Source organism: Azotobacter armeniacus (genome assembly GCF_054779355.1).
The window spans coordinates 39,334-80,272 of record NZ_BAAGYK010000082.1 but is presented as its reverse complement, the minus strand read 5'-3'; the positions used below and the strand labels follow the sequence as shown (position 1 = coordinate 80,272).

The window sequence follows — 40,939 nt, the reverse complement described above, 5'->3', positions numbered from 1 at the left end:
GTCCGCTTTGGCGTCAAGACCCAAGGCAGGAGCCGTATGCGGTAATGCCGCACGTACGGATCTGTGCGGGGGGAGGCAGGCGACTGCCTTTCCTACCGCGACCGGAGCAAGAGCATTCCAAGTATCCGGCAGGCGATTGAGGAGGGCGAACTTGATGACCTTCCAGCGCAGGGGGAAGTCGCCGTCGCCTGCCGGCAGGGGCCACAGGCAGTGCATGCGCTCCGGCATTACCACCCAGGCATCAATATGGATGGGATGCCGTCGCCCTGGTTGCCCGCACCCGTGGCGCGCAGCAGATCGACCTCGCGTACCAGCCGATCGCTGCGCCGGCGGGATGTCCAGGCTCTCGCTCCTTGAGTCCCGTGCATGGACGCTGGAGCGTCCGGTGCTGCGTTTCCACGCGGGAGCGTGGGAACGATCAAGGGAGGGATCAGGCCAACAGGCAGAGCCAGAGCCTTGCCCGTCTTGGAGGTCCGGATGCCGCGGCATGGCGGCGGAGGACGAGGTGGGCGAGCGGCCGCGAGGATGATGCCCACTTGGCTATGCTGAAGGGTGGGCATGGGGCCTGTCTTTCTAGTCGGCTCGGGAGAACGCGCGATGAGCAGCTTCGAGATCGAGAGCTGGTGCAAGGCCAGCTCTACCGAGAAATCGGTTCCCCAGGGGTTGATCCACTTCTATATCAGCGGCGACGACCGCGTGAAGCTGGAGCAGGCCGAGGAGCGTCTGCAGAATAGTGGCGAAGCCGAGGTGCTCGTCGATGTCGACCGGAGGACCCTGGAGCTGGTCACTCCGCCCGGATGCGGGCCACTGTCCGACTGCCACTTGCGGGTCTACCTGCGGCCGGAGGACCAGCGCGGGCAGTTCCATCTGGTCGGCCATCGTGCCAGCGACGGCAGCCTGATCTACAGCAACGCCCTGCTGATCGACTCGCTGATGTAGCGATCCGCCGGGCGAGTCCTGGCGATGGCGGGCGCCGGATGCGGCTGCCCGCGTGGAATGATCGTTCCCGCGCTTGCACGCGGGAAAGCCCCTGCGATGCTTCGGCCTCGCATCAGGTCCACCGCGCAATCGCCAAGGGGACTCCCGCATCACTCACCCCACCGTCCCTGTTCTCCATCGATTCCGCCACCCGTCCAGTCCGGCGGATAGATCCTATCCCGCACCGCCCGGTGAAAGCTCGACCAGGGCCAGTCCGCCACCCGGGCCGCATGGCCGTGCTTCACCGGGTTGTAGTGCAGGTAGTCGAAGTGCCGCCGATAGTCGCGGTCGTCGCGGATCAGATGTTCCCAGTAGCGCCGTTGCCAGATGCCACGCTCGCCGCGGGCGGCCTGTGCGGCCGTGCGCGTCTCGTTGTCTGGCAGGCGCCGGGAGAAGGCGAACTTGATGACCTTCCAGCGCAGGGCGAAGTCGCTGTCGCCCGGCGGCAGGGTCCACAGGCAGTGCATGTGCTCCGGCAGGACCACCCAGGCATCGATGTGGAAGGGATGGCGCGCCTTGGTCGCCCGCACCGTGGCGCGCAGCAGGTCCACCTCCCGCACCAGCAGGTCGCTGCGTCGGTCGCGCAGGTTCACGGTGAAAAACCAGGTCGCCCCCGGCACCCTACGCAGCCCGACACCCCGCGTAGGCTGGAAAACCCGCGCAGCGGTTTTCCACCGGGAATGCCGTGCAGGCTAGGGCGGGCATCATGAGGCATGCGGGGAGGGAATGGGATTCGCCGGGCTGGACAAGCCGGCTTGTCCGCCCTACAAAAGGCCGCGTCGCGCAGGGCGGGCCTGCCTGCCGTCGAGGTGGCCGCCGCCGGCTCGCGAGAGCCGCTGGTCGCTGCGTATTCGCTTTGACTTCATCGAGATGCAGGTGGATTTGTGAGAAAGAAGAAACCCTTGGACCCCGTCCGCCAGGCACAGAAGAATCGTGCCTATCGGATCGGTTACCTGATTGCCCTGGCCGGCATCGTGTGCGGGTTCGTGTTGCTGGAGCTGAAGCCGGTGTGACGGGTTTTGCCGCTGTGATGGATCTTGCCTGTCTGGTTGGTGGACAAGCGAAGCGTTGTCCACCCTACGGAACCCGACACCCCGCGTAGGGTGGAAAACTCGCGCAGCGGTTTTCCACCGGGGATGTCCGAGCTACTTGCTGCACGGTTGTCTGCCTCGGTGTCACTGGGCTACGCCGCCCTGTGCGGCGTACAATCCTGCCCTGTCCACCCCTCTCCAGCACGGGAAGGGGGCATGGCGGCCGGTTCCTGCCGTTCAGGCTGGCTGCCGCAGATTGCCGATGCACGCATCAACCGCGAGAGAAATACCCATGCCGACCTACGATTACCGTTGCGAAGCCAACGGTCAGGTATATGAAGTCCAGCATCCGATGGCCCTGAGCCCGAAAACCTGGGGCGAACTGCGCGCCGCCAGCGCGCTGGCGGAAGACCCATCGATCCCGGAGGATGCGCCGGTAACCAAGCTGATGAGCGCAGCCGGCGTGGTCAACAGCCGGGCACTGAAGAACCCGGAACCCCCGGCCTGCGCCCGGGGAAACTGCGCCGGCAATTGCCGCTGAGCTGCTGCCTCGCTCGGTGATCGTTCCCACGCTCCCGCGTGGGAACGCGCATTTCCCCTCAGCTCCAGTCCGCAATCTCCAGCAGCCCCGGCGCTCCCGCATAGTTCCTCGCACTGGAATAGCGCCAGTGTTCCGGCCGTTCCACATAGCCGCGCCGTACCGGGTTGTGGTGGATGTAGTCCAGCTTCTGGCGCATCACCGCCTCGCTGCACACCAGCTCCGCATGGCTGCCCTCCTGCCAGAACTGGAAATCTCGGTCGTGCTTGTGCGTCTTCTTGCCCGCCCGCAGCCGATCCAGCGCTTGTGCTGCGCCGATGCTTTGCAGGTGCTCGACGATCCGGCGGGCGGTGAAGGACTTGAAGCTGGCCACGCAGCGGGGCAGGTCCCCGGCCTGCGCCAGGTAGTGCAGGTGGTTCTCCATCACCACGTAGCCGTAGAGCCGCAGGCCTTGGTGCTGCTGCTGGTAGCGCCAGCAGCTCAGCAGGATGTCGACCAGGGCGGGGCGGCTGAATAGCGGCAGCCACTCCACCACCGTGCAGGTGAGAAAGTGCGGAAGGTCCGGTTCGGTAATCACATAGCGGCTGCGGCCCATGGGTGCCTCCTTGTACCCCATGCAAGGACGCCGGAGCGTCCGGGCGGGCGTTCCCACGCGGGAGCGTGGGAACGATCAACGATCATTCGATCGGTTCACCGTGCAGAAGCCGATCCCCGACTCCCGATCCCCGATGGCTCCCACGCTCCTGCGTGGGAGCCGGGTGGGTGACGCTTTGCGTCATGGGGCGGGGTGGGATCGATCAAAATGCCTCCCATGCCCGGGTTGGGCTATGATGCGCGCCCCCACGCTCCGCTTGGAACATCAGGCCATCATGTCCGGCAATGCCCTTTATAACGACTTGTCCGGTTATTACGACCTGATGTGCGCCGATATCGACTACCAGGCGCAAAGCCACTGCGTTCACCGGCTGCAGCAACTGTTCGGCAATGGCGGGCGCCGGCATCTTGATCTGGCCTGTGGAACCGGGCCGCATGTCCGCCATTTCATCGATGCCGGCTATTCGGGCAGTGGCCTCGACATCAACCAGCCGATGCTGGACCGCGCCGTCATGCGTTGTCCGGAGGCGCAATTCTCCCGCCAGGATATGTGCGCCTTCACGGTGGACGAGCCGCAGGACCTGATCACCTGCTTTCTGTATTCCATCCATTACAGCGGCGGAATCGACAGGCTGAAGGCATGCATCGCCAGCGCGCACCGTGCACTGGCCGCCAACGGGCTCTTCTGCTTCAACGCGGTCGACAAGCACCGGATCGACAACGCTTCATTCGTGACGCACACCGCACGGCACGATGACGGCCTGTTCCGCTTCAGTTCCGGCTGGAACTACGCCGGCCAGGGCGAGCGGCAGTCGCTCAAACTGCGTATCGAACGAAGCGTGGCGGGCGAAACCCAGGTGTGGCACGACGAACACCCCATGGTCGCGGTGGGCTTCGACGAGTTGCAGACGCTTCTGCAACCGTACTTCGAGGTTCATGTGTTCGAGCATGATTACGAAAAGCTCATTCCCTGGAGCGGAACCTCCGGGAATGCCTTGTTTGTCTGCGTGAAGCGATAAGCCGTTCCAGGCTAGGGGGCTTCTCGCCGCCGCTCGGAGCCGTGCTCTGCGTAGGGTGGAAAACTCGCGCAGCGATTTTCCACCGGGGGAGGTACAGGCTACCTCGCTGAGAGGTTAGCCACAGGTTTACGAAGACAGGGCGTAGGGTGGAAAACCGCGCAGCGTTTTCCACCAGAGCGCTCATTCCCCGTAAGCGCCACGCTCATGCGCTGGCTCGACGCACCAGTCCGTGCGGTAGATACCTGTCGTCACGGCCCGATGAAAGCTCGAATAGGGCCAGTCCACCAGCCGCTTGACGTGGCCGTGTTTCAGCGGGTTGTAGTGGATGTAGTCGAAGTGCCGCTGGTAGTCGAGGTCGTCGCGGATCAGGTGTTCCCAGTAGCGCCGTTGCCAGATGCCGCGTTCGCCACGGGCGGCCTGTGTGGCCGTGCGCGTCTCGTCATCCGGCAGGCGTCTGGAAAAGGCGAATTTGATGACCTTCCAGCGCAGGGCGAAGTCGCTGTCGCCCGGCGGTAGCGTCCACATGCAGTGCATGTGTTCCGGCAGCACCACCCAGGCATCGATGTGGAAGGGATGATGCGCCTTGGTCGCCCGTACCGTGGCGCGCAGCAGGTCCACCTCCCGCACCAGCAGGTCGCTGCGCCGATCGCGCAGGTTCACCGTGAAAAAGTAGGTCGCCCCCGGCACGCGGGCGCGGCGGTAGTTGGACATGGGCTGCCTCCCTGAGCCTCGTGCCTGCCATGGCCATGCTCGGTGGATAAGCGGAGCGTTGTCCACCTTACGGAGCTGATCTTGTGGGCCGCTGCCTGCCTGATTGGTGGACAAGGCTGCGCCGTTGTCCACCCTACGTGGCCGCAACTCCGCGTAGGGTGGAAAACTCGCGAAGCGATTTTCCACCGGGGGCGTCCGGGCTACTCGCTTTATCACTGAAAGCGAGCGGCAATTGCTTGTGATGCCCGGAACCCCTCGACTCGAATAGTAGATGAGCCTTCACGGGAAAAAATTGTATCTGCTACGTCGGAAATTTGTTTTTGTGGTGGAATCCATATACATATAACGGCGCGGCCACGGTAGTCGATGCAGTCGATTGTTCCCAATATGGCTGAGCGCAGGGGTTCGCTCAGTTGAGATTTAGAGAAGTGTCTAACCACTTTTTTCTTATATTCTTCTATGCTGGTCTCAATGTGGTGGGTTTCCCGATCGATGCCAACGACATACCTGTTGCCAACCTTAAGGGGTGGAACTCCGTCGAGTTCTTCGATTCGCTTTGCCTGAGCTTCACTATCCGCAACGCCTATGAAAATGGCTCCAGATGAATTTGGTCCGGCATTTGCGATTCCGCATGCTGTTTCAATTAATCTGTCGAGTAGGGCGTTGTTTAGTAGTCGTTTGTCGTCAAGAGATACAAGTCCTTGTTTGCATTCATAGGTTGCGGTTTCAATTTTTGATCGCCTTAGCGCGTTTTCGAAACGTATCGCTAAGCCAGCCCCTTGATGTGCTATCCCAGGTTGCTGCTCTTCAAAATAGGCTTGTATTAGGCCTTTCGTGACTGCAATGTTTTGTATTCTTGGAGCTGAACGTATTTGTCCTGCGGCGACGTGCAAACGATTTTGGAGGTTTTGTAAAGCGTCCATTATCCCTTGGCTATTGAATGGGGATTTTCCCTCTTTGAAACACAGATCATAGAAAGCCATGAAAATCGCATAGAATCCAGTTTTTATTGGATTTGCTCCGGCATCAGGATGAATTGTTCTGCGCAGTGCGTTTGGCGAGTTGTCAACGAATTCAACGGTTTCTCGGATAACCGATATTGTAGTTGTTATCGCGTTCTTTAGAGCATCAGCACCATAGGCATGGATTTTGACATTGATTGATCGATATGCTTCGGTTTCAAGTGAGTAATATTCGTCGAGAGCTGAACCGCTAAAGCCGAAAGGCTGTTCTTCAAGGATAGATATTGCTAGGTCAGCAAGAAACTGTTCGTCCTCTGCTTCTCTTAGTTGGTTTTTTCTTAGGATCCCTTGCTTGCACCAGAAAGTGTTTTCAGCATGAACCCCCGTATTCGAGGTCGTCGCCATTTATGTCAACGCTTATCTGTGGCATTGCTGATAAGTTTAGGAAGTTTGACGAGGCATCTCCACGTAATTCTGCAGCTACTTCTCGGACGAAATTGGCGAAGGGTGATATTATTCCAGCTTGACGTTTTTCTTGGGCACTCAGTTGTCTTCCGTACGCGTTTATTCGACCAAAGACTTCGTTGACTGCGTTGGGATCTACAGCAGGGAATTCAGTTACCGCAAATGTGTACTCAAGAAGGCGAGCACATGAATGATCGTCTAGTAGCTCTTCAGTGTTTCGCTTTGCTTGGATTTCTCCTCGCTCAGCTAGTTGCTTGGCTCTGGCAAGCTGCTCTACGTTGAAGTATTTTCCATCTATATGGAAATTGTTTTCAATGTAAGAAAATACAGCGTTTAAGCGCTGCATTCCGTCGATAATTTCGAAGCTCTTTATGCCATCTTCGTTGATTGTTGTTGCTAGAAGAATTAAAGGTATTGGGTAGCCTTGTAGAATGCTGTCTATTAGCTTTCTTTTCTCTTCCGTAGTCCAGACGAGTTTGCGCTGGTATTGACGGTTTACTATGAAGTTCCCATCGGTGTATTCGCGATAGGCTTCTTGTATGCTCATTCCTCTTGGTGTGACGCTCATGCTCTAACCTCTGCAGAGTCCATAAAAAGCCCCGCACAAGGCGGGGCTTCGGTCTTTCTACTCGCTGCCCCAAACATTCCTTTCAGGTAAAGCGTTCTGTTTTTCTTTGGAAGTCCGTAGCCAGAATCAATCCCAACTCAACGCCCCCCCAGTCTGATATTCAATGACCCTCGTCTCGAAGAAATTCTTCTCCTTCTTCAGATCCATGATCTCGCTCATCCACGGGAAGGGGTTGGTGGTGCCCGGGTACTGTTCCGGCAGGCCGAGTTGGCTCAGGCGGCGGTTGGCGATGAACTTGAGGTAGTCCTCCATCATCGCGGCGTTCATGCCGAGCACGCCGCGGGGCATGGTGTCGCGGGCGTATTCGATTTCCAGCTGGGTGCCCTGGAGGATCATCTGGGTCGCTTCGTCCTTCATCTCGGCGTCCCACAGGTGCGGGTTCTCGATCTTGATCTGGTTGATCATGTCGATGCCGAAGTTCAGGTGCATGGACTCGTCGCGGAGGATGTACTGGAACTGCTCGGCGGTGCCGGTCATCTTGTTGCGACGGCCCATGGAGAGGATCTGGGTGAAGCCGCAATAGAAGAAGATGCCTTCCAGCACGCAGTAGTAGGCGATCAGGTTGCGCAGCAGCTGGCGGTCGGTTTCCGGGGTGCCGGTGTCGAAGGTCGGGTCGGAGATCGAGCGGGTGTACTTGAGGCCCCAGGACGCCTTTTTCGCGACGCTCGGGATCTCATGGTACATGTTGAAGATCTCGCCCTCGTCCATGCCCAGCGATTCGATGCAGTACTGGTAGGCGTGGGTGTGGATGGCTTCCTCGAAGGCCTGGCGCAGGATGTACTGGCGGCACTCGGGGTTGGTGATCAGGCGGTATACGGCCAGCGCCAGGTTGTTGGCGACCAGCGAGTCGGCGGTGGAGAAGAAGCCGAGGTTGCGCATGACGATGCGCCGCTCGTCCTCGGTCAGGCCGTCCTGGCTCTTCCACAGGGCGATGTCGGCGTTCATGTTGACTTCCTGCGGCATCCAGTGGTTGGCGCAGCCGTCGAGGTACTTCTGCCAGGCCCAGTCGTACTTGAAGGGGACGAGCTGGTTGAGGTCGGCACGGCAGTTGATCATGCGCTTCTCGTCGACGCGCACGCGCGCCGCTGCGCCTTCGAGGTCTTCCAGGCCTTCGCGCACGTCCAGTTCGTTGAGGGCGGCCTTGGCGCGGGCCACTGCGTCGGAGTCGTCGGCGGTGACGGCGCGGGCCTCGTGGGCGGCGGCATCGCCGACGCTGTCCAGGCGCTCCAGGCTCATGGCAGCCTGCGGTTGCGCGGCAGCGGCCGGCTTGGCGGCGGCGCCTTCTTCGGGTTGATCGAATTCGTCCCAGCTGAGCATGGCGGGTTCTCCTGGTCGGGACCGGGCGGGCCGGTCGGTGCAAGTCGGATGGCCTCCCGCGATGGACGGGAGGCGCGGAATTTGGGGGAGCGGGGCGTTGGCTTCGCCTTCTCCCTGGCCCTCTCCCTTGGGGGAGAGGGCGTCGAAGTCAGTCATCTCCGTACCAGCGCGAAGCTGAGCGAGTGAGCGCTAGGCGCCGGGTTGCCCGGCCCCGGGAGCGTACTGAAGTACGTGACCGGGGGCGGGCGGGCCGGCAACAACGCGGGCGCCGCTCAGATTCGTGCGGCACCTGTCACTGACAAGCTTCGCAGTCGGGGTTGTCGATGGAGCACGCCTGCGGCACCGGCGCCGGCTGGGGCTCGGCGGCGGACAGGCTCTCGTCTACACCTGCGGACACGGCGTTGAGCTTGCCGGTGGTGATGGTCGACTTCTCGGCGCTGGTGGCGGCCAGGGCGCGGAGGTAGTAGGTGGTCTTCAGGCCACGGAACCAGGCCATGCGGTAGGTCACGTCGAGCTTCTTGCCCGAGGCGCCGGCGATGTACAGGTTCAGCGACTGCGACTGGTCGATCCACTTCTGCCGGCGGCTGGCGGCCTCGACGATCCACTTGGTCTCCACCTCGAAGGCGCTGGCGTAGAGGTCCTTGAGGTCCTGCGGGATGCGCTCGATGTGCTGCACGGAGCCGTCGTAGTACTTGAGGTCGTTGACCATCACCGGATCCCACAGGTCGCGCGCCTTGAGGTCGTGGACCAGGTAGGGGTTGATCACGGTGAACTCGCCGGAGAGGTTCGACTTCACGTAGAGGTTCTGGTAGGTCGGCTCGATGGACTGCGACACGCCGGTGATGTTGGCGATGGTCGCGGTCGGCGCAATGGCCATGATGTTGGAGTTGCGCATGCCCTGCTTCACGCGCTCGCGCAGCGGCGCCCAGTCGAAGGTACTGCTGCGGTCAACCTCGATGTACTTGGCGCCGCGCTGCTCGGTGAGGATGTCCAGCGAGTCCAGCGGCAGGATACCCTTGGACCACAGGGAGCCGTCGAAGGTGGAGTAGGCGCCGCGCTCCTCGGCCAGGTCGCAGGAGGCCTGGATGGCATAGTAGCTGATGGCTTCCATCGACTGGTCGGCGAAGGCGATGGCCGCGTCGGAGCCGTAGGGGAGGTGCTGCAGGTACAGCGCGTCCTGGAAGCCCATGATGCCGAGGCCGACCGGGCGGTGCTTGAGGTTGGAGTTGCGCGCCTGGGGCACCGAGTAGTAGTTGATGTCGATGACGTTATCCAGCATGCGCACAGCAGTCTTCACGGTGCGCGCCAGTTTCTCGACATCCAGCTTGCCGTCGGCGATGTGGTTGACTAGGTTCACCGAGCCTAGGTTGCACACGGCGATTTCGTCGGCGCTGGTGTTCAGGGTGATCTCGGTGCACAGGTTGGAGCTGTGCACGACACCGACGTGCTGCTGCGGGCTGCGCAGGTTGCACGGGTCCTTGAAGGTCAGCCAGGGGTGGCCGGTCTCGAACAGCATCGAGAGCATCTTGCGCCACAAGTCCTTGGCGGCGATGGTCTTGAACAGCTTGAGCTTGCCGTACTGGGTCAGCGCCTCGTAGTACTCGTAGCGCTCCTCGAAGGCCTTGCCGGTGAGGTCGTGCAGGTCCGGCACGTCGGACGGGGAGAACAGGGTCCAGGGGCCGTCCTCGAACACCCGCTTCATGAACAGGTCGGGAATCCAGTTGGCGGTATTCATGTCGTGGGTGCGGCGGCGGTCGTCGCCGGTGTTCTTGCGCAGTTCGAGGAACTCCTCGATGTCCAGGTGCCAGGTCTCCAGGTAGGAGCAGACCGCGCCCTTGCGTTTCCCTCCTTGATTGACCGCTACGGCCGTGTCGTTGACCACCTTGAGGAACGGCACGACGCCCTGGCTCTTGCCGTTGGTGCCCTTGATGTAGGAACCGAGCGCGCGCACCGGGGTCCAGTCGTTGCCCAGGCCGCCGGCGAACTTGGACAGCATGGCGTTGTCGTGGATGGCGCTGTAGATGCCGGAGAGGTCGTCCGGCACCGTGGTCAGGTAGCAGGAGGACAACTGTGGGCGCAGGGTGCCGGCGTTGAACAGGGTCGGCGTGGAGGCCATGTAGTCGAAGGACGACAGCAGGTTGTAGAACTCGATGGCGCGCGCTTCCTTCTGCGGCTCCTCGATGGCCAGGCCCATGGCGACGCGCATGAAGAACACCTGCGGCAGCTCGAAGCGGATGCCGCCCTTGTGCAGGAAGTAGCGGTCGTAGAGGGTCTGCAGGCCGAGGTAGGTGAACTGCTGGTCGCGCTCGTGATCGATCGCGGCGCCCAGTCGGGCCAGGTCATAGCCCTGCAGTTTCGGGTCGAGCAATTCGAACTCGATGCCTTTCTCGACGTACACCGCCAGGGCCTTGGCGTAGAGGTCGGCCATCTCGTGGTGGGTGGCGGACTCGGCGACGCCGAGGAAGCCCAGGGCTTCGGCGCGCAGGGTGTCCATCAACAGGCGCGCGGTGACGTAGGAGTAGTTCGGCTCGCGCTCGACCAGGGTTCGCGCGGTCATCACCAGGGCGGTGTTGACGTCCTTCTCGGCCACGCCGTCGTAGAGGTTCTTCAGGGTTTCCTTCTGGATCAGCCCGCCATCGACCTCGGCCAGGCCCTCGCAGGCCTCGCCGATGATGGTGTCCAGGCGACCCATGTCCAGCGGGACGAGGACGCCGTCGGCGCGGGCGACGCGGATGCTCGGGTGCGGCTGGGCGACTTCCTGGACGGCGGCGGCGCGCTTGCGCTCCTGGGTGCGGGCTTCGCGGTAGATCACGTAGTCGCGGGCGACCTTGTGCTCGCCGGCGCGCATCAGCGCCAGTTCCACCTGGTCCTGGATCTCCTCGATGTGGATGGTGCCGCCGGAGGGCATGCGCCGCTTGAAGGTGGTGCTGACCTGCTCGGTCAGGCGGGCGACGGTTTCATGGATGCGCGACGAGGCGGCGGCGGTGCCGCCTTCCACTGCGAGAAACGCCTTGGTGATGGCCACGGTGATCTTGTCGTCGGTGTAGGCAACGACGGTGCCGTTGCGCTTGATCACACGCAGCTGGCCGGGCGCGGTGGCGGCCAGATCCGGGGTCGACTCAGCGGCCTGCGGTGCGCCGGGCGACTGGTTTTCGCGAGTGGCGTCGATATGCATGAAGGTCCTCCATTTTGAAAAGTGTCTGCTTGGGCGCCTGACGCAGCGATCCGCCCACCGCTGGCCCCGGTGTGGGTGGCGACGGATGGATGGCTGCGGCAGGCGTCCTCCTGGTCGGTCGAAAATGGTTTCGCTGTTTGCGCCTGAACCACAATATCTAGTGTATGCGCTGCTGGCGGCATACTCCCTGAGCCCGACGCGTACCCTGCGCCGAAAGCAATTCCAGCCGCATGGGCGGCTGGCTGAGCATGAATCTGTCGGTGTGGGAGATCGGGCGGAAAAGTCCCCGAACTGGAATTCCCAGAGGGCTTGCGAAGTGGCCGGCTCCCGGTCTATATCCCTATATGTAGGGGTCTGGCTTGGTTGCGATACAAGATAGTGCGCTGCCGGGACCAATGCAAGGCGGAGCGATGGGGGTAACCTGTGGATAAAGTGTGAGTCTTTTGTGGGTGGCAGGAGGGTATTTTGGCGCAGGCCGCGCCATGCTTGGCTCAGGCCGTTTGTAGCCGGTGCAGAGGAATTCGCCGGGCTGGAAAAGGATTTTTGGACTGTGAGCGGAAACACAATATCTTGTGTTTTTCGTTTTCTCTGTCATGGGCTGAAAAGTTTGGCGAGATGCCAGATCCGTTTTTCGTCGATCCGTTCACCACCCTCCCGCGGGGAACTCTGCACGGATTTCTCAGCGGAAGGATTCGACAGGAATGGCGACCAAGGTGAGCAGGCGTTCGCCTTCACGGACGAACTGGCCCTCCAGAAGGCTGCCGGTCGGCCACTCCGGGCCGAGGTCGGTGAGCAGGCGCAGGCGGGCCTCTCCGGCGGAATTCCAGTCGAGCAGTTCGGCGTGCTCGAAGTAGAAGCGCCGGCGGACCAGCGGATAGAGCGCCTTGAACAGGCTTTCCTTGAGGGAGAAGGTCAGGCTGGTCAGCCAGGCCTGCTCCTCATGTGTGCAGCCGGGCAGGCGGCGCCGTTCGGCGGGGGTGAGGATCTGTTCGGCCAGGCGCCGGGCGCGTTCGGCCGGGAGCAGGGTTTCCGTATCCAGCCCCAGTCCGCGCCAGGTGCCGGCATGGCCGACGAGGGCGGCGGCCCAGCCGGCGCCGTGGGTGATCGAGCCAACCACCCCGGCGGGCCACTGGGGCGCGTGGTCCTCGCCGACCGCCGGTACGCCAGGGATGCCGGTCAGCCGCTGCAGTGCGGCGCGCGCGCAGAGGCGTCCGGCCAGGTATTCCGCCTGGCGCTTGGCCACGCCGCGTACCGGGGCGATGCCGCAGGCGGCGAAGTCGGCGGCTCGCAGCAGGCTCGGGTCGAAGCGGGCGCTGTGCAGTACGGTGCCGGACAGTGCCAAAGGCAGCGGCCAGCGCTCGCTCGTTTCGCTCAGGCAGGGGGGTAGGGGACTGAAGATGGGCATCGGGGTATTGTGCCGTGGACGGCACTGTGCGGGTAGAGGGCCGGCCTCACCTCGCGTAGGCGCCAAGGGGACGCCCGAGCTCTTGCCGGCGATGCTTTCATGGAGCCTTGATCGCCAGCAGGCTGGCTCCTGAAAATATTCAACATATTGATTTTTAATGATTTTTTCGTTTTGTTGAAAACCGCGCAGCGTTTTCCACCACTGGCATCGTCGCGGTCAAGGCCGTTCCCACAGGCGCCGGGGGGGTCACTTGAACAGCTGCTTGAGGAGGGCTTGCATGTCGGCCCAGGAGCGTTCGTCGGCTTCCTTCTGGTAGCCGAGGTCGAGGCCGTGACCGGCGTGGGCATCGGCGTCGGGGTTGGTGAAGCTGTGTTTGGCGCCGGGGTAGCGGTTGAACTGGTAGTCGGCGCCGGCCTGCTCCATCTCCCGTTTGAATTTGGCGATATCCTGATCGCTGACGAAGCTGTCGGCCTCGCCATGGGCGACCAGCACATGGGCCTTGACGCTGCCGGGGGTAGCCGGTGTCGTGGTGGCGAGGCTGCCATGGAAGCTGACCACGCCGGCCAGCGGCACGCCCTGGCGGGCCATGTCCAGCACCACCCGGCCTCCGAAGCAGTAACCGATCGCGGCGAGCCGCTGGCTGTCGGTCTGCGGCTGGGCCTTGAACAGCTCTAGACCGGCGAGGAAGCGTGCCTTGGCGTTCTCGGCATTGGCCGTGGCAGCCTGCATGAAGGCCTTGGCGTCGGCCGGGTGCCGGGTGTTCTTGCCCTGGCCGTACATGTCGATGGCCAGGGCGCTGTAGCCGAGGCCGGCGAGGTCGCGGGCGCGGCGCTTGGCGTAGTCGTTCAGTCCCCACCATTCGTGCACGACCATGATGCCGGGACGCCGGCCTTCGATGGCGTCGTCGTAGGCGTAGTAGCCCACCAGGGGCGTGCCGTCGGCGCTCCGGTAGGTCAGCTCGCGGGTCTGGATCTCCGCCAGACTGGCAGTGCTGAAGGCCAGCAGAAGCAGGCCGGGCAGGTAGTGACGCATGCCGATTTCTTCCTTTTCGTTGCTCATGGCGATGGTTGCTCCAGGCCTGGCCGGCATCTGGCGAAATCTCGCCTCCGGGCCGGCGGTTATTCGCCTTTGCGGGCGTCTTACAGACGCCTGCCTGTTTTTTAACTTATTGATTTAAAAGTATATAACTGCATTTTGTGCGGACTGGCATATGCATTGCCTTACAAACTGGATAACCCCCCGCCCGCGGGGATTACAAGAATCTCCCCGGAGGAGGGAGGTACCCAGTCTGGTGGCGTCTACATCCAGGAAGGAGGTCAGATGTCGCTTGTGAGGACCTTGCAAATGTCCAATGAAAAACAACCCCTCTACAAGAGTCTGTACGTTCAGGTGCTGGTGGCCATCGCCGTCGGCATCGCGCTGGGGCATTTATATCCGGAAACCGGAGAGGCGATGAAGCCGCTGGGTGACGGCTTCGTCAAGCTGATCAAGATGGCCATCGCCCCCATCATCTTTTGTACCGTGGTCAGCGGCATCGCCGGCATGCAGGACATGAAGGCGGTCGGCAAGACCGGCGGCATCGCGCTGCTGTACTTCGAGATCGTCTCCACCGTGGCCTTGGTGATCGGCCTGGTGGTGATCAACCTGGCGCAGCCGGGGGCCGGCATGCATGTCGATGTCTCGACCCTGGATGCCAGCAGCATCGCGGCTTATGCCACGGCCGGCGAGGGCCAGAGCACCGTGGGCTTCCTGCTCAACGTGATCCCCGGCACCGTGGTCGGCGCCTTCGCCAACGGTGACATTCTCCAGGTACTGTTCTTCTCGGTGATCTTCGCCTTCGCCCTGCAGCGCCTGGGCGACTATGGCCGGCCGGTGCTGGAGTTCATCGACCGCATCGCCCACGTGATGTTCGGCATCATCAACATGATCATGAAGGTCGCGCCCATCGGTGCCTTCGGCGCCATGGCCTTCACCATCGGCAAGTACGGCGTCGGTTCGCTGGTGCAGCTGGGCCAGCTGATGCTGTGCTTCTACATCACCTGCGTGTTCTTCGTCCTGGTGGTGCTCGGTGGTATCGCCCGCGCCAACGGTTTCAACATCCTGCGCTTCATCCGCTACATCCGCGAGGAGCTGCTGATCGTGCTCGGCACCTCGTCCTCCGAGTCGGTGCTGCCGCGCATGCTGAAAAAGATGGAGAAGCTCGGCTGCCATAAGTCAGTGGTCGGCCTGGTGATTCCGACCGGCTACTCTTTCAACCTCGACGGCACCTCGATCTACCTGACCATGGCCGCGGTGTTCATCGCCCAGGCCACCGATACACCGATGGACCTGACCCAGCAGCTCACCCTGCTGGCGGTGCTGCTGGTCGCCTCCAAGGGCGCGGCGGGCGTCACCGGCAGCGGCTTCATCGTGCTGGCCGCGACCCTGTCGGCGGTCGGCCATGTGCCGGTGGCCGGTCTGGCGCTGATCCTCGGCATCGACCGCTTCATGTCCGAAGCCCGTGCCCTGACCAACCTGATCGGCAACGGTGTGGCCAGCGTGGTGGTGGCCAAGTGGGTCGGCCAACTGGACAGCGAGCAGATGCAGCGCGAACTGAGCAGTCAGGGCGTGGCGGCTACCGCTGAAGCGCCGGCCGAGCCGGCCGTTCTGGTCACAGAAGACGCTGCTCGCCGCTGAACTCCAGCACTGCCCGGCAACGCCGACACAGGTAGCGGCGACCGCGCAGCACCAGCGAATGGCGCTGCGCGGTGAACGGAAACTCACCGGCCGGGCACAGGCAGCGGTACAGGTAGTGGATCGCGCGGCGGCGCTGCACGGCATAGTCGTGGCAGCGCTTCGCCGGCAGTTCGTAGACCTCCTGCATGATCCGCTGCCACTCTCCCCCATGGGGCCGGATTTCCGCCCCGAACCGCTGATAGGCGATCAGGTGCGCCACTTCGTGGGCCACCGTCTGCCTCAGGAAGTCCTCACGGTTCTCCTGGTACAGCTGGGCGTTGAAGCGCAACAGGTTTTCCCGCGGATATGCTATTCCCGCCTTCTGTCCACGCAGCTGCAAACTGACCTGCGGGCGCGCGAAACTGTGCTCGAAGAAGGCTTCGGCCTGGCGGAAGCAGGCGTCGACGCGGGCAAGGATGGATTCGGGCATGGGGCGTACCTCCTGTATGCGCCATTATGCCGAAAGCCAAGCGACGGTCAGGGATGTTTTCTCCAGCTCGCCGTCTGTCAGTCCCGTCCCGCCGAGGCTTCCACCGGGCGTTCGCTGCGGGTGGGATAGCTCCGCTCAATGCCGGTGCGCTCATGGTTTGGCTGCAGCAAGTACTGCCAGAACAGCAGGATCGTCAGCAGCATCAGCAGGCCCACGCCCCATATCGAGGTGGCGTAGAGAAGGCTTCGCGTCGACCAGGCTCCTCGGCCGACGAAGGTGGTGCCGATGAACAGGGATACTGCTGGGATCAGGCTGAGCAACAGCAGGTGGGGCAGGTAGTGCAGGCCGTTGTGGTCTTCTTCCTGGCAAATCTCCCGCCAGATCTGCTCTGGGTGGCTGATCAGTTGACGGGCGTGCAGGGTCATGTGAGCCCCCATCGTCTGGGAAAACAGCACCGATCTGATTTAGACGCCTGTTCGGCGGAGGGTTCGCCTCTTTGGCCGAACGATTCCCGACGCAGAGACGCCGAGGCAGCCTTTAAGAAGGCGGCCTCGCGGTTGCGGATGAAGGACTGTGCGGTCAACTGATATACATTGGACCTGCGCCGAGTCCCCAGAAGATCACCGAGACCCCGATCATCGCCACCAGCACCACCAGGCCGACGGCGAGCACCGAGCTGGAGAACAGGAAACCCTCCTCGCGGGGGATGTTCATGAAGGTCGGCAACCCGACGTAGAGCAGGTAGGTCGTGTAGCAGACGGCCAGGGTGCCGACCATCATGGCCAGCCACAGGTTGGGGTAGACCGCCGCCAGTCCGCCGACGAACAGGGGGGTCGCGTTATAGGCGGCGAACACGATGCATTGCGTCAGGCTCGGGCTGGCATCGTAGGTGCGCGCCATCCAGTGGATGAAGCCGCCCATCACCGCCACCCCGGTGAGCATCGCCAGGTAGGTCATGATGCTCATCTGCAGCGCGCTGGCCGCAGTCAGCCTGACCGGCTCGCCGCCGGCCACGCTCCAGCCGATCTGGGTTGTGCCGATGAAGGCCGAGACGGCAGGAATTGCCGCCAGGAACAGGATATGGGTGAGATACAGGTGGCTGATGCTTTCCTCTTCGCCACGGATTTCCTGCCATTCCTTATCGGGATGGGCGAACAGCCCCCAGACGTGGTTGATCATGCCAGCTCTCCTTTTTATTTTAAGGGCCGCTCCAGACTGCCCCTCGCGCATGCGGCAGGTTCCGACCCGGCCTCGCGACCTTGCAGCCAGAGTATAGAAGTCGCCTGAAAGCCGCGCAGAGCGTGGTTTTAGAGTAATCTGCTCTTTCTGTGGAAAAGGTGATAACGCGATAGTATTACAGTCCGCCGACAGTGGGCCGGGAACGCCTTGCGCCGCAGGGGGCGAAGGTGGCGGGCTGGGGCTCAACGCCCTTTGCGCGTAAAATGCCGGCCTTTCGTACTTCGCGGATTCACAGAGCATCATGGGCACCCTTTCGGTCAATCAGAACAAGCTGCAGAAGCGCCTGCGCCGCCTGGCCGGCGAAGCGGTCACCGACTTCAACATGATCGAGGAGGGCGACAAGGTGATGGTCTGCCTGTCCGGCGGCAAGGACAGCTACACCATGCTCGACGTGCTGCTCTACCTGCAGAAGGTGGCGCCGATCCGCTTCGAGATCGTCGCGGTGAACATGGACCAGAAGCAGCCGGGCTTTCCCGAGGGCGTGTTGCCCGCATACCTGCAGTCCATCGGCGTCGACTACCACATCATCGAGAAGGACACCTACTCGGTGGTCAAGGAGAAGATCCCCGAGGGCAAGACCACCTGCTCGCTGTGCTCGCGCCTGCGCCGCGGCACCCTCTACACCTTCGCCGACCAGATCGGTGCGACCAAGATGGCCCTGGGGCATCATCGCGACGACATCCTCGAGACTTTCTTCCTCAACCTGTTCTACGGTGGCACCTTGAAGGCCATGCCGCCCAAGCTGCTCTCCGACGACGGCCGCAACGTGGTGATCCGCCCGCTGGCCTACTGCAGTGAGACGGACATCGAGGCCTACGCGCGGCTGAAGGAGTTCCCGATCATCCCCTGCAACCTCTGTGGCTCCCAGGAGAACCTGCAGCGCCAGGTGGTCAAGGAGATGCTGCGCGAGTGGGAGCGCCAGTCGCCGGGGCGCACCGAGATCATGTTCCGCGCCCTGCAGAACGTGCATCCCTCGCAGCTGGCCGACCGCAAGCTGTTCGACTTCGTCGGTCTGCGTATCGACGAAAACGCCACGCCGCGCTTCGTCGATGTAATGAGCCTCTGATCCGCTCTGCGAAAACTGCCAAGGACTGCCCATGCGCGACTACCGATGGTTGCACCAATATTGCCTGAACCGCTTCGGCTCGGCCGCCGCGCTGGAGGCGCAGCTGCCGCAGCCGAAGAGCGCCGAGGAACTGCGCGCCATCCCGGACGACCGCTATTTGTCGCTGATCAGCCTGCGGATCTTCCGTGCCGGCCTCAAGCACAGCCTGGTGGACGCCAGGTGGCCGGCGTTCGAAGAGGCGTTCTTCGGCTTCGATCCACACAAGGTGGTGTTGATGGGCGCTGAGCATCTGGAGCGGCTGATGCAGGATGCGCGGCTGATCCGTCATCTGGCCAAGCTTGAGAGCGTGCCGCGCAATGCCCGCTTCGTGCTGGAGGTGGCGGAGGAGAAGGGCAGCTTTGGCGCACTGATCGCCGATTGGCCGGTCGGCGACATCGTCGGCCTGTGGAAATACCTGGCCAGGCACGGCAACCAGCTCGGCGGGCTGTCGGCGCCGCGCCTGCTGCGCATGGTCGGCAAGGACACCTTCATCCCCACCGACGACGTGGTTGCCGCGCTCAAGGCCCAGGGCATCGTCGACAAGGCGCCTGGCAGCCAGAAGGACCTGGCCGCGGTGCAGGCCGCCTTCAACCGCTGGCAGGCCGAAAGCGGCCGGCCGCTGTCCCAGCTGTCGGTGATGCTCGCCCACACAGTGAATCATTGACGGTGCGCCGCCGCGCCGGCTGGCGGGGAATGCGACCGAAGGTCTTTTCCATCCGGCGGCCCTGGGCTTCACTGAGTCGGGCATTGTTTGGCAAGGGCGGACAGGGATTGTGTTCCGCCTGAAGGAGGCTGTATGGACGATACCATCGAGCGGATCGCCGAGGCGCTGCGGCGGGCCGAGCGCATCCTGATCATCAGCGGGGCCGGGCTTTCCGCCGACTCCGGCCTGCCCACCTATCGCGGCCTCGGCGGCCTCTACAACGGCAGCACGGCGGAAGGCCTGCCGATCGAGGCGGCGCTGTCCGCCAGTATGCTGCGGCACAACCCGGCGCTGTGCTGGAGGTACCTCGCCGAGCTGGGCCGGGCCTGCCTGGCGGCCCGGCCCAACGCCGGCCACGAGGCCATCGCCGAGCTGCAGCGGCGCAAGCCCGGCTGCTGGGTGCTGACTCAGAACATCGACGGCTATCACCGCGCGGCCGGCTCGCCGCCGGAGCGGCTGATCGAGATTCACGGCGAGCTGGCGCCGCTGTATTGCCAAGCCTGCGGGACGCGCAGCGAGGCCTTGGCCGAACACCTGGAGCGGCCGCTGCCGCCGCGCTGTGCGCAGTGCGGCGGGGTGCTCCGCCCGCCGGTGGTGCTGTTCGAGGAAATGCTCCCCGAGGGCGCCTGCCAGACCCTCGCCGAACAGCTCGCCCGAGGCTTCGATGCGGTGCTGGCGGTGGGCACCACGGCGAGCTTTCCCTATATCGTCGAGCCGGTCCTGTGCACCTGGCAGACCGGCGGCTTCACCGCGGAAATCAATCCGCAACGGACCGATCTCAGCGACATCGTGGATATCCATCTGCCTGGGCGGGCATCGCAGGTTCTGCCGGCTCTGGTGGGCCGCCTTTCCCGCGGCTGACTGCGCCGTTCCCATCGCCGCCTCCGCCTGGCCGGATACACGGAGGCAGGTCGGGGCGACGGCGAAAACGCGGTCGTGATCGCAAGAAGGTTTGCGACTCGTTGTCGCAGGAAAAGCCCACGCCGGCCGCACCACAATGCCCCTGCGAAGACTCCGTAGGGATCCGGAGCCATGCTGGATCCCCCGGAAACCCTGGGTTCCATGGGGTTTTCGAGTGCCGCCTGGCAATGTCTGGAATGCGACATTGCCTGCGCGGCGAGCGCCTGGAAACGCCTCTTTTGTCACAATTCGCACAAGGGGGATTTGTAACTCACTCTCATCACAGGCATATTCGCCCGCCATTAGACCTTTAGATAAGCTTTTGCCCATGCTGAGTCGTCTCGCCACCCTCGTGCCCCTGGCCCTCGCCATCTTCCTGACCGGCTGTGCAGGGCAGGCACCGCAGCAGGATATGTCCGTCCCGCAGCGAGTATTCCTGATCCAGGAGCCCAGCCACGAGGATCTGGCGGCGCCGAACGACGGCTACCGTCTCCCGGCCCTGGCCGACGACATCCTGGTGCGCGGTTTCGGTCTGCTCGGCACGCCCTACCGCTACGGTGGCAGCTCGGAGGCCACCGGCTTCGACTGCAGCGGCTTCATCGGCTACCTGTTCCGCGAAGAGGCGGGCATCAAGCTGCCGCGTTCGACCCGCGAGATGATCTCCCTCGATGCCCCCCGCGTGGCCCGCAGTGAGCTGGCCCCCGGCGACCTGATCTTCTTCAACAACCGCGGCCGCGGTCGGGTCAACCATGTTGGTGTCTACATCGGCAACGGCCGTTTCCTCCATTCGGCCAGCCGCCGCAGCGGTGGCGTGCGGGTGGACAGCCTGAACGATGGCTACTGGAGTGCCAGCTACCTGCAGGCCAAGCGTGCCTTGGTGCTGGCGCTCCACAACGACGTGCAGCCGGAGCAATCTACATCGGCCAAGCGTTCCCTGGTGCTGGCATCCCACAACGATTGAGTAACTGTCTTTCGGCTTCGACAAGGCCCGATTCCGGCAACGTGATCGGGCCTTTTCATTGGGGCCAGGCGCGGCTGCTTGCGCGAGGTGCCTCGTGCCGGCAGAGTAAGGTCGATCCGACAACCGGACTGTCGCCCATGCCCGCTCAGGCCCGCCTAGCCCTGGTCCTTGTCGCCGCGCTGCTCGCGGCCTGTTCCTCTCGTTCTCCCACGCCCGATACCCCGCCCGACGGCGGCCGCCCTTCGCCGGCGGCGGAGGACGTGCTGGTCCGTGCCCTTGGACTGGTCGGCACGCCCTATCGCTGGGGCGGCAACACCCCGGATTCCGGTTTCGACTGCAGCGGGTTGATCGGCTATGTCTACCGCGAGGCGGCGGGCATCCGCCTGCCGCGCTCGACCCGCAAGATGATCGCCATGGGCGCGCCCAGCGTGCGTCCCGAGGCCTTGCACAGCGGCGACCTGGTGTTCTTCGCCACCGACGGCGGCCGCCGGGCCAGCCATGCCGGCATCTATGTGGGCGAGGGGCGTTTCGTGCATGCGCCTTCCCGTGGAGGTACGGTGCGCCTGGACAGGCTGGCCGATGGCTACTGGCACAGCCGCTATCTGGGGGCCAGGCGCGTGCTTCGCGCCGTGCCCGTGGCGCGTCAGCCCTGACCGATCGGATTAACAGAGCAGGCCGTTAGGCCAGCCCGGCGAGCCAGTCGCGCAGCACCTGCTGCCCGCAGCGGCGCAGCTCTTCCCCCGCGTCCTTTGCCTGTCGGCGGATCTCCACCGGATCCACCTTGGCGGCAGAGAGTTCTGCCGCATGGCCGATCAGCCACTGTTCGATCCGGGCGGGATCGGCTTCAAGATGAAACTGCAGGCCCAGTACGGTATTGCCGAGCATGAACGCCTGGTTCGGGCAGATGTCGGTTCGGGCGAGGCGGGTGGCGCCCGGCGGCAGTTCGAACATGTCGCCATGCCAGTGCAGCACGGTGCCGTTGTCGCCCAGATGGCCGATACAGCTCGCGGTGCCCTCCGCCGTCAGCCGGAGGCTGGCGAAGCCGATTTCCTTGACGCCCATCGGCGCGACCTTGGCCCCCAGGGCGCGGGCGATCAACTGGGCGCCCAGGCAGATGCCGAGCAGGGGCTTGCCGCAGCGCAGTCGCCTGGCAAGCAGCTCCAGCTCCGCCAGCAGGAAGGGGTAGGTGGCCTCGTCGTAGGCACCGATGGGCGCGCCGAGGACCACCAGCAGCTCGGGTGACTCGACATCCAGCGCGGCCAGTTCACTGGTGGACATGATCCCGGGGTCGACATAACGGATGTGATAGCCGGCCTCCTCGAGCACGGGTGCGAAGACGCCGAGATCCTCGAAGGCGACGTGGCGGATGGCGATGACGGTTTTCATTCCTGTACCGGTTCCAGGTTGTGGGTGTAGGAAGGCACCCTATGCCAAGGGCCCGATGGCTGTCGAGATGGCCGGGCTTCACGACGATTCCCAGGCTGGCCCGCGAAGGCACAGTCACCCGCCACCCCTTCCACTCCAGGAGCTTCTACATGCACGACACCATCCCTGATCTCGCTCGCCGCCTGCGCAACTGCAGCCGGTTGGCGATCTTCACCGGCGCCGGGGTGGCCGCCGAGGGTGGCATTCCGACTTCGGCCGCGGATCTGCCGTTTCTGGCCAAGCGCCGCGGCGCCTTCGTGGTCGAGATCAACCCGCAGCCGACCCCGCTCAGCCGGCACGCCGACCTCTGCCTGCACGGCCCGGCCGGCAGCATCCTGCCGTCGCTGCTGGCCGCTCTGGGGGGCTGAGCGCCTGCACCGGCATCATGAGTGGATCTCATGACGCCGGGCAATTCGTCTCATTGTGCCCGGCCGGCGTTTCCACTACCCTGCGCGCCTCGCTTCAGGTGCCCTTCGCACGAAGGGTGAAACAGGGAAGCCGGTGCGTTCCGCGATGATCCGCGGCACAAGGCCGGCGCTGCCCCCGCAACGGTAGACGAGTCGCGAAACCGCCGTAAGGCCACTGTGTCCCGCATGGGCATGGGAAGGCGTGGTTTCGGAAGCTGCAGCATCACGCCGCACTTCGCTCGTGAGCCCGGAGACCGGCCTGTCGCGATCCATGGCGGCGTGGAGGGCGCTGCGGGCTGGCGGGCCTTCCCGGTTCGCTGTCTGTTCGAGTTCTCCGCCTGCTTTCGCAGCCTTCAGGCCGTGCGGGTGGCGCGGCGGAGAACCCATCTTGATTCGCAAGCCCAGTTTCGGGCCGGCGGCGTTCGCGCTGCTGTGCCTCTTTTCCCTTTCCCCGGCCCAGGCGGCCGACGACTCCCTCGCCCTCGACGCGACGGTGGTGACCGTCGCACGCAACGCCCAGACCCTGCGCGACAGCCTCGCCGCGGTGAGCCTGATCGAGCGCGACGACATCGAGCGCAGCCAGGCGCAGTCGGTGCCGGAGCTGCTCAAGCGGGTGCCGGGGGTGTCCATCGCCAACAACGGCGGGCCGGGCAAGAACACCTCCGTTTACCTGCGTGGCACCGAGTCCGACCATGTGCTGGTGCTGATCGACGGCGTGCGCGTCGGCTCGGTGACCACCGGCACCGCCGCCTGGCAGGATTTGCCGGTGGAGATGATCGAGCGCATCGAGGTGGTGCGCGGACCGCGCTCCAGCCTGTACGGCTCGGAGGCCATCGGCGGGGTGATCCAGATCTTCACCCGCAAGGGGGGCGATGGCGCGCCCAAACCCTTCTTCTCCGCCGGCTACGGTACCCACGACACCTACACCGGTAGCGGCGGGGTTTCCGGCGGCAACGCGCACGGCTGGTACAGTCTCGCCCTGAGCAGCGAGGACACCGATGGCATCAGCGCGAAGAGCCCCGGGACCAGCGGCTACGAGAACGACGCCGACGGCTACCGCAACCACTCCGCCGCGCTGCGCGCCGGCTGGCGCTTCGACAACGGCCTGGAGCTGGAGGGCACCTTTCTGCGCGCCAAGTCGCACAACGACTACGACCAGGTGAACCGCCGTGGCACCGCCGGTTTCTCCGCCAATGCCGACGGCGAGCAGAGCGTGGTCAGCGGCCGCGCCCGCTTCAGCCCGCTGGCGTTCTGGCAGGTCAGCCTGCAGGCCGGACGAAACGAGGACAAGTCCGACACCTACCAGGACGGCGGCTTCTACTCGCGCTTCGACAGCCGCCGCGACAGCGCCAGCTGGCAGAACGACCTGACCCTGGCCGAAGGCCACATCCTCACCCTGGGCGTCGACTACCAGCGCGAGGAGGTCAACGGCACCACCGACTACGACGAGGACTCCCGGGAAAACAACGGCGCCTTCATCCAGTACCTTGGCGAATACGGCCGCCACGACTGGCAAGTCTCCCTGCGCCGCGACAACAACGAGCAGTTCGGCCAGCACGAGACCGGCAACATCGCCTACGGCTACGCCCTGAGCGACGCCCTGCGCGTCACCCTCAGCTACGGCAGCGCTTTCAAGGCGCCGACCTTCAACGAGCTGTACTATCCCTTCTACGGCATCGCCGACCTCGAGGAGGAAACCTCTCACAGCTTCGAGGTTGGTCTGTCCGGCGTGCACGGCTGGGGCCACTGGTCGCTGAACGCCTACCGCACCAAGGTGGACGACCTGATCGTCTACGATTCTTCCATCGAAGGGCCGGCGAACATCGACGAGGCGCGCATCCGCGGCCTCGAGCTGGAGGTTGGCAGCCGCTCGTTTGGCTGGGACTGGAGCGCCAACTACAGTCTGCTGGAGCCGGAGAACAGCGGCTCGGGCGCCAACGACGGCAACGAGCTGCCGCGTCGCGCCTCGCAGATGTTCAACCTGGAGCTGGATCGGCGCCTCGGCGATTTCGCCGTCGGTGCCACGCTGCATGCCGAGGGCCGGCGCTACGACGACGTGGCCAACGACAACGAGCTGTCCGGCTACGCCACTTTGGACCTGCGCGGCGAATACCGCCTCACCCCCGAGTGGCGTCTGCAGGCGCGCGTCGCCAACCTGCTGAACGCCGATTATGAAACCGCCCTGGGCTACAACCAGCCGGGGCAGGCGGTGTACCTTACCGTCCGCTATCAGGCGTTGTAGAGCGCCGCCGGCCGGCGGGTCGGAACCATCCACAAGGAGAATGCGCATGCTCAACCTGTCCCCCCGTAGCCAGCTGGCCGTCGGCGTGGCGCTGGCCCTGCTGATGGCCATGACCCGTGGCCAGCACTTCGCCACCCTCAACCTGCCGAGCGCCTCCTGGGCGGTGTTCTTTCTCGCCGGCGTCCTGCTGCGCCCACGCTGGGTGTTTCCGGCGCTGTTCCTCGAAGCCTCGCTGCTCGACTTCGTCGCCATCGGCTGGATGGGCGTGAGCGACTGGTGCATGTCGCCGGCCTACTGGCTGCTGATCCCGGCCTATGGCTCGCTGTGGCTGGGCGGGCGGTTCTTCGCCGCGCTGCAGCGCGACAGTCTGGACAGGCTGGATAGCCTGGCCGTGCTCGGCCTGGCGGTGGTCTTCAGCGCCTTCGTCTGCTACCTGTTCTCCGGCGGCGGCTTCTACTTCTTCTCCGGCCGCTATCCGGAGCCGGTATTCGCCGACTTCGTGCAGCGCGTGCTGACCTACTACCCGCGTTACCTGGGCAACCTGGCCCTCTACGTGGGCCTCGCGGCAGTGCTTTACGCGGGCTTCGATGCCCGCCTGAAGTCGCTGCGGGCGCCGGAGCGCCGCTGATGAGCGAATCGCCGGAACGGGCCGCCCGCCACAAGACGCGCATGCAGCGCAAGAAGGCGGTGGTCGACGACAGGATCGCCCAGGCCACGGACGAGCACGGCCTGCTGCTGGTGCACACCGGCAATGGCAAGGGCAAGAGCAGCGCCGCCTTCGGCATGGCCGCCCGCGCGCTGGGCCACGGCATGCGGGTCGGCGTGGTGCAGTTCATCAAGGGCGCCGCCACGACCGGCGAGGAGGCCTTCTTCCGGCGCTTTCCCGATCAGGTGCGCTATTACGTGATGGGCGAGGGCTTCACCTGGGAAACCCAGGACCGCCAGCGCGACATCGTCAAGGCCTGCGAGGCCTGGGTGCTGGCCCGCGAGCTGCTCAGCGATCCCTCGATCGGCCTGGTGCTGCTCGACGAGTTGAACATCGCCCTGAAGTACGGCTACCTGGAGCTGGAGCCGCTGCTCGCCGACATCCAGGCGCGGCCGCTGCACCAGCATGTGGTGGTGACCGGCCGGGGCGCCCCGCCCGGGCTGATCGAGGCAGCGGACACCGTGACCGAGATGGGCCTGGTCAAGCACGCCTTCCAGGCCGGCGTGAAGGCGCAGAAGGGGATCGAGTTCTGATGCGGCGAATGGATGTACGTGGCTCTTGTAGGGTGGGTAACCGCGCAGCGTTACTCACCGCTGGCGCGGTGGTGGAAAACGCTGCGCGGTTTTCCACCCTACGCTCGCAGCTTCCCCGCGTCGGCGTTGTAGGAGTGAATTCATTCGCGATAACCGGGCCACTCGAAGCAATTCGGTCGCCCATCCATGCGCACCTATCCTTGTGTGCCTGGAGGCTCCGATGAGCGAGCGCCACTGCCCGGCCCTGCTGATCGCCGCCCCGGCTTCCGGGCAGGGCAAGACCACCGTCACCGCCGCGCTGGCCCGCCATCACGTCAGACGGGGCCGGCGCGTGCGGGTGTTCAAGTGCGGGCCGGACTTTCTCGACCCGATGATCCTCGCCCGCGCCTGCAGCGCGCCGGTGTACCAGCTCGACCTGTGGATGGTCGGCGAGGCCGAGTCGCGGCGCCTGCTCTGGGAGGCGGCAGGGGAGGCCGACCTGATCCTGGTCGAGGGGGTGATGGGCCTGTTCGACGGCGCGCCGTCCGCCGCCGACCTGGCGCGGCGCTTCGGCGTGCCGGTGCTGGCGGTAGTCGACGCCGCGGCCATGGCGCAGACCTTCGCCGCCATCGCCCACGGCCTGGCCAGCTTCCAGGCCGACCTGCCGTTCGCCGGGGTGCTGGCCAACCGGGTTGGCAGCGCCCGCCACGGCGATATCCTCCGCGACAGCCTGCCGGCGCACCTGCCCTGGTACGGCGCGCTGCCGCGCAGCGCCGAAATCGAGCTGCCGAGCCGCCACCTGGGGCTGGTCCAGGCCGAAGAGCTGGCCGATCTCGACGCCCGCCTGGACGCCGCCGCCGAGGCCCTGGCCGCCAGCGCCGGCACCGACTTGCCGCCGCCCATGGCCTTCGTCGCGCCCGCACAGCAGGCGCCCGAGCCGCTGCTGGCCGGGGTGCGCATCGGCGTGGCGCGGGACGCCGCCTTCGCCTTTCTCTACCAGGCCAATCTGGACCTGCTGCAGCGGCTCGGCGCCGAGCTGGCGTTCTTCTCGCCCCTCGACGATGCCTGTCTGCCGGCGGTCGACAGCCTTTACCTGCCGGGCGGCTATCCCGAGCTGCATCTGGACCGACTGGCCGGCAACCGAGGGATGCGCGAGGCGATCCGCGCCCACTATGGCGCCGGCAAGCCGATCCTCGCCGAGTGCGGCGGTATGCTCTACCTGCTCGATGCCCTGACCGATCTGGACGGTCGGCGCGAAGCGCTGCTCGGCCTGCTGCCCGGCGAGGCGTGGATGCAGCCGAAGCTGGCCGCCCTGGCGATGCAGGAGGTCGAGCTGGACGGTGGGCGCCTGCGCGGGCACAGCTACCACCATTCCACCCTGGCCTGCGCGCTCACGCCCGTCGCCCACGGCGAATGCCCCAACTACCGGCGCACCGCCGAGGCGGTCTACCGCCGGGGCCGGCTGACCGCCAGCTACATCCATTTCTACCTGCCCTCGGCGCCGCGTGCGGCGGCCGCGCTGCTGCGGCCCTGAGGCGCGGGCGAACCGACAGGACTTGCGATGAACCCACACGCCTTCAGCGAACAGGAGCGCGCCGCGGTCTACCGCGCCATCGCCGAGCGCCGCGACATGCGCCACTTCAGCGGCGGCACGGTGGCGCCGGAACTGCTGGCGCGCCTGCTCAACGCCGCGCACCAGGCGCCCAGCGTCGGCCTGATGCAGCCCTGGCGCTTCATCCGCATCAGCGATTCCGCGTTGCGCCAGCGCATCAAGGATCTGGTGGAGGCCGAGCGGGTGTGCACCGCCGAGGCCCTCGGCGAGCGCTCCGACGAATTCATGCGGCTCAAGGTCGAGGGCATCGGCGACTGCGCCGAGCTCTTGGTCGCCGCGTTGATGGACGGCCGCGAAGCGCACGTCTTCGGCCGCCGCACCCTGCCGCAGATGGACCTGGCCTCGCTGTCCTGCGCCATCCAGAACCTCTGGTTGGCCGCCCGCGCCGAGGGCCTCGGGATGGGCTGGGTGTCGCTGTTCGAGCCGCGGGCGCTCGGCGAGCTGCTCGGTCTTCCGGCCGGCGCCGAGCCGGTGGCGCTGCTCTGCCTGGGGCCGGTGGAAGGCTTCTACCCGCAGCCGATGCTGGTGGAGCAGGGCTGGGCCGAGGAGAAGCCGCTGGCCGAAATGCTCTTCGAGAACCGCTGGGGCGTGCGCCCGTGAGCCTGGGGTTGAGCCTGCTCGCCGGCGTGGCGCTGGATGCGGCCCTCGGCGAACCGCGGCGCCACCACCCGCTGGTGGCCTTCGGCCGGCTGGCCGACTGGCTGGAGTCACGCCTCAACGCGCCGGGCCGCGGCCGGCGCGGCGACGGGGTGATCGCCTGGTGCCTGGCGGTGCTGCCCCTGACTCTAGTGGCCGGACTGCTGGCGCGGCTGCCATGGCTCGGCGAGCTGCTGGCGGTGCTCGCCCTGTACGCCGCGCTCGGCCTGCGCAGCCTGCAGGAGCACGCCCGGCCGGTCATGGAGGCGCTGCGCCAGGGCGATCTGGAGCGTGCGCGGCAGGGCGTGGGCAGGGTGGTCAGCCGCGATACCCGCGCGCTGGATGCGAGCGGCGTAGCCCGTGCCGCCAGCGAGTCGGTGCTGGAGAACGGCAGCGACGCGGTGTTCGCTGCGCTGTTCTGGTTTGCCGTGGCCGGCGCGCCGGGGGTGGTGCTGCATCGGCTGGCCAACACCCTGGACGCCATGTGGGGCTACCGCACGCCGCGCTTCGAGCGCTTTGGCTGGGCCGCGGCGCGGATCGACGATGCCCTCAACTATATCCCGGCGCGCCTTACCGCGCTGACCTACGCGCTGCTCGGCCAGACCCTCCGCGCCCTGGCCTGCTGGCGCCGTCAGGCGCCGCAGTGGGACAGCCCCAACGCCGGCCCGGTGATGGCCTCCGGTGCCGGCGCCCTGGGCGTCGAACTGGGCGGCGCGGCGGTCTATCACGGCGAGTTGCACGTGCGTCCGCGGCTCGGCGAGGGTCGCCCGGCGAATGCCGAGAGCATCGCCGCTGCCCTGAGCCTGCTGAACCGCGGCGTGCTGCTCTGGCTGGCGGTCGCGCTGCTCGGAGGCTGGCTGCATGCTTGAACACGGCGGCCGCCTGCGCGTCGCGGTGCAGCGCTATGGCATTCCCTTGAACGACTGGCTGGACCTGTCCACCGGCATCGCCCCCGAGCCCTGGCCCGTGCCTCCCATTCCTCTCGACGCCTGGGCGCGTTTGCCGGAAGAGAACGACGGTCTGGCGCAGGCCGCCTGCGCCTGCTACAGCGCCGCCCGAGCGCTACCGGTAGCCGGCAGCCAGGCGGCGATCCAGGCGCTGCCGCAGTTGCTGCCAGCGTGCCGGGTCGGTGTGCTCGACCCCAGCTACGCCGAGCACGCCCAAGCCTGGCAGCGTGGCGGCCACCGGCTGGTGCGTCTGGCCGCCGAGGACATCGAGGCGCGGCTCGATGGGCTCGACGCCCTGGTGCTGGCCAACCCCAACAACCCCACCGGGCAACTGTTCGATCCCGGGCAGCTGCTCGACTGGCATGCCCGTCTGGCTCGGCGCGGCGGCTGTCTGCTGGTGGACGAGGCCTTCATGGACTGCACGCCCGAATACAGCCTGGCGCCTCACAGCCACCGGCCGGGGCTGATCGTGCTGCGCTCGTTCGGCAAGTTCTTCGGGCTGGCCGGCATCCGCCTGGGCTTCGTGCTGGCCGAGGCGCCTTTGCTGGAGCGGCTGCACGAACGCCTCGGGCCCTGGACGGTCAGTGGACCGGCGCGAGCGCTGGGCCTGCAAGCGATGGAGCCGGCCAATGGCGAGGCGCGACGCCGGCGGGCAGTGGGCCTGCAGGCGGCGGGGCAGCGGCTGGCCGAGCTGCTGGGCGAGCACGCTCTGTCGCCGGCCGGCGGCACCGCGCTGTTCCAATGGGTCTGCACGGCCGAGGCGGTGAAGCTGCATGATTTCCTCGCCCGCCGCGGCATTCTCGTGCGGCGGTTCGACCAGCCCGCCAGCCTGCGCTTCGGCCTGCCGGCGGACGAGGCCGGCTGGCAGCGGTTGGCCCAGGCGTTGGGCACTTACCAAGGGAAAACCCCATGACTATCCCCATGACGCAGAGCGCGACCCTGATGGTGCAGGGCACTACCTCCGACGCTGGCAAGAGCACCCTGGTGACCGCGCTGTGCCGCTGGCTGGCCCGCCAGGGCGTGCAGGTGGCGCCTTTCAAGCCGCAGAACATGGCGCTGAACAGTGCGGTGACCGCCGATGGCGGCGAGATCGGCCGCGCCCAGGCGGTACAGGCCCAGGCCGCGGGGCTGGCGCCGCACACCGACATGAATCCGGTGCTGCTCAAGCCCAACAGCGACACCGGCGCCCAGGTGATCGTCCACGGCCGCGCCGTCACCAGCATGGATGCCTCCGCCTACCACGACTACAAGCGCGTGGCCCGGCAGGCGGTGCTGCAGTCGCACCAGCGTCTTGCCGCCCAATACACCGTGGTGATGGTGGAGGGCGCTGGCTCGCCGGCGGAGATCAACCTGCGTGCCAACGACATCGCCAACATGGGCTTCGCCGAGGCGGTGGACTGTCCGGTGATCCTTATCGCCGACATCGACCGGGGCGGGGTGTTCGCCCATCTGGTCGGCACCCTGGAACTGCTCTCGGAAAGCGAGCAGGCGCGGGTGCAGGGCTTAGTGATCAACCGCTTCCGCGGCGATATCGCCCTGCTGCAGCCCGGCCTCGACTGGCTGGAGGCGCGCACCGGCAAGCCGGTGCTGGGTGTGCTGCCCTACCTGCACAACCTGCACCTGGAGGCCGAGGACGCCATCGACGCCCGCCAGGTGGCCAAGGAGGACGAGCGCCTGAAGGTGGTGGTGCCTGTGCTGCCGCGGATCAGCAACCACACCGACTTCGACCCGCTGCGCCTGCATCCGCAGGTGGAGCTGACCTTCGTCGGCCCCGGCCAGCCGGTTCCGCCGGCCGACCTGATCGTGCTGCCCGGCTCGAAGAGCGTGCGCGCCGATCTGGCCTTCCTGCGCGCGCAGGGCTGGGAGGAAGCGATCCGGCGCCATCTGCGCTATGGCGGCAGAGTGCTTGGCATCTGCGGCGGGCTGCAGATGCTCGGCCATGAAATCGCTGACCCGCTGGGGCTGGAGGGTGAACCGGGCAGCAGCCGGGGCCTCGGTCTGCTGGCGTTGGACACCGTACTGGAAGACGAGAAGCAGTTGCGCAACGTGCGCGGCCGCCTGGCGCTGGAGGGCGCGGAGGTCACTGGCTACGAGATCCACGCCGGGGTCAGTCGCGGCGCCGCTCTCGAGCGGCCGGCGGTGTGCCTTGACGATGGCCGTGGCGACGGCGCCATCGGTACCGACGGCCAGGTGCTCGCCACCTACCTGCACGGCCTGTTCGAGTCGCCCGCCGCGAGCACTGCGCTGCTGCGCTGGGCCGGCCTGCGCGAGGTGGTCACGCTCGACTATCATGCGCTGCGCGAGTGCGACATCGAGCGCCTGGCCGATCTGGTAGAGACGCATCTGGATACGGCGCGGCTGCGCGAACTGTGCGGGCTCGGCGGTTGATCCCGGCGCCAGCGTCATTCGTAGGGTGGAAAACCGCACAGCGTTTTCCACCAAGAGCGTTCGCGAGGCCGGTTGGTGGAAAAGACCTGCGGTCGTTTTCCACCCTACGCAAGACTCAACGAATCGAGAAACATCACGATGCATGAACTGATCCTCGGCGGCGCCCGCTCCGGCAAGAGCCGCCTGGCCGAACGCCTGGCCGCGGCGTCCGCTCTGGCGGTGACCTACGTTGCCACCGCCCAGGCACTGGACGGCGAGATGGCCGCGCGCATCGAGCATCACCGCCAGCGGCGGCCGGCCGGCTGGGCGCTGGTCGAGGAGCCCCTGGCGCTGGCCCGGGTGCTGTGCGAGCAGGCGGGGCCGCAGCGTTGCCTGCTGGTCGACTGTCTGACCCTGTGGCTGACCAACCTGCTGCTGTCCGACGATCCGGCACGCCTGGCGCACGAGCGCGACGCACTGCTGGAATGCCTGCCGGAGCTGCCCGGGCGGATCATCCTGGTCAGCAACGAGACCGGCCTCGGCGTGGTGCCGCTGGGCGAGCTGAGCCGGCGCTACGTGGACGAAGCCGGCTGGCTGCACCAGGCCCTGGCCGAACGCTGCGGGCGGGTGCTGTTCTGCGTCGCCGGCCTGCCCATGACCCTCAAGGGAGATCCACTATGAACCGCGACTGGTGGCAGGCCGCCGTCCAACCGCTGGACGAGACTGCCCGCGCCCTGGCCGGTACCCGCCAGCAGCAACTGACCAAGCCGCGCGGGTCGCTGGGCCGCCTGGAGCAACTGGCGATCTACCTGGCCGGACTGCAGGGCTGCGAGCGGCCCACCGTCGAACGCCTGTGGATCGCCATCTTCGCCGGCGACCACGGCGTGGCCGCGGAGGGGGTGTCGCCCTATCCGCAAGCGGTGACCGGGCAGATGCTGCGCAACTTCGCCGCCGGCGGCGCGGCGATCAGCGTGCTGGCCCGTCAGCTGGGAGCCGAGCTGGAGCTGATCGACCTTGGCACGGCCGAGCCGCTGGAACTGCCGCCGGCCGGTGTGCGCTGCTTGCACCTCGGCCCCGGCACTGCGAATTTTCTCCACGCTCCGGCGATGTGTCCGCAGCAGGGCCGCGACGCCCTGCAGGCCGGGCGCGACAGCGTGCTGCGCGCCCAGGCGGCCGGCGCGCAGTTGTACATCGGCGGCGAGATGGGCATCGCCAACACCAGTGCCGCCAGCGCCCTGGCCTGCGCCCTGCTGGACTATCCGGTGCCGGCGCTGGTCGGGCCCGGCACCGGGTTGGATGCCGCTGGGGTGGCGCGCAAGGTCGCGGTCATCGAGCGTGCCCTGGCGCGGCATGCCGAGCATGCCGGCGAACCGCTGGAGATCCTCCTGCGCCTCGGCGGCTTCGAGATCGCCGCGCTGGTCGGCGCCTACCTGGCCTGTGCCCAGCAGGGACTGCCGGCGCTGGTGGACGGCTTCATCTGCAGTGTGGCGGCGCTGCTTGCGGTGCGCCTGAATCCCGGCTGCCGCGACTGGCTGTTGTTCGCTCACTGCGGCGCCGAGCCGGGCCACCGCCGGGTACTCGAGGCGCTGGCCGCCGAGCCGCTGCTGGAGCTCGGCCTGCGCCTGGGCGAGGGCAGCGGCGCTGCGCTGGCGGTGCCGCTGCTGCAACTGGCCTGCCGGCTGCACGGCGAGATGGCGACTTTCTCCGAGGCGGCGGTGGCGGACGCCGGCCGATGACCCTTCATCTCGACCTGCTGCGCCACGGCGAAACCGAACGCGGCGGCGGCTTTCGCGGCAGCCTGGATGACGCGCTGACCGCCACGGGCTGGGCGCAGATGCACGCCGCGACGGCCGCGGCGGGGCCCTGGGATCTGCTGGTCAGCTCGCCACTGCGCCGCTGCGCCGATTTCGCCACCGAGCTGGCCGCTGCGCACGGTCTGCCGTTGCATCTCGAGGCGGACCTGCGCGAGCTGCATTTCGGCGCCTGGGAAGGCCGCAGCGCCGCCGAGCTGATGCACAGCGACGCCGAGGCGCTGGGGCGTTTCTGGGACGATCCCTACGCCTTCACCCCGCCGGACGGCGAGCCGATACTGGACTTCGAGGCGCGGGTGCTGGAGGCCATCGGGCGACTGCGTCGGGAATGCGCCGGCCGCCGCCTGCTGCTGGTCACCCACGGCGGGGTGATGCGCCTGCTGCTGGCCCGCGCCCGTAGTCTGCCGCGTGGGCAATTGCTGCAGGTGGCAGTGGCCCACGGCGCGCTGCACCGTCTGTGCCTGGATGGGCCGAACTGGTGGGAGACGTGCTGAAGATGCCATTGCCGCTGCTGATCGCCCTGCAGTTCCTCACCCGCCTGCCGATTCGCCTGCCCGGCATGCCGACTCCGCCGCAGCTGGGCCGCTCGCTGCTCTGGTATCCGTTCGTGGGACTGCTGCTCGGGGTGCTGCTGGTCGCCCTGCATGGGCTGCTCGGCGATGCACCGCCGCCGCTGCACGCGGCGCTGTTGCTGGCGGCCTGGGTCGGTCTGAGCGGGGCGCTGCACCTGGACGGCCTGGCCGACAGCGCCGACGCCTGGGTCGGTGGCTTCGGCAACCGCGAGCACACCCTGGCGATCATGAAGGACCCGCGCAGCGGACCGATCGCCGTAGTGATGCTGGTCGTCGTGCTGTTGCTGAAGTTCGCCGCGCTGCTGGCGCTGCTCGAACAGGGCGCGATCGCGGCGCTGCTGCTGGCGCCATTGCTTGGGCGCGCTGCGCTGCTGGCACTGTTTCTCGTTACTCCCTATGTGCGTCCCGGCGGCCTGGGCCAGGCCCTCGCCGAGCACCTGCCGCGAGCGGCGGCCCGGACGGTGCTGCTGGGCGGGGCAGTGACCTGTCCGCTGCTGTTCGGTGGCGCGGGCGTTTTAGCGCTGCTGCTGGCGGCGGCGCTGTTCTTCTACCTGCGTCAGCGCCTGCTGGTGCGGCTGGGTGGCACCACCGGTGACACGGCGGGGGCGCTGCTCGAACTGGTGGAGTGCGCGGTGCTGGTGGGGTTGGCGCTCTGAGGGGCAGCCCTTTCAAGGTCTTTGCGTAAACTCTCCCCGATAATCGATCGGGAGGGCAAGACGATGTGGGATGCGGTTCTGGCGCGGTTCGAGAAGCAGGCACCGGCCAGCGGCATGGCGCGTCTGGCACTAGAGCGGGCGATGGCGCCCTGCCTGCCCGGCTGGCAAGTGCGCATCGTCGACGGCAACCCTCTGCCCGCCTCGGAGAAACGCCTCGCGCCGCTGCGTGACCAGCGCCGCCGCCCTGCCGGGGCATTCGCGGGTGGTCTACGACCCCGACCTCGACCTCGACCTGGTGACCGATCTGGCGGCCTGCGAGGACGCCTACGAGAGCGAACGCACCGGCGTCCTGTCGCTACTGGACAGTGCCCGGCCGGGGCAGCTGTGGGTGGCCGACCGGCATTTCGGCACGCGCGCGATTTTCCAGTCGCTCCAGCAGGCCCGGGCCGGCTTCATCGTGCGCCAGGATGCCAGGCATCCGCGCATCGTTCATGAGGGGCCCTGGCACGACTGGGGCGGGGTGGAAACCGGCTGGCTGCTCGAGCAGGACATCCGGGTGGCATCGGTGCGCAGCAGATTGCCGACCTGTACCGTCGGCGCTGGCGTATCGAGGGGATGTTCCAGCGCCTGGAGTCGGTTCTGCAGAGCGAGATCCGCAGCCTGGGCCATCCCCGGGCGGCGCTGCTGGGGTTTGCCGTGGCGGTGCTGGCCTGCAACCTCCTGGCGGTGCTCGAGCGCAGTGTCGAACAGGCCCATCGCGAACAGCTTCCCGAGGGCTGGGAGGCGTCCCCCTACCACCTGGCGGTCCAGGTCAGAAGCCGTTACGAGGGGATGCTCATCGCGCTGCCGGTGGAGCAGTGGCCGGCCTGGGCCGACGATTCGGCCTGCACACTGGCATAGCGCCTGTTGGCGTTGGCGCGGCACATCAAGCCCAGCCAGGTGGCCACGAGCAAGCGTGGCCCCAAAAAGACCAGGGACTGGGTCCGTTTTCGCGGCAGGCCCGGCCTGCGGAGCATCAACGCAGTGCCGACGCTCAGTCTTCTGACAGGACCGGGTGCGGCCTGAAACTGTCGCGAAAAATATCGAAAGGGAGAGTTGCCTGGGGGCAAATGGCCTATGCCACATCGCCCAGCGCCTCACATTCGTCGGCGCAGTGCTGGCAGGTCTGGGCGCATTCCTGGCAGTGGGGCAGGCGGTGCGAGGCGCATTCCTCGGCGCAGGCGAGGCAGAGAGGGGCGCAGAGGCGGCACAAGGCGGCCGCCCACTCGCTTTCCCGCGCCAGCAGCAGGGCGGCCAGGCGGCAGACGTCGGCGCAGTCGCGGTTGAGTTCGATGCAGCGGCGCAAGGCCTGTGGGTCGGCTGCCTGCCGGCAGGCTTCGGCGCACTCGTCGCAGGCTACTGCACAGGCGCTGCAGGCCTGGATACCGGTCGCGTATTCCTCGATGGTCATGGCGATTCTCCCAGGGCGATGGCGGCACCCAGAATCGATCCGGGCAGGGCAGCAAGGTTCCTCGGCAAGCGACCGACGGCAGTCGGCCTGCAGCCGGCGCCCGGGCCTGCCTCAGGCTGCCTGGCTGAAGCCGCCGATGCAGCGCTGCCAGGCGTTGAGAAAGTCCTGGGGCTTGCCGCCTGGCTGGAACACATCGCACCAGACCCGTGCCAGTCCCGGCAGATCGTCGGCGCTGGGCAGCGACAGGATCTGCGACTCCACCAGCAGCCAGGCGATGGCAGTGGCGTAGCGCAGATTGACCGTCAGCTCCAGATGCGGCGCGATCAGGAAGGCATGCTGGCTGGCCAGGCCGCGGACATGGCTGGCCAGGTCTGGACTCTGGGCCAGGTAACGGTCCCAGAGTTGCAGGTGGCTGGTTGCGCGGATGCCGTAGAGGCCGTGGCCGTGCGGCTGGTGCAGGGCCGAGCCCAGTGCCGATTCGGTGGCCGCGGTGCCCAGCAGGAGAGCTTCGGCTGCCGGGGAGGGGCGCCCGAGATAGAGCATGGTCGGGCGGATCACGTGTTTGCTCAGTTCGCTGGCTGCAATGCCCATATGGACCTCGCATGAAAAAAGGCGAACGGCGAGCCTTCAGTGGCCTGTTTGGTTGAGGTGACTGGCCGATTTCGCTGCCCGAGTCCCTGATAGTGTGTTATCGCTCCTTGTCATGGTCCTGCCAGGACCCGTTACAGCGCCTTCCTTCGGACAACCAACCGCGTATCGACTGATCAACCGCACAGGACGCTAGCCTCGACTGCCTGGGCGAACCGGCCTCGCCGGAAGCGGGTGGTGGGGCGCTTGTAGCGCTCCACGCGACCGCGTGCGGCATTGACGCATTCGTCGAAGGCGACGGCGCAGGCACTACAGCCCGGATACCGATCGCATACGCCACGATGATTATGGCGACTTTCTTGAATGTAATGACCTACCCATGGTCGACCCGAGCAGGGGGGTGAGGTTCCCTGGCAAGTGACGGATGGACGGTGGTGCCTGTCCGAGGCTGGCACTTTGGCCTGCTTCAGGCGGCTTGGATGGCACCGTCGATGCAGCGTTGCCAAGCCTCGAGGAACTGCTCGGGCCGGCCGCCGGGATGGAACACATGACACCAGATTCGTGCCAGTCCCAGCAGATCGTCGGCGCTGGGCAGCGACAGGATCTGCGACTCCACCAGCAGCCAGGCGATGGCAGTGGCGTAGCGCAGATTGACCGTCAGCTCCAGATGCGGCGCGATCAGGAAGGCATGCTGGCTGGCCAGGCCGCGGACATGGCTGGCCAGGTCTGGACTCTGGGCCAGGTAACGGTCCCAGAGTTGCAGGTGGCTGGTTGCGCGGATGCCATAGAGGCCGTGGCCGTGCGGCTGGTGCAGGGCCGAGCCCAGTGCCGATTCGGTGGCCGCGGTGCCCAGCAGGAGAGCTTCGGCCGCCTCGGAGGGGCGCCCGAGATAGAGCAGGGTCGGGCGGATCACGTGTTTGCTCAGTTCGCTGGCTGCAATGCCCATGGTGCGTCTCGCAAGGAAAGGTGGCCGCGGGGCTTTGAAAGAGTTATCGGTTCGGTGAAGCGCCTCGCCCGAAGGGGGGAGAGCGGAGCCTTGTGACGCTCCGCTGACCGCCTGAGTTGAAGTTTAGTGCGATCTTTAGGCTGTAAATAGCTGTTTTTAAATTATTTCCATTGGCGCTTTCGTTAGTCATATAGCGGCAAGTGCTTAAACCGGCCGCCGGCACACCCTCGGTGGGATGCTTCAATCCCCTGTGGCGATTGGCCTGGAGCGATCGGTCAGCCACTCGCTCCAGGAGCCGGCATAGAGGGGCGCCAGCGGATAGCCGGCGAGGCTCAGGGCGAACAGGTTGTGACAGGCGGTGACGCCCGAGCCGCAATAGGCCACCAACTGATCGACGGGCCGCTCGCCGAGCAGGCCGGCGAAGCGCTCGCGCAGCTGCTCGGCCGGCAGGAAGCGGCCGTCGGCGCCGAGGTTTTCGGTGAAGGGCGCGCAGCGGGCTCCGGGGATGTGTCCGGCGACCGGGTCGAGGGGTTCCACCTCGCCGCGGAAACGGGGCAGGGCGCGGGCGTCGAGCAGGGTCAGCCGCGCATCGCCGAAACGTGCCAGCAGCCGCTGCGCATCCACCAGCAGGCTGGCATCGGGCTGGCCCTGGAAAGTGCCGGCCGCCGGGGCGGTCAGCTCGGCGGTCAGCGGCAGACTGGCGGCGCGCCAGGCGTTCAGGCCGCCGTCGAGGAGGAACACGCCGTCGCGCTTGCCGAGCCAGGCGAGCAGCCACCAGGCGCGGGCGGCGAAGGCGCCTGGGCCGTCGTCGTAGAGCACCACCGGGCTGGCGTTGTCGATACCCCAGGCACGCAGGCGCTCGATCAGCAGGGCCGGATCGGGCAACGGATGGCGGCCGGTCATGCCCTTCTGCACCGGGCCGGAGAGGTCGTGTTCCAGATCGGCGAAGCGGGCGCCGGGAATGTGCTCCTGGGCGTAGCTGCGCGCGCCGTAGGCGGGGTCTTCGAGGACGAAGCGGCAGTCGAGGATGCGCAGCTCCGGCTGGTCGAGGCGGGCTGCCAGCTGGGCGGGGCTGAGCAATTGCGCGTGGGACATGGGGGCTCCTTGTCGTTCGGTGAAGGAATTTCCAGAGGCTGCGAGTCTGCGGTCCGCCGCGGCAAACGCCAAGCCGTTCGGGTGAGGGCGCGGATGTCGTTTGGCCAGGGCCCGGAGGGCTGGATATACTGCATGCCCTCCGGCGGCCGTGCGCCGCATTTCACAGTACAGATGCTGCCGTGCCAGCCGTGCCCGGCGTCGAGTCCGCCCCGGCACAGTGCGAGCGCTGCGCTGTTGCCGCGGCCAGTCAACAAGGAGCCTTCGTGGCCATCGACATTCATTGGATTCGCGACGATGCCAGCCTCGCCAGCTATTGTGCGAGCTGGCGGCAGTTGCCCTTCGTCGCCCTCGATACCGAGTTCGTGCGGGTCGACACTTTCTATCCGCAGGCCGGCCTGGTGCAGGTCGGCGACGGCCGCAGCGCCTACCTGATCGACCCGCTGACCATCCGCGACTGGCGGCCGCTGGCCGAGCTGCTGGAGGACCCGGCGGTGGTCAAGGTGCTGCACGCCTGCAGCGAGGACCTGGAAGTGCTGCTGCGCCTGACCGGCAGCCTGCCGCAGCCGCTGTTCGACACCCAGCTGGCCGCCGCCTACCTCAACCTGGGCTTTTCCATGGGCTACTCCCGGCTGGTCCAGGCGGTGCTGGGCATCGAGCTGCCCAAGGGCGAGACCCGCTCCGACTGGCTGCAGCGCCCTCTGAGCGAGCTGCAGATCCGCTATGCCGCAGAGGATGCCGTGCACCTGGCGGAACTCTACGTCGCGCTGTCCGCGCAGCTGTCGGAGGACAAGCGTGCCTGGACCCTGGAGGACGGTGCGGAGCTGGTCGCCAACCTGCGCCGCGAAGTGGCGCCGGAGGAGCTCTACCGCGAGGGCCGGCTGGCCTGGAAGCTGAGTCGCCAGCAACTGGCCGTGCTGCGCGAGCTGTATGCCTGGCGCGAGCGCGAGGCGCGCCGGCGCGACCAGCCGCGCAACCGCATCCTGCGCGAGAACAGCCTGTGGCCGCTGGCGCGCTTCCAGCCGACCGACCTGGTGAGTCTCGGGCGCATCGAGGACATGCATCCGCGCACGGTGCGCCAGGATGGCGAGACCCTGCTCCGGCTGATCGGGGAAAGCGGCTCCACGTCGCCGGAGAGCTGGCCGGAGCCTTTGCCCGAGCCCCTGCCGATGGAGGCCTCGGCGCTGCTCAAGACGCTGCGGGCGGTCGGCCAGGCCGAGGCCGCGTGCCTGCAGATCGCCCCGGAGTTGGTGTTGCGCAAGAAGATTCTCGAAGCTCTGCTGAAAAGCGGCTTCCCCAATGGCCCCTACCGGTTGCCCGATACGCTGCGTGGCTGGCGCCGCGAGCGCATGGGCCAGACTCTGCTCGATTGCCTCGGCGGAGAACGACCATGAAATCCATCTGCTCCATCTACAAGAGTCCGCGGCGCCGGGAGATGTATCTCTACGTGGAGAGGAAGGACGCCCTTTCGCGGGTGCCCGAAGCCCTGCTGGCGGCCTTCGGCACACCGCAGCATGCTTTCGACCTGGTGCTCTCGCCCGAGCGCACCCTGGCCCGCGAGGACATCCACAAGGTGCTGGAGAACCTCGAGAAGCAGGGCTACCACTTGCAGATGCCGCCACCGGAGGAGGATGAATACATCGAGCATCTGCCGGATGAGCTGCTGCGGATGAACGATCCGGTGTGAGGCGGACCCGACAAGCCGCCAACCGGCGGCCTTGGCCTGATCTCCGGCAGGTACTGTCACGTTGTTGGCAGGTTGCCGGAGATGCGCTGACAATCCCGGATATGAAACGAGCCACTGTACCTGCCAGCGACGCCATTTCCTATGCCGGTTACGCTTCCCGCCCGAGGTGATCGGCTATGCGGTGTGGCTGTACTCCCGTTTCCCCTTGAGCCTGCGCATGGTCGAGGAGCTGCTGGCCGCGCGAGGCATCGAGCTGACCTGCGAGACGGTGCGGCGCTGGTCGGTGGGGTTTGGCCTGGGCATTGCCCGGCGTATTCGCTCCAGCGCTTTGGCCCGAGGCGACACGTGGCACCTCGATGAGGTGGTCGTCTCTCTCAATGGCAGGAAACACTGGCTGTGGCGCGCGG

41 protein-coding genes, 3 pseudogenes and 1 riboswitch are annotated in these 40,939 nt (G+C 66.2%); of the genes and pseudogenes, 26 read left to right on the top strand and 18 right to left on the bottom strand.

Annotated elements, in window-relative coordinates; all coding sequences use genetic code 11:
- Positions 1–120 precede the first annotated feature (120 nt).
- A pseudogene (locus tag ACYVD0_RS12810) lies at positions 121–329 on the bottom strand (REP-associated tyrosine transposase); the annotation flags it as partial.
- A 268-nt stretch (positions 330–597) separates the two neighbouring features.
- On the opposite strand from ACYVD0_RS12810, the gene ACYVD0_RS12805 reads away from it, so the two are divergent.
- Positions 598–939 carry a hypothetical protein gene (locus ACYVD0_RS12805; RefSeq protein WP_460427157.1) on the top strand — a complete coding sequence of 114 codons (342 nt, stop codon included), beginning with the start codon at positions 598–600 and terminating at the stop codon, positions 937–939.
- A 149-nt stretch (positions 940–1,088) separates the two neighbouring features.
- Here the strand turns inward: ACYVD0_RS12805 and ACYVD0_RS12800 are convergent, their stop codons facing one another.
- Complete coding sequence (locus tag ACYVD0_RS12800) at positions 1,089–1,607, bottom strand: REP-associated tyrosine transposase (protein ID WP_460427164.1); 519 nt, start codon at positions 1,605–1,607, stop codon at positions 1,089–1,091.
- 694 nt (positions 1,608–2,301) lie between these two features.
- Here ACYVD0_RS12800 and ACYVD0_RS12795 point away from each other — a divergent pair.
- Complete coding sequence (locus tag ACYVD0_RS12795) at positions 2,302–2,550, top strand: FmdB family zinc ribbon protein (RefSeq protein WP_460427156.1); 249 nt, start codon at positions 2,302–2,304, stop codon at positions 2,548–2,550.
- Positions 2,551–2,608: 58 nt separating this feature from the next.
- On the opposite strand, the gene ACYVD0_RS12790 is transcribed toward ACYVD0_RS12795, so the two are convergent.
- Positions 2,609–3,142, bottom strand: coding sequence for an REP-associated tyrosine transposase (locus ACYVD0_RS12790; RefSeq protein WP_460427155.1), 534 nt, complete (start codon positions 3,140–3,142; stop codon positions 2,609–2,611).
- Positions 3,143–3,416: 274 nt separating this feature from the next.
- On the opposite strand from ACYVD0_RS12790, the gene ACYVD0_RS12785 reads away from it, so the two are divergent.
- Positions 3,417–4,160 carry a class I SAM-dependent DNA methyltransferase gene (locus tag ACYVD0_RS12785; protein WP_460427163.1) on the top strand — a complete coding sequence of 248 codons (744 nt, stop codon included), beginning with the start codon at positions 3,417–3,419 and terminating at the stop codon, positions 4,158–4,160.
- Positions 4,161–4,340: 180 nt separating this feature from the next.
- Here the strand turns inward: ACYVD0_RS12785 and ACYVD0_RS12780 are convergent, their stop codons facing one another.
- The 7 genes from ACYVD0_RS12780 to ACYVD0_RS12750 form a co-directional block, all read right to left on the bottom strand.
- Complete coding sequence (locus tag ACYVD0_RS12780) at positions 4,341–4,871, bottom strand: REP-associated tyrosine transposase (protein ID WP_460427154.1); 531 nt, start codon at positions 4,869–4,871, stop codon at positions 4,341–4,343.
- 212 nt (positions 4,872–5,083) lie between these two features.
- Complete coding sequence (locus ACYVD0_RS12775) at positions 5,084–6,238, bottom strand: hypothetical protein (RefSeq protein ID WP_460427153.1); 1,155 nt, start codon at positions 6,236–6,238, stop codon at positions 5,084–5,086.
- The gene (locus ACYVD0_RS12770; protein WP_460427152.1) at positions 6,204–6,866 is read right to left on the bottom strand and encodes a GmrSD restriction endonuclease domain-containing protein; all 663 of its coding nucleotides are present in this window, start codon (positions 6,864–6,866) and stop codon (positions 6,204–6,206) included. Before ACYVD0_RS12770 ends, ACYVD0_RS12775 begins: the two co-directional genes overlap by 35 nt.
- 126 nt (positions 6,867–6,992) lie before the next feature.
- A complete protein-coding gene (locus ACYVD0_RS12765; RefSeq protein WP_460427151.1) occupies positions 6,993–8,243 on the bottom strand; it encodes a ribonucleotide-diphosphate reductase subunit beta in 1,251 nt (416 codons plus the stop codon).
- 292 nt (positions 8,244–8,535) lie between these two features.
- The gene (locus ACYVD0_RS12760) at positions 8,536–11,418 is read right to left on the bottom strand and encodes a ribonucleoside-diphosphate reductase subunit alpha (protein ID WP_460427150.1); all 2,883 of its coding nucleotides are present in this window, start codon (positions 11,416–11,418) and stop codon (positions 8,536–8,538) included.
- Positions 11,419–12,097: 679 nt separating this feature from the next.
- Positions 12,098–12,823 carry a 4'-phosphopantetheinyl transferase family protein gene (locus tag ACYVD0_RS12755; protein ID WP_460427149.1) on the bottom strand — a complete coding sequence of 242 codons (726 nt, stop codon included), beginning with the start codon at positions 12,821–12,823 and terminating at the stop codon, positions 12,098–12,100.
- A gap of 246 nt (positions 12,824–13,069) precedes the next feature.
- Entirely contained in the window at positions 13,070–13,855 is a 786-nt protein-coding gene (locus tag ACYVD0_RS12750; protein WP_460427162.1) for a dienelactone hydrolase family protein, read from the bottom strand.
- A 312-nt stretch (positions 13,856–14,167) separates the two neighbouring features.
- On the opposite strand from ACYVD0_RS12750, the gene ACYVD0_RS12745 reads away from it, so the two are divergent.
- Entirely contained in the window at positions 14,168–15,499 is a 1,332-nt protein-coding gene (locus ACYVD0_RS12745) for a dicarboxylate/amino acid:cation symporter (protein ID WP_460427148.1), read from the top strand.
- Here the strand turns inward: ACYVD0_RS12745 and ACYVD0_RS12740 are convergent.
- The 3 genes from ACYVD0_RS12740 to ACYVD0_RS12730 form a co-directional block, all read right to left on the bottom strand.
- A complete protein-coding gene (locus tag ACYVD0_RS12740; RefSeq protein ID WP_460427147.1) occupies positions 15,474–15,968 on the bottom strand; it encodes a SprT family zinc-dependent metalloprotease in 495 nt (164 codons plus the stop codon). The two genes, ACYVD0_RS12745 and ACYVD0_RS12740, sit on opposite strands and share 26 nt — an antisense overlap.
- Before the next feature lie 77 nt (positions 15,969–16,045).
- Positions 16,046–16,393, bottom strand: a complete 348-nt coding sequence (locus tag ACYVD0_RS12735; protein ID WP_460427146.1) for a YIP1 family protein — start codon at positions 16,391–16,393, stop codon at positions 16,046–16,048.
- A gap of 154 nt (positions 16,394–16,547) precedes the next feature.
- The gene (locus ACYVD0_RS12730) at positions 16,548–17,147 is read right to left on the bottom strand and encodes a Yip1 family protein (RefSeq protein ID WP_460427145.1); all 600 of its coding nucleotides are present in this window, start codon (positions 17,145–17,147) and stop codon (positions 16,548–16,550) included.
- Positions 17,148–17,448: 301 nt separating this feature from the next.
- Here ACYVD0_RS12730 and ttcA point away from each other — a divergent pair, with 301 nt between their 5' ends.
- The 5 genes from ttcA to ACYVD0_RS12705 all read left to right on the top strand — a co-directional run bounded on the left by ttcA (position 17,449) and on the right by ACYVD0_RS12705 (position 21,529).
- Positions 17,449–18,273: a tRNA 2-thiocytidine(32) synthetase TtcA gene (gene ttcA, locus ACYVD0_RS12725; protein WP_460427144.1), complete on the top strand. Its 825-nt coding sequence runs from the start codon at positions 17,449–17,451 to the stop codon at positions 18,271–18,273.
- A gap of 31 nt (positions 18,274–18,304) precedes the next feature.
- Positions 18,305–18,976, top strand: coding sequence for a DNA-3-methyladenine glycosylase I (locus ACYVD0_RS12720; RefSeq protein ID WP_460427143.1), 672 nt, complete (start codon positions 18,305–18,307; stop codon positions 18,974–18,976).
- A 132-nt stretch (positions 18,977–19,108) separates the two neighbouring features.
- Positions 19,109–19,876, top strand: a complete 768-nt coding sequence (locus ACYVD0_RS12715; protein WP_460427142.1) for an NAD-dependent deacylase — start codon at positions 19,109–19,111, stop codon at positions 19,874–19,876.
- Positions 19,877–20,243: 367 nt separating this feature from the next.
- Positions 20,244–20,876 carry a C40 family peptidase gene (locus ACYVD0_RS12710; protein ID WP_460427141.1) on the top strand — a complete coding sequence of 211 codons (633 nt, stop codon included), beginning with the start codon at positions 20,244–20,246 and terminating at the stop codon, positions 20,874–20,876.
- Between the two features lie 137 nt (positions 20,877–21,013).
- On the top strand, positions 21,014–21,529 hold the full coding sequence (locus ACYVD0_RS12705; RefSeq protein ID WP_460427140.1) for a C40 family peptidase: 516 nt from the start codon (positions 21,014–21,016) through the stop codon (positions 21,527–21,529).
- 25 nt (positions 21,530–21,554) lie between these two features.
- On the opposite strand, the gene ACYVD0_RS12700 is transcribed toward ACYVD0_RS12705, so the two are convergent.
- On the bottom strand, positions 21,555–22,262 hold the full coding sequence (locus tag ACYVD0_RS12700; protein ID WP_460427139.1) for a type 1 glutamine amidotransferase: 708 nt from the start codon (positions 22,260–22,262) through the stop codon (positions 21,555–21,557).
- Positions 22,263–22,303: 41 nt separating this feature from the next.
- Between ACYVD0_RS12700 and ACYVD0_RS12695 the strand changes: the two genes are divergently transcribed.
- The 14 genes and pseudogenes from ACYVD0_RS12695 to ACYVD0_RS12630 form a co-directional block, all read left to right on the top strand.
- Complete coding sequence (locus ACYVD0_RS12695; RefSeq protein WP_460427138.1) at positions 22,304–22,669, top strand: hypothetical protein; 366 nt, start codon at positions 22,304–22,306, stop codon at positions 22,667–22,669.
- Between the two features lie 79 nt (positions 22,670–22,748).
- A riboswitch (cobalamin riboswitch) is annotated at positions 22,749–22,985 on the top strand.
- A 111-nt stretch (positions 22,986–23,096) separates the two neighbouring features.
- A complete protein-coding gene (gene btuB / locus ACYVD0_RS12690; RefSeq protein WP_460427137.1) occupies positions 23,097–24,950 on the top strand; it encodes a TonB-dependent receptor family protein in 1,854 nt (617 codons plus the stop codon).
- 46 nt (positions 24,951–24,996) lie between these two features.
- A complete protein-coding gene (locus ACYVD0_RS12685; protein WP_460427136.1) occupies positions 24,997–25,578 on the top strand; it encodes a hypothetical protein in 582 nt (193 codons plus the stop codon).
- Positions 25,578–26,189: a cob(I)yrinic acid a,c-diamide adenosyltransferase gene (cobO, locus tag ACYVD0_RS12680; RefSeq protein ID WP_460427135.1), complete on the top strand. Its 612-nt coding sequence runs from the start codon at positions 25,578–25,580 to the stop codon at positions 26,187–26,189. The genes ACYVD0_RS12685 and cobO overlap by 1 nt, the downstream gene beginning before the upstream one ends.
- A gap of 220 nt (positions 26,190–26,409) precedes the next feature.
- Positions 26,410–27,702: a hydrogenobyrinic/cobyrinic acid a,c-diamide synthase gene (locus ACYVD0_RS12675; protein WP_460427134.1), complete on the top strand. Its 1,293-nt coding sequence runs from the start codon at positions 26,410–26,412 to the stop codon at positions 27,700–27,702.
- Positions 27,703–27,729: 27 nt separating this feature from the next.
- Complete coding sequence (bluB, locus tag ACYVD0_RS12670) at positions 27,730–28,380, top strand: nitroreductase family protein (protein WP_460427133.1); 651 nt, start codon at positions 27,730–27,732, stop codon at positions 28,378–28,380.
- Entirely contained in the window at positions 28,377–29,285 is a 909-nt protein-coding gene (gene cbiB / locus ACYVD0_RS12665; RefSeq protein WP_460427132.1) for a CobD/CbiB family cobalamin biosynthesis protein, read from the top strand. The genes bluB and cbiB overlap by 4 nt, the downstream gene beginning before the upstream one ends.
- A complete protein-coding gene (cobD, locus tag ACYVD0_RS12660; protein WP_460427131.1) occupies positions 29,278–30,276 on the top strand; it encodes a threonine-phosphate decarboxylase in 999 nt (332 codons plus the stop codon). Before cbiB ends, cobD begins: the two co-directional genes overlap by 8 nt.
- Before the next feature lie 8 nt (positions 30,277–30,284).
- On the top strand, positions 30,285–31,751 hold the full coding sequence (locus tag ACYVD0_RS12655; RefSeq protein WP_460427161.1) for a cobyric acid synthase: 1,467 nt from the start codon (positions 30,285–30,287) through the stop codon (positions 31,749–31,751).
- Positions 31,752–31,889: 138 nt separating this feature from the next.
- Positions 31,890–32,411 carry a bifunctional adenosylcobinamide kinase/adenosylcobinamide-phosphate guanylyltransferase gene (gene cobU, locus ACYVD0_RS12650; protein WP_460427130.1) on the top strand — a complete coding sequence of 174 codons (522 nt, stop codon included), beginning with the start codon at positions 31,890–31,892 and terminating at the stop codon, positions 32,409–32,411.
- Positions 32,408–33,466 carry a nicotinate-nucleotide--dimethylbenzimidazole phosphoribosyltransferase gene (gene cobT, locus ACYVD0_RS12645; protein WP_460427129.1) on the top strand — a complete coding sequence of 353 codons (1,059 nt, stop codon included), beginning with the start codon at positions 32,408–32,410 and terminating at the stop codon, positions 33,464–33,466. The genes cobU and cobT overlap by 4 nt, the downstream gene beginning before the upstream one ends.
- On the top strand, positions 33,463–34,035 hold the full coding sequence (cobC, locus tag ACYVD0_RS12640; protein ID WP_460427128.1) for an alpha-ribazole phosphatase family protein: 573 nt from the start codon (positions 33,463–33,465) through the stop codon (positions 34,033–34,035). Before cobT ends, cobC begins: the two co-directional genes overlap by 4 nt.
- Positions 34,036–34,037: 2 nt before the next feature.
- Positions 34,038–34,769: an adenosylcobinamide-GDP ribazoletransferase gene (locus ACYVD0_RS12635; RefSeq protein ID WP_460427127.1), complete on the top strand. Its 732-nt coding sequence runs from the start codon at positions 34,038–34,040 to the stop codon at positions 34,767–34,769.
- Positions 34,770–34,919: 150 nt separating this feature from the next.
- A pseudogene (locus tag ACYVD0_RS12630) lies at positions 34,920–35,735 on the top strand (transposase); the annotation flags it as partial.
- 148 nt (positions 35,736–35,883) lie between these two features.
- Here ACYVD0_RS12630 and ACYVD0_RS12625 read toward each other — a convergent pair.
- The 4 genes from ACYVD0_RS12625 to ACYVD0_RS12610 form a co-directional block, all read right to left on the bottom strand.
- Positions 35,884–36,219: a four-helix bundle copper-binding protein gene (locus tag ACYVD0_RS12625; RefSeq protein WP_460427126.1), complete on the bottom strand. Its 336-nt coding sequence runs from the start codon at positions 36,217–36,219 to the stop codon at positions 35,884–35,886.
- Positions 36,220–36,330: 111 nt separating this feature from the next.
- On the bottom strand, positions 36,331–36,810 hold the full coding sequence (locus ACYVD0_RS12620) for a hypothetical protein (RefSeq protein WP_460427125.1): 480 nt from the start codon (positions 36,808–36,810) through the stop codon (positions 36,331–36,333).
- Positions 36,811–37,273: 463 nt separating this feature from the next.
- Positions 37,274–37,753, bottom strand: coding sequence for a hypothetical protein (locus ACYVD0_RS12615; RefSeq protein WP_460427124.1), 480 nt, complete (start codon positions 37,751–37,753; stop codon positions 37,274–37,276).
- A 240-nt stretch (positions 37,754–37,993) separates the two neighbouring features.
- A complete protein-coding gene (locus ACYVD0_RS12610) occupies positions 37,994–38,848 on the bottom strand; it encodes a sulfurtransferase (protein WP_460427123.1) in 855 nt (284 codons plus the stop codon).
- A 263-nt stretch (positions 38,849–39,111) separates the two neighbouring features.
- Between ACYVD0_RS12610 and rnd the strand changes: the two genes are divergently transcribed.
- The 3 genes and pseudogenes from rnd to ACYVD0_RS12595 form a co-directional block, all read left to right on the top strand.
- Positions 39,112–40,239, top strand: a complete 1,128-nt coding sequence (gene rnd, locus ACYVD0_RS12605) for a ribonuclease D (RefSeq protein ID WP_460427122.1) — start codon at positions 39,112–39,114, stop codon at positions 40,237–40,239.
- On the top strand, positions 40,236–40,532 hold the full coding sequence (locus ACYVD0_RS12600) for a YcgL domain-containing protein (protein ID WP_460427121.1): 297 nt from the start codon (positions 40,236–40,238) through the stop codon (positions 40,530–40,532). The genes rnd and ACYVD0_RS12600 overlap by 4 nt, the downstream gene beginning before the upstream one ends.
- A 166-nt stretch (positions 40,533–40,698) precedes the next feature.
- A pseudogene (locus ACYVD0_RS12595) lies at positions 40,699–40,939 on the top strand (IS6 family transposase); the annotation flags it as partial.

What these genes read in the sequence shown, in the direction of transcription:
- ACYVD0_RS12655 (WP_460427161.1), top strand. Translation starts at nt 30,285, where the DNA reads ATGACGCAGAGCGCGACCCTGATGGTGCAGGGCACTACCTCCGACGCT.
- ACYVD0_RS12755 (WP_460427149.1), bottom strand. Translation starts at nt 12,823, where the DNA reads ATGCCCATCTTCAGTCCCCTACCCCCCTGCCTGAGCGAAACGAGCGAG.
- ACYVD0_RS12705 (WP_460427140.1), top strand. Translation starts at nt 21,014, where the DNA reads ATGCCCGCTCAGGCCCGCCTAGCCCTGGTCCTTGTCGCCGCGCTGCTC.
- cobU (WP_460427130.1), top strand. Translation starts at nt 31,890, where the DNA reads ATGCATGAACTGATCCTCGGCGGCGCCCGCTCCGGCAAGAGCCGCCTG.
- ACYVD0_RS12675 (WP_460427134.1), top strand. Translation starts at nt 26,410, where the DNA reads ATGAGCGAGCGCCACTGCCCGGCCCTGCTGATCGCCGCCCCGGCTTCC.
- ACYVD0_RS12710 (WP_460427141.1), top strand. Translation starts at nt 20,244, where the DNA reads ATGCTGAGTCGTCTCGCCACCCTCGTGCCCCTGGCCCTCGCCATCTTC.
- ACYVD0_RS12765 (WP_460427151.1), bottom strand. Translation starts at nt 8,243, where the DNA reads ATGCTCAGCTGGGACGAATTCGATCAACCCGAAGAAGGCGCCGCCGCC.
- ACYVD0_RS12780 (WP_460427154.1), bottom strand. Translation starts at nt 4,871, where the DNA reads ATGTCCAACTACCGCCGCGCCCGCGTGCCGGGGGCGACCTACTTTTTC.
- ACYVD0_RS12795 (WP_460427156.1), top strand. Translation starts at nt 2,302, where the DNA reads ATGCCGACCTACGATTACCGTTGCGAAGCCAACGGTCAGGTATATGAA.
- ACYVD0_RS12720 (WP_460427143.1), top strand. Translation starts at nt 18,305, where the DNA reads ATGCGCGACTACCGATGGTTGCACCAATATTGCCTGAACCGCTTCGGC.
- ACYVD0_RS12610 (WP_460427123.1), bottom strand. Translation starts at nt 38,848, where the DNA reads ATGTCCCACGCGCAATTGCTCAGCCCCGCCCAGCTGGCAGCCCGCCTC.
- ACYVD0_RS12625 (WP_460427126.1), bottom strand. Translation starts at nt 36,219, where the DNA reads ATGACCATCGAGGAATACGCGACCGGTATCCAGGCCTGCAGCGCCTGT.
- ACYVD0_RS12685 (WP_460427136.1), top strand. Translation starts at nt 24,997, where the DNA reads ATGCTCAACCTGTCCCCCCGTAGCCAGCTGGCCGTCGGCGTGGCGCTG.
- ACYVD0_RS12615 (WP_460427124.1), bottom strand. Translation starts at nt 37,753, where the DNA reads ATGGGCATTGCAGCCAGCGAACTGAGCAAACACGTGATCCGCCCGACC.
- ACYVD0_RS12785 (WP_460427163.1), top strand. Translation starts at nt 3,417, where the DNA reads ATGTCCGGCAATGCCCTTTATAACGACTTGTCCGGTTATTACGACCTG.
- cobC (WP_460427128.1), top strand. Translation starts at nt 33,463, where the DNA reads ATGACCCTTCATCTCGACCTGCTGCGCCACGGCGAAACCGAACGCGGC.
- ttcA (WP_460427144.1), top strand. Translation starts at nt 17,449, where the DNA reads ATGGGCACCCTTTCGGTCAATCAGAACAAGCTGCAGAAGCGCCTGCGC.
- ACYVD0_RS12695 (WP_460427138.1), top strand. Translation starts at nt 22,304, where the DNA reads ATGCCAAGGGCCCGATGGCTGTCGAGATGGCCGGGCTTCACGACGATT.
- ACYVD0_RS12700 (WP_460427139.1), bottom strand. Translation starts at nt 22,262, where the DNA reads ATGAAAACCGTCATCGCCATCCGCCACGTCGCCTTCGAGGATCTCGGC.
- ACYVD0_RS12620 (WP_460427125.1), bottom strand. Translation starts at nt 36,810, where the DNA reads ATGGGCATTGCAGCCAGCGAACTGAGCAAACACGTGATCCGCCCGACC.
- ACYVD0_RS12770 (WP_460427152.1), bottom strand. Translation starts at nt 6,866, where the DNA reads ATGAGCGTCACACCAAGAGGAATGAGCATACAAGAAGCCTATCGCGAA.
- ACYVD0_RS12740 (WP_460427147.1), bottom strand. Translation starts at nt 15,968, where the DNA reads ATGCCCGAATCCATCCTTGCCCGCGTCGACGCCTGCTTCCGCCAGGCC.
- ACYVD0_RS12735 (WP_460427146.1), bottom strand. Translation starts at nt 16,393, where the DNA reads ATGACCCTGCACGCCCGTCAACTGATCAGCCACCCAGAGCAGATCTGG.
- cobD (WP_460427131.1), top strand. Translation starts at nt 29,278, where the DNA reads ATGCTTGAACACGGCGGCCGCCTGCGCGTCGCGGTGCAGCGCTATGGC.
- ACYVD0_RS12750 (WP_460427162.1), bottom strand. Translation starts at nt 13,855, where the DNA reads ATGCGTCACTACCTGCCCGGCCTGCTTCTGCTGGCCTTCAGCACTGCC.
- ACYVD0_RS12775 (WP_460427153.1), bottom strand. Translation starts at nt 6,238, where the DNA reads ATGGCGACGACCTCGAATACGGGGGTTCATGCTGAAAACACTTTCTGG.
- cobO (WP_460427135.1), top strand. Translation starts at nt 25,578, where the DNA reads ATGAGCGAATCGCCGGAACGGGCCGCCCGCCACAAGACGCGCATGCAG.
- ACYVD0_RS12715 (WP_460427142.1), top strand. Translation starts at nt 19,109, where the DNA reads ATGGACGATACCATCGAGCGGATCGCCGAGGCGCTGCGGCGGGCCGAG.
- ACYVD0_RS12600 (WP_460427121.1), top strand. Translation starts at nt 40,236, where the DNA reads ATGAAATCCATCTGCTCCATCTACAAGAGTCCGCGGCGCCGGGAGATG.
- ACYVD0_RS12760 (WP_460427150.1), bottom strand. Translation starts at nt 11,418, where the DNA reads ATGCATATCGACGCCACTCGCGAAAACCAGTCGCCCGGCGCACCGCAG.
- ACYVD0_RS12635 (WP_460427127.1), top strand. Translation starts at nt 34,038, where the DNA reads ATGCCATTGCCGCTGCTGATCGCCCTGCAGTTCCTCACCCGCCTGCCG.
- ACYVD0_RS12790 (WP_460427155.1), bottom strand. Translation starts at nt 3,142, where the DNA reads ATGGGCCGCAGCCGCTATGTGATTACCGAACCGGACCTTCCGCACTTT.
- ACYVD0_RS12745 (WP_460427148.1), top strand. Translation starts at nt 14,168, where the DNA reads ATGTCCAATGAAAAACAACCCCTCTACAAGAGTCTGTACGTTCAGGTG.
- bluB (WP_460427133.1), top strand. Translation starts at nt 27,730, where the DNA reads ATGAACCCACACGCCTTCAGCGAACAGGAGCGCGCCGCGGTCTACCGC.
- cobT (WP_460427129.1), top strand. Translation starts at nt 32,408, where the DNA reads ATGAACCGCGACTGGTGGCAGGCCGCCGTCCAACCGCTGGACGAGACT.
- ACYVD0_RS12805 (WP_460427157.1), top strand. Translation starts at nt 598, where the DNA reads ATGAGCAGCTTCGAGATCGAGAGCTGGTGCAAGGCCAGCTCTACCGAG.
- ACYVD0_RS12730 (WP_460427145.1), bottom strand. Translation starts at nt 17,147, where the DNA reads ATGATCAACCACGTCTGGGGGCTGTTCGCCCATCCCGATAAGGAATGG.